Source organism: Fibrobacter sp. UWR4 (genome assembly GCF_003149045.1).
In the GTDB taxonomy this organism is placed as follows: Bacteria; Fibrobacterota; Fibrobacteria; order Fibrobacterales; family Fibrobacteraceae; genus Fibrobacter.
The window spans coordinates 1-47,031 of the sequence record NZ_QGDU01000029.1; the positions used below are offsets into that span (position 1 = coordinate 1).

Sequence of the window (47,031 nt, forward strand, 5' to 3'; positions counted from 1 at the left end):
CGTTGCTCGCCCCCTCGTGTACCGGAGTACACCACGGCGGCTCGCGCCTTGTCCCGCTCGTCCCTGGGAAAAATACGGTACGTCGGGCGTAATCGAGGCGCACGCCTCGCATCCCTCGGCCATCCGGCGGATATGTGCGTCGCGCCTTGTCCTGCTCGGTCCCGACGTGGACATGGCCGGATGGATGATTTCGTTCGGCTGAGGCTTCTGGATGCAAAGCGCATTTACACAAAAATATTGAGCCTTTTCACCATAAATTTGTTATTCTTAGTCGTATGGAACCTACCTTATCTATGGTGTTGCAGTTGCCGCCTTCTACAGCTTATGAGAAGCTGGATGCGGTTGCGAAGAACTTGCTGATGGGCATCGGAAAGATGCTTGAATCGGGCAAGGTGCGTTTTTCGATTTTTTTGGATGGACCGACTCTTGAAGCTGCTCATAGGGTTGCAGGGCCTCTTACTTTCGGACGCTTGAGAAAGGCTGTAGAAGAGGGATACCTGGAAATTTTGGGCGGTGGGTTCCTTGACCCTATGTTGCCTCTGTTCCCTACGGTGTTACAGTCCGCACAATTGGAGCAGCATGGCAAGCTTGTACAGAAACTTTTTGATATAGAACCTGCTGGCTACTTCAATTCCTCTATGGTGTGGGAAATGGAGATGACGGAACTTCTGGAGAAGAACCGTTTTGAATACGCCTTGGTTCAGGAGTCTGCTCTTCAGGATGCTCTCGGACGCTCTACGTCTGTTTCTGGATGGTATTCCGTGGAAGACAAGGGTTCCTTCCTGCGTGTGGTGCCGGTATCTGAAAAGCTTTCCCAGGCGATTGCAAATGACGATTTTAACTGGGTTGAAATTGCGGAACCTTATTGCCGTGATGGTAGGTCTGCTGTTGTCGTTCTGGATATCCCGCCCAAGCCGGGGGACATAGTTCCTTTTGTGGAACGACTGATTGACTTTATTGAAACGAACGACGTTGCTACCAAGACTGTGGGAAGTGCTGTCAACGACCAGAATCCTGAGGGTCGACTGAGTTTTCTTGTTTCTGCGGGAAGGCGTATTGGTTTGCCCGCTACTGCAAAGACTTGTCGCGAATTGTTGGTGCGTCGTCCTGAAATCAATTTGTTCCACAAGATCCTTCTTTCCTTGTTCCGTCGCGGGACGGCAGGCTTGAAGGATAAGACTCAACAGAAGTTTCTTGAAACGCTTTACCCTGCGATGTCTCCCATTTATTATCGTGACATGCAGGACTCCGAAGGTATGCGTACCCCTATGGTGCGTTTCTGGGGGTATCGTTTCTTGACGGAAGCGTCTGCTTTCCTTTCCGAGAATCTTTCCTTTGATGGTATTCGAATGGAGATTGCGGATTTCCTTCTGGAAGGGCGTAAATTAATTGCGGCAGAAAGCCATTCTTATACATTCATACTGGATTATTTCAGCGGTGGTGTACTTCGTTATTTGAATGCCAAGATGTCCTCCTTTAATGTGCTTGGTTCCTGGCATGACGATGGTGAAGCTGCTGTGGGCTTCCAGGATTATTTGCTTCCAAACATTGACTACAGTGCTGCTAAGCTGGACCAGGTTTTGGCCGATCGCGAGAATTCCCTTACAGCGCCCTATGATTACAAGTTTAAGCGCAACGAAGATGGCTCTGAAATCCTGCTTTTGTCTGAACAGCCTGTTTCTAGAGCCGAAGAGCAGGGAATGCTCCATGTGGAGAAAAACTTTGCCTTGTCTTCAGATGGATCCGACTTCAGCTTGAGTTATCATCTGGAAAATGTTGCGGAAGCGCTGCAAAAAGGATTCTTCGGATTCCTGTTGGAGACGGGTCTTGCTGCCTGCGAACGTGGCGATGGCGCTGTCGTGGTGGATGGTAAGGAATTGAAGTTTGACTTTAAGTCTCCTATGATCTATCCGGAAGCAAAGACTTTGGAAATTGTGGATTCCTACACGTCTAGCCACTTGCATCTTGTGTTTGATAAAGAGACCAATATCCTTCTGTCTCCTATCTTCGGTGCGTCTTCTGCGTCTGCGGCTCCTGATGCCTTGCAGGGGGTCCGTGTATTCCCGTTCTGGAAAGTATCGCTTGAAAACCAGGATATTTTTGACGTCAAGGTCAACGTACGCTTTTCCAGGAGGTAGCCTAGATGATATCTGATATGATCAACATCCAGGTGGAATCCCGAGAAGACGATGTGGAAATCGTCTTGTCGGGTTCTCTAGGCCATGCCCAGTATGCAGCGGTCAAGGAAAAGTTGGCGATGCTCCTGGATGGGCCGGGGTGTTTCTTCTATTTGAATTTGAACCAGGTGCATTTTACCAGCGACAAGTATCTGGATTTGTTCCTGGAATTACTGAATGGAGCGAAAGCCCGTAAGGCGAGCCTGATCCTGATATTTGATTCGGAAGAACTGTACAGCTATTTCTCCCGCTATAAGAACATTTTCCAGATTTACGAAAATCGCGAGGCTTATAAAAAATCCGGAACGAAGAAGCAACTGCTGCAGATAGGTATGCATTATGGTGTCCGTTCCGGTATTACGGTTAGCCCGGGCGTTGCAGTTTCGTTCTTTTTGCTTCTGTTGGGCTGGATCATTACTCTTTTCATTATCGTGTCCAACCAGGGGGCTGAACTGGCTGATAAGCAGGCTCAGATTATTGCCTTGCAGAACCAGAAATCCCGTTATATTCAGGAAATCGATAAACTGGAAGCCTCCATTGGTCCCTTGCGTAAGCTTGGGGTGGTGCAGGATACGACCATGCTCAGCTCTTTTGGATTGATTGGTAGCTGGGTGGAATATCTTGAATACCTGGAGAACACCAGGCGTGAGAGGTAATGTCCGTATATCTCCCATTGGGGTGGGGATTTTCTTTGTGCTCTGGTTTGGAAGCCTAGGGCTGTTTGTTTCACGTTGGTTCGTTCAAAAAACGGAAATGGAATCTCTTGCGGTGGAGGAGACGGAACTTCGTAACCAGTTGGAACAATTGGCTGGTTATGGCAAGTGGACAATCGAGTATGTGAAAATTGATAAGGCCCTGAACTATCTTAGTAAGAACAAACTAACGAATGAGCAGAGGGTCATGCTGACGGAACAGCTTTGGCAAATTTCCAGATCCTATGCGACGGATCCCCTGCTGATCTTGGCGGTGGTTGCCCAGGAAAGTCATGGAAATCCTAATGCCCGCGGGCGAGTCCGTTCCGGAAAGTTTTCGGGTGCACTGGGCTTGATGCAGATTAAGCTTGAAACCGCAAAATCCATGAGTGCTCGCTTTGGCCTGAAAATCGAGACTGAAGAGGACTTGTTGCGTCCCGAAATTAATGTGACTGTTGGTACTGCATATCTGATCCGCCTGATTGCCAAGTATGGTAATTGGAAGGACGCTCTTGTGGCGTATAACTTGGGACATTCGGCTGTGGACCGCCTGCTTGAACAGGGAAACCCGTTGCCTACCACCTATTACGAACGGGTGACCGCTAAATACAGGAATCTTTTAAGCCTGTCATTTCTGTAACAAGTAAATTTTGTAAATTTGCGTCAATGTTGCGTGTTTTGTTTACATCTCTGCTTCTGGTAAGTGTTGTCTTGGCTGGCGAGGTCCGCTATGACCTTTCCCGCTTTGTGGAACAGGGAATGGAAAATGATCCCCAGCTGGATGAGACCAGACAGGGAACTCAAGCTAAGAAAGACAAGATTCGCGCTTTGAAGGCAGAAGCCATTCTCCCCACATTTTACGTTTCCATGATGGTAGGCCCTGCTCCAGGCCTGAAGCAGGAACTGGATGGTGGCGATACTGTCGATGTGTATGACTTTACCAAGATGGGGCCGTTCTGGGGTGTGGAAGGCAAGTTTATCCAGCCGCTGAATTTCGGTCAGTACAATTCCGGAAAGATGGCTCTGGAAGCGGATCTTCAGCAGAAAACTTACGAAATCGAGAACAAGCTGAACAAGAAGGAAGTTGAACTTCAGAGTTACTATTACAACTACCTGCTGGCTCTCGAAATGACCCGCCTGGCGGAAGACGCACAGAAGCAGGTGGACAATGCCTACGACAAGATGGAAGAAGCTCTTGACGAAGACGATGGCACTGTTTCCCAGATGGATTTCCTGAATCTGAAAGCCAAGATGCACACCGTGAAGGAAGGTGTGATTGATGCCCAGTTGGGAATGAAGCGTGTCCAGCTTGCAATCCGCTTTTCTCTGGGCTTGAAGGATGGCGATACTTTCGTTGCGGAAGATTCCCTCCTGTTGCCTCGTTCCGAAAGGATGCCTACTCTGGATGAAGTACGTTCCCTGACTTCAACCACCCATCCGGAACTGAAACAGCTGGAAGCGGGTCTTAAGGCTCGTCGTGTCCAGATGGATCTGGCGGAAGCGAAGCTTGCTCCGGAATTCTTTGTGATGGGCCAGTTCAAATACGTGAAGAGCTGGGCCGGCAACAGAAAGATTATGCAGAAGGATGCCTTTGCCGAGGACGCCGTGAATAAGCTGGATGGTCTTATTGGTGTCGGCCTCCGTTACAATTTGAATTTCTGGAAGAACTGGGAAAAGTTCCGTGCCAGCCGTACCGAATACAAGGGCTTGCAGCTGAAGGAGCGCTATGCTGAAGAAGGCCTGGTCGCAAAGGCCGAGGAACAGTACTATCAGCTCCAGGCTGCCAAGGAAAAGATGGACGCCCTCAAGGAAAGTCTCCGTGCATCGGAATCTATTCTGAAGGGTGCTGCCATGCAGTATGATTTGGACAAGTCCAAGACAGGCGACCTGGTATCCGCCTACACTCAGAATGTGAGCATGAAGAAGGATTACTACTTCGCAGTCTGTAAATATAACGTGGAGTTTGCCCAGCTGATTTTTACTATGGGCTATTCCCTGAAAGAATTCCACAGCGTGTTTAAGTAAAAAAAAGAGGTGTTTATGGTTAAGAAACTGATGATTGCTTTGGCTCTCGCTTCCGTGATGGGCTTTGCTGCAGATGATCCTGTCTCTGCGATCAAGAAGAAGGATGTGGAACTGCAGACTCTGTTGAAGAAGTCCAGCCGCAATGCCAAGGAAACGGAACGCGTGAAGGCCTTGCTGAACGACTCCTTTAACTTCGAGGAACTGGCTCGCAAGTCCCTGGCTGCAGACGTATGGAAGGCTCAGGACGAAGCTTCCCAGAAGAAGTTCGTTGCTGAATTCCAGCGCATGGTCCGAAATTCCAGCGCCAAGCGTCTTGAAGTTTACCGCGCCGATTCTACCGTTTATGAACCTGCCAAGATGAAGGGTGACAAGGACGCTCGCGTGATTGCCCATCTGTGGAACAAGGGTAAGGAATCTGTCCTGGAATACAAGATGAGCCAGGTGGATGGTAACTGGAAGGCCTGGGACCTGGTCATCGACGACCTGTCTACAGCTCGTAACTACAAGGACCAGTTTGGCCAGATTCTCAAGAACAAGAGCTTTGCCGAACTGATTGACGTTATCAGCAAGAAGGCTGACGAAGCGGAGAAGTAATCCTGTTTGCGTTCATTGACACAGGGCTAGTGGTGTGCATGGTTCTATGCGCATTGGTTCTTGTTGCCCTGTTTTTCCCTTTCACCTTCTGGATGCATGGGGAACTCAATGCGCGCGGGGCTAAGGCCTGGGGATTTTTTTTCAGAAAAAAAATGTTTGAAGTGGAAAAGACTTTCGGCGATGATGAAGACGTCGAAAGTTTTTCTGCATCTCCTGCGGCTTCGGCTCCGGTGGCAAATGCTACGGCTGAAGAAGATAATTCAACGCAAAATGGAGAGCGGAATAATGCTTCCCAGGAACCGCCGGAGACGTTCCGCGCGGATGCGGACGCTGCCGTAGGTTTTGACGGGACGGAAGGCAAGAAGGAAAAGCGTTCCCTGACGGAAACGGAATTCTGGTCCATTCTCCTGACTCCGGAATTTGATGCGAAGGCATGGTGGGCCGTCAAGAAATTGCTGGTGGGCCTGTGCAGACTTTGCCACCTGAAGTTTATCAACTGCTTTGTGGAAGGCATCCGTACGGACTATGCCCGAATGGGAGAGCTTGCCTCCTTGAATGCCTTCCTGAAGTCTTACCCTTACATTGGTGATTGGGACTTCCGGATGGACTGGACTCAGGATCATGAACTTCGCGGTGAAGGTCATGTGAGACTTCGAGTTAATCTTTGCCGCTTCATTGGGCTGCTGATGATTATTCTGTTCTATGGCGGTATTGTACTGTTTAGTTTCTGGCGTCGTAGAGCTCATGTGCTGAAGACCAATGAACTGCCCGAACTGGGCTGGATTAGAACGAAAATTGTGAAAATGATGGCGGAGGAATAATGCCTGCACTGACTTTGGAACGACTGATTGCATCTATTGGCTTTGGCTCCCGTAAGGAAGCCCGCGCTCTGATTCGTGCCGGTATGGTGGAAATGGATGGCGAGGTAGTGGACAATCCGTTTGTGGAATTCAAGACTCGTCCCGAAGTCATTACCGTCAATGGCGAGGAAGTTCCTACGGTTGAAAAACTGTACATCATGATGGACAAGCCTCTTGATGTGGAATGTAGCCATAATGCTCGTGACCATCAGTCCATTTATGACCTGTTGCCGGATCGCTTTACGGCTATGGGCCTGCAGTCTGTAGGCCGCTTGGATGCAGACTCCTCCGGACTGATCTTGCTTTCCAATCAGGGCGATTTTATCCATAAGGTGGAAAGCCCCAAGAAAGGCTACCTGAAAAAGTATCGCGTGACTTTGGCCCGCGAATTCACTGCGGAGCAGAAGGCCGAACTTCTGAAGGGCGTGATGCTGAAGGACGAACGCCGCCCGGTGCTTGCCCGCGAACTTTCCGAGGAACAGGTGACTGCCGCGGACGGCACTGTGCAAAATACCGTGGTCATTTCCATCGGTGAAGGTTTGTACCATCAGGTGCGCCGCATGTTCGCCGCTGTCGGGAACCACGTGATGACCCTTTCCCGCGAAGCCATCGGCCCTGTGGCCATGGACGATACTTTGGGTAGCGGCGGCTGGCGCTTTATGACAGAAGAAGAAGTCGCGAGTTTGACGAAATAAAAATACTTGGGTTGGGAGATTGCAATGAATAAAATTGTTGTTATAGCGGCACTGTTTTTTGCTGCGGTATCTTTTGCCGATGTGTCCATCAAGGATCCTGATGTAAAGCCGGGCTCTTTGAATTACAAGACAATGCCTGTAAAACCCGATAGGTTTCATATGGGCTTGTATGAGATTCGAGAGCCTGCTGCCATACTTTCCGAATCATATACCGAAAGTGATGTAATCGATATCCGGTCCGGGCTTATTTTCCATCCTTTTATCGCCATGGTGGGTGAAGCATTTGCAAATCATTACTCCGTTGAAATTTCTCCCGACGACATTTGGCTTTTGATTTTAGACGGGACCCGCATTCATGTTTCGGCTAACCGTGAAGCGTTAAAAAAGAAGTTTGTGCTGCCTAAGGCCGATACCGCATTGGTGGTACGAAATGATAGTCTTAGAGTAACCTCCTCTGCTGAGGAATGGGATAAAACCACTTTTGCACTTTTTGACTCGCTGGGTTCTAAGCTACCCCCAAAGACAATGGACGCTTTCAACGCAAGTTTCTCTACCACCACCGCCATTCATGCCAACGTGGCGAAGGCCATGATTCTTTCTGTGGCATCGGAGTATTATTCCTATGAATTTTCGACACTTTGCGGCATTCCCGAAATTCTTGTGAAGGGCGAAAAGGAAGACTGGATTTTACTGAAAAAGAAGTATAATCAACTGGTCAAGGAACTGAATATGGGCTGGTGGGCAAAGGAAGTCAATCCCATCCTAGACCAGTTTATTGCGGCCTACGACGGCAATATCAAAATGGAATTTTGGAGAGGCATCTACAAGTACCTTTCAGCTGGAGAGAACAGTGGAGCCATAGGTGGCATTAACGGTTGGCTCAATAGGTTTTTCCCCTATAATGCTGTGAATCCCTGGAAAGGAAACAAACCTAAAAGAAGAACCGACTGGAAGTCCCCTATGAAAGAAAATGATTTGCCGAGGGGAACCTCCTATATTACAATCCGATGGAAGATGTCTGCAGAGACAACTTCATTGAATTTCCAAATGGGATTTATGGGGGTCCATCTGGACAAGGAACATCAAAGGCTAAAGGCGGTACACGGACACGCCTTAGTAATGCCTTCACGATAAAAAAATAAAAGCCTCGGTTTGAACCGGGGCTTTAAACGTTTTGGTGTATAACTTAAGCTGGTTCCGCCTGGACGGGCAAGAGGAACTGCTGTTCGATATCAGCGAAGACTAGACTTCTTCGGCGGAGACTTCGGAATCGTCGGACTTGACCGCGATCATCACGTCCTTGTCTTCGGATTCCAGCTTGGCGTTGACGCCTTCGACGATTGCTTCAAGGGAGTTGATCTTGTCCTTGATGTCGTTGCTGAACTTGAAGGAAGGAACCATGCGTTCTTCGATCATGACGGTTTCGCCAGTACGGGGATTGCGGGCCGGACGGGACTTGCGGGGCTTGCAACTGAAGGTACCGAAACCACGGATTTCGATAGTGTTGCCTTCGATCAGTTTTTCGCCCACCAGGTCGAGGAACTGTTCGATGACGGTCTTGATATCGTTACGCACAAATCCGGTGGACTTGGCGATTTCTTGAATAAGCGATTGTTTAGTTATATTTGCCACGCCGTAAATATAGGTTTATCAATGAGTTAGCGTATATGTGGCTGCGAAATTAAATAAATTTTTCGGGCACACTTTGCGAACTTTTTGTGGATAATTGTTGTTAATATGTTGAAAGATGTTGAAAGTTTAAAACCGGCTGTTAAGTCCTTCAAACTTAGGGACTTAGAAGTGTTCCCCAACACCATTTTGAGCCCCATGGACGGGGTGACGGACGCTCCTTTCCGCCGTTTGTGCCGAGTTTTGTCCGGAAACCGCATGGGACTGTTGGTATCTGAGTTCGTTCCTACCAATGCGGATGAGGTTTTCTGCCTTACAGGCCATAAACAGCTGAAATTCTACCCGGAAGAGAAGCCTTTTGGCATCCAGATTTTCGGCTGCTATCCCGATAAGATGGCTGCGGCGGCAAAAAAGATCGCTGACGGCCTCCATCCTGACTATATAGAGGTGAATGCGGGCTGTCCGGCCCCCAAGGTGGCGGGCAAGGGGAGCGGTTCCGGTTTGCTTCGGGATTTGCCCCGCCTGCAGGAGATTTTGCACGACGTGCGTGCTGCGCTGGATACTTGCGAAGTGAATATTCCGCTGACTCTCAAGTGCCGTATTGGCTGGGATGATGAGTCCATCAACGTCTTGGAAACCCTGAAAATTGCCGAGGGTGAAGGCGTGGAACTTCTGGTGGTTCACGGACGCACCCGCCTGCAGGGCTACAACGGCCTGGCCAACTGGGACTGGATCGGGAAGGTGGCTACTGCCGCTAGGATTCCCGTGGTAGGTAACGGCGACGTGAACAGCGTGGAATGCGCCCTGGAACGCATCAACACCTATGGCGTCGCTGGCGTGAGCATCGGCCGCGGTGCCATGCACAACCCCTGGATTTTCGGACAGATCGCCGACGCCTGGGAAGGTAAGCCCGCCCACATCATTACCGCCGAAGAGGCTCTGGACGTGTTCTCCATCTACTACAAGTTCCTGGATGAAGAAGGCCGCACGGAAATGGGTGCCATGGGCCGCCTAAAACAGCTGGCCGCACGACTTTGCAAAGGTTTTGTGGATGATTTAGGGGACAGGGGACAGGGGACAGGGGATAGTTTGTCTGCAGCCATGGAAGTCCGTCAGACTTTGCTCACCGCCCAGACTCCCGAGGAATTTTTCGAACGCAAGGAAAAGCTGAAAAATGGCATCGCCAAGAGCCTGCGCTACGAACCTAACCGCCTGGTAAATCTGAACGGCGCCAAGGATAACACCCTGGTTTTCGGAAATCGCTACGAGAATCGGTAATTTTAGAATAGCAAGTTCCTGTACAGATTGTTGTCTAAAGACTACGGTTTACCTATGGGGCGGCTAGCCCTTCACGCGCTTTTGATTTATATTCATAGATGACGGTTTGGTGTACTGTCATTGGAGTTTTGTATGGGATTTAAATCATGGGTGTTTGGTCTCGGGCTCGTTTCTATTGCGGGTTCCGTTTTTGCTGCTGATGCTGTAAAGGCTTTTCCGGAGGCGCTTGGCTTTGGCGAGTTCGTTACAGGTGGCCGCGGCGGCACTGTTTACCACGTAACCAATTTGAACGATTCTGGCGAGGGTTCTTTCCGTGATGCTGTAAGCGCGCCCAACCGCATTGTGGTTTTTGATGTAGGTGGCATCATCAACATTAAAACAGCTGTTTCGGTCAAGAGCAACATTACTATTGCTGGCCAGACGGCTCCTGGCGAAGGCATCGCCATTCACGGCGGTAAGGTTTCTACGGGCAAACAGTCCAACATCATTATCCGCTACCTGCGAATTCGACCCGGCGAAAAGACTGCGTCCAACAACGATGACGCCCTGAACCTTTACGATTCCAAGAACATCATCGTGGACCATTGCTCCATTGAACTTGCTCCCTGGAATAACTTTGGCGGCAGTTCCGATAACGCAAATTACCGCATTACCGGCGTTACAGTGCAGAATACATTGGTGGCGAATCCTATTTATCAGCAGTTCGGTGCTCATATTGAATCGGTGGACGGCACCTGGGCTTGGTATTATAACGCTTTCATCAATACCCACAATCGTAATCCCCTGGATAAAATCAACGACGTTTTCGTGAACAACGTCCTCTATAACTTTGAAGCGGGTTACACCACCCACACCTCCACTCATTTCAAGCACGATATCGTAAACAACTACTTTGTGTATGGCCCCAAGGGGAGCAATCCCTGGTTCCAGGTGGATAAGAACCAAAGTATTTACGCCAGCGGCAACATGATCGACACCAACCGCGACGGTGTCTTGAACGGCGGGGCTTCCAACATTTACTATTACCAGGGCCCGGGCGAGGAACTGAAGGAACCCTGGAACGAGATGACCAACAAGAATCCGGTTTATAGCGCGGCAACCGCCTGGCGCTTGGTGAATTCCCAGTCCGGCGTTTTGCCCTACGATGACATTGATTCCTTGATTTGGTACCAGGCAAGTACCTTGGGCAAGGAGGGGGCCTTGGTCAAATCCGTTGGCGCTATGGGCCTAACGAAAAATGATGGCTGGGGCGAAGTCATCGCCGGCAAGCCCGAAGTGGATACCGATAAGGATGGCATGCCTGACTACTTTGAAGGAGCCATGGGCTTTAACATAGGCAAGGATGATGCCATGGTCATCGGTAGCGATGGTTATGCCAACATCGAAAAGTACATCAACTGGCTTGGGGCTATGCACACCCGCGTGCTGAAGAACGGCTCTGTCGATTTTGACCTGCGATCCATTACCAAGGGCTTTCTGCCTGTGGCTCCCAAGTACAGCGTCATGAGTTTGGAAAACGGATCAGTCACGCTGCTGGACGATGGTTACACTGCACGCTTTACGCCTAACCCGGGATTTATGGGGCTGACCGCCTTTAAATACACCGTCAAGGGCAATGACGGAACGGAATACACCGGACGGGTGGAAGTTCTCGTAGAAAATAGCGACTTGACTGCGGGTCCTTCTTTGGTGGTGCAGTCTGGAAGCATGAACCAGCAACTGTTCAAGGGCGAAGCCCTGAAGGACATTGTTCTTGCTTACGGCGAATGCGGTGGTGCCCAGGCCATGGACCTTCCCGACGGAATCAAGGCCACGGTGGATGCAACTGCAAAGACAATTACCTTGAGCGGAACGCCCATTCAGACCGGCCTTCAGAAGTTCTCTGTGAAGACGATTGACGATGGTGGCGAAACCGTTGTGGTGGAAGGCTCCGTTAATGTGCAGTTTAACGCAGAACTTGTTGCCGATGCAAAGGTTGTTAGTGGCGTGAATGCGGCATACCCCAATGACGCTCACGGTGTTTACGAGGAAACCAACGCCGGTTGGCGCGATGAAGGCTACTACAACTTCTCCAACATTGCAGAAAGCTATGGCGTGTGGAATCTGGTTGCCGAAAAGGGTAAGGCCGGAGTTGTCGTGACATTCCGATTTGCAAATGGCGGTAAGGCGGCCCGCCCCATGGAACTGTTCATCAACGACGTAAATTACGGGATTATCGAATTTCCGCCTACCGGAGCATGGACGACCTGGGATAGCGTTTCCGTGAAGGCGGATCTTGTGACCAAGGGCAATGTGCTGAAGCTGCAATCCCTCAGTACCGATGGCGGCCCCAATATGGACCAGATTGGTTTTGATATTGCGGGCGTCAAGCAAACTGCCAATGAAATCATCGTGGAAAAGGGTGACCAGAGCGATACACAGGCTATTGCCACCACTGTTCCCCTGACCCACGCAGCCGTGGCAACCTTCGACTTGAATCGCGGTATTCTGCATGCGACTCGTGATGGCTTTGCTACAGTTGCAGTGTACAACATGTCAGGCCGATTGGTTGGAAAATTCAGCGGTAAAGTTCATACGGGATACAACAAACTGAACATCCAGAAAAACAAGCTACCGAAGGGACATTACGAAATCCGCGTGAATTTCCAGTAGTATGCTAGAAGAAATCGTTTAAGTGATCGTTTGAAATTAAAAAAGAGTAATTTGCAAAAAATGCAAATTACTCTTTTCTTATTCTACCAGAATCTGTAGGAAATTTTGAGCAACTAGTTCGCGAACTGCCAGGTATCGAACTGCACATCACCCTTGATTATCAAGTAGACGGTGTGAACGCCGCTTGTTATGCCACTGCACTTTGCTTCCAGTTCCTGCCAGTCGCTTGCAGAACTGTTGACTGTGGCAACGTTTGCACCATCCCGTTTATCAAGACGGAGAGTTACAGAACCCTTGCCCTTCACCAAAGCCTTCAGAGTTTTTGCACTGCTGAAATTTACATTACGAACTTCGATGATGCCTTCTGTAGGTGCGGGACCGTCCTTGCTGGGAGTACCGATTGTAGCCACCATGTGGCCCGGTTCCTCTGTCTGTACGTAGCGAATGCCCAAGGTAGCCGCAGCTGTTGATGCCTGCTGCACAATATAGGGGTCAAGATTCTTGATAGCCTTTACGCCCTTGTAAGTCGGCTTAGCTTCCTTGATGACAACCTTTGCTTCGTCCACCTCGATTTCGTCAACCAAGATGCTGCGGAAACCGCCATGGGAACCGATGGAAGCCTCAAGAATTGCTGCCTGATAGAACAGATACCACTTGTCCTGATACTTATGGAGATGGGTGTGGTTGTTGCCGTAGGTCATGCCATTTTCACCCATGTTCTTGAAGTAGTTTCCGCCGTAGGTCCAGGAATCGGGATTCAGCGGCTCGGTGCTGGTAAAGTAATTCATGCTGCAGGCAGTTGGCGCCTCGCCACCCCAATCCCAGGGCGTATGGTCATCCCAGTTGTTGTTGAAGGTGTACACGTACTTGCCGTTAATATAATTGAGCTCATTAGCCTCGAAATGGAACGGGGACGGAAGCTTGACCGGATCCCCATCGAGAGAGTGCAGATCTGGTTTGAGCTTGGCGATCCAGCCTTGACCATTACCAAACGAAAGCCATCCATCACCATTGTCGTCAATTACTGCACCTGGGTCAAATATGGAGCCGCTGCCCTTTACAACAGGATGGTCGCCATCGATAAGGCTCTTGCTCAAAGGAGATGTCCACGGGCCTACCGGAGACTTTGCCTGGATAACACCGGTGCCAAAACCGCTATTGGAGAAATAGAGGGAGAAGAGGGTGCTGCCATCGGCCTGTTCCTTGCTGATGATGCTTGGTGCCCATGAAGCCATAATCCAGGGAGCCACCTCGCCGACAGGAATCAACCCGTGGTAAGTCCAGTTGACCATATCGTCGGTGGACATCATTACCAAAGTTTTGATCTTCTCGTAAGTATTGCTGACGCCTTCTTCGTACTGCTGATGGTCATTGGTTCCATACACATAGAGGCGTCCCTTGTGTTCAATGGCGGTCGGGTCTGCGCAGTACTGGAAATCCAGAATAGGGTTGCCATTGCCCACGCCCAGTTTTGGGGACTTCACTGGCATCTTGCTTACTGTGCCGTCAGAGTCCTTTGCGCGGATAATGATTTTACCGAAATTAATGGTCGCTGCATCACTAGGTGTGTTGGGGCTTACGACCAGTGCCAAGCTAACGAGAGTTTTGCCCGGTTCAAAGGTCAACGCAAAACTTTTTGCACCGCTAGAGATTCTTTCCGTTGTCTTGGTTTCGTCGCTGTAGGTTGCGATTACGTCAATATTGTCGTATTCGACGGCCTTGGTAAAAGCTATCTCAACCTTTGTGAAAACGTCCGTATCCAGATCGTGAATATCCCAATAGTTGTTGGCGTATTGCTTGTAGGTAAAGCTATTGTTAGTTGTGTCCTTTTCGCCGCCGCCGCCAAACCAGTCCACGATGATATCTTCAATAGTGAGAGCGATATCGTACTTCGCCACGTTCTTTATGCCATCATCCTTGTCGAGAGGGTCGCTTGGCTGCTCTTGAGAGACGCTGTCCTTAGGCTGAATAGGATTGAGGGAATCCTTGGGCTGTTCCGGATTAGTAATATCACCGGAATCATCTCCAGGTAGTTCCTGGTCAAGTGAGTCGCTGGGCTGTTCCAGAGTGGGGTCGTCATCAAGGTTCTTGTTTACGGAATCATCGTCTCCGCATGACATTACCATGGACGAAACGGACACAAGCGTTGCCGCAAGAAAGATTTTCTTATTCATATTCGCACCCAATGTTTCAATAATCACCTCTTATGAAAATACGCTAAATCCATAGGTTGTGAAAATATGGAGGGTGGAACCTCAAATGTTTCGTTGAGAATTTCTAAACGCTTTGCAACAACGTAAAAAACGGAATCTTACACAACGAGACTGTTCTCGTTCGATATTTTTTCTAACATGAACTTGTTGGAAATTCCGACAAGTTGCATTTTATGAGTTTTCTAAATATCGGTAAAAATTTAACTTTTACCGACAAATGTATTGACGGAGCTAAGGTTTTCGTTTATATTTTGAACGCGTAGAGAAAAATATGGCGAACGAATATAAAGTTGTAAAAACGTATAGTGCATGCCTAAGAGAGTGTGGTAGCCAGTATCAGGTGCAAAGGGCTGTCGAAACAGGTTCGCTCTTTAAAGTTGAGGAGGGCGTTTATGCTGCAGAGCCGAATGTCCCCGAGATTGCCTTGATTTCTGCGAAGTATCCCAATGCGATTATTGCAGGGGAGTATGCGTTTTATTATCACGGGTTTACCGATGTGATTCCGGAAAAGTACAGTATGGCGACAAAGTCAAAGGCTGCGAAAATCTCGGACCCCCGCGTGTTTCAAATTTATGTTCGTGATGATTTGCTGGAACTAGGAGCCCAGACGCAGTCTGTTGATGGCTACGAGTTCAGAATCTATGATCGCGAACGGATGTTAATCGAATTGCTGCGTAATAAGAACACCATGCCATACGATCTGTATAAGGAAATCTTGCTGAAGTATCGTGGGCTGGTCAATTCTCTTGAGCTGTGGCGTATTCAGGAATATGCAGAAAAGTTTCCTAAAAGCAAGATGATCAAAAAAGCCCTTGATGAAGAGGTTTTGTGATTCTTAACTTCAAAGAAATGATTGCTTCCTATCTTGTGTTACAATTGATTAAGACCCATTTAAACCCCTCGAATTCAATGGGTTTAACGTGATTTTAGAACGCGTCAAGAATTTGTTAATATAACGGAAATCAGTAACATTGCGATAAATCTTCATAAAGTTGTCAAATTCGACCACTTTAAATATGGCGAATTCGCTATATTTATTACAAACGCAATATCTTTATAGTTTCCATTAATAGGGGTCGAATTCGACCCCTTTAAAACTTTAGTTGTTCTTTTTCCCGGACGCCTGCGACACCATTTCCAGCAGTTGCTGCTTTGAAACAAAATTCAGCACGGAGAATGCGGTCAGTTTTTTCCCAAGTTCGTTGAAGGATGAACCGATGTGATAAACGGTCTCGTCCACGATGATGAACCTGTCATGAACATTCTGCATGCCTTCGAGTTTTACGGTTGGGAATTGACGATTCAGTCGTTCTTCTTCCTCTCGCAGATGTCGGTTTACATGGCCGGAATAGACAAACGCATTTACACCCGCAGACTTCTTGGCAACAAGTGAGAGTGCGACATCGTCTGCAAAAGGATCGATGACGATGATTTCTTCCTTTGCGGAACGCACCAGCTGGCAGGCAAATTCATACCCACTCCACCAGGATTTTGCATTCAGGATGCCCTCACTGGGAGGCAGGTTTGCCTTGACGAAAAAGTCCACCTGCTTTTCGAGAGTGGCTAGGCGAGTGCTCGTTTCCACGCCTTTTGAGTCAAGCTCGTCCAAACGTTTTTCGTGATTAATCAGTTGCCTGTCAACTCGTTCTTCCGTCAGCATAAAGCGTTGATTTACGCTTGCTCCGCGCAGAAGATGTTCCTTGAGAACCTGGTTGGCCCATTGGCGAAATAAAATGCCATTTTGCGATTTAACCCGGTAGCCTACAGATAAAATCATGTCAAGAGTGTAGTGCTCAACATTTCTTGAGACTTTTCTCCCGCCTTCTTCTTGAACTGTCGCAAAATTTGCGACAGTTGGAAGCCCTCGCAATTCTTCCTTCAAGGCGTTATTGATATGCTTTCCTATTGTTTTGACATCTCTACCGAATAGAACTGCCATTTGTTGGCGATTTAGCCATACAGTATCTTTATCCAAACGCACTTCAATGTGAAATTCGCCGCCCTCGGGCTGATACACGATGATTTCGTTTCTCTCTTCCATATTTACTCCTTTGTGTTACAAGCTGGATATAAAAACACAAATTTAATGCACAAATGTTCTAGTGAACAAAATATAACTAATTTTATAAAAATGGGCAATAGGTGCGCCGAAAAAATTTGAGTGACACCTACTGACATGTCGGATTATCTATATTCCCCGTGTACATAAAGAGTTTTGCTCTTGTTCCTCACCCGAAACTTCGACAATTTCTGAACAGGGAATAAGGCGACGCTCACGCTTGCTACCGGGCTATGCTTGGCGGCATCGTTTTGCTATATGCATATTTAATAGATCTGCCTGTACGCAAACGACCCTTTTTGGTGCATCTTGCACCAGCTGCCGTTTTTACGGCACGCTTTTGGGGCGTGGGTTGTTTGCGTTTATTTGTTCAGGGCAGTCGAAGGCCTCAGGTGAGTAAGCGCATTCAGCCTCACGCCTTTTTTCATTGATATCGTGTGGAAGTTTCGCAATAAGAACGGCTCTTGCTGGGTTTGCTCTTATTCGCACCTGAAACTTCGACACTTTCTGAACACGAAATAAGACAAACGTTCGTTGATCTATGGTTGCATAGGCCATGCTGTACCCTGGGCGTACTGTATTCACTCGGTGCCCGGGGAATTCGTGCGTGTATCCACACGTGCGTTTGCGAGCGTTTTCTTTGCTTGTTTTGACATCGCGGTTTCTTGCTCCCGACTGAGGGTGAACTCGTTCACCTTCAACTCGAGGAACGAGATACATGGCTAAGTCCAAGAATGACGCAAATGCAAAGTCCATTCAGGAATTTCATTTATTCGCAGGTATAGGCGGAGGAATTTACGGAGGTGAACTTCTTGGACATCAATGTTGCGCTGGTGTTGAAATCAGTGAGTTTTGTCAGACGGTTTTGAAGCAACGCCAAAAAGATGGCTGGATGAATGAATTTGAAATTTATGGAGATCTTCGTTCCTTAAACGGCAAAGATTTTAAAGGAAAGTTTGATGTCCTTTGTGGAGGCTTCCCGTGCCAAGCATTCAGTACCGCAGCGCACGGAAAAAATATTGCCGAAAAAAATCTTTGGGACGAAATGTTCAGGTTCGTAAAGGAATCTGATGCGCCTGTAGTATTTGGTGAGAATGTTGTTTTGCGAGCAATAAGTAAAGCGAAAACGGATTTGGAATCTGTTGGGTATAAAGTCAAATTCTGTAGACTGAGTTGTTCTGATTTAGGTGCAGATCATCAGAGAAATCGTTTTTGGCTTTTAGCTGTAAAAGACGATGAAGTGTTTGATCATATTAAAGAACATATTCTTTCCTTACCCGTTTTCAAGGGAAAGTATTGGAACAAAAATCCTGATCAACTTGGGAATGAAGTTGCAACAACGGATCGTCGCGAACAATTAAAAGGTGTTGGCAATGCTCAGTCTCCTTTTGTAGCTGCATCTGCTTTTAGGATTCTTGTAAATCGACATATAGAAAATGGTAACTATACAGAAGTTGTTTCCGATGAAGAAATAGCAAAAGTTTTTGAAATTCAGAAAACATGGATTAAGGAAACTTTTGGTGATGAGATGGGATTGGTTCATACCCCGACTACGATGGCAAATTATTCTGCACCATCCATGATGAAACATCAGGGTTGTAGAAACTTCAAGAAAGTGTTTGATAGGCCCGCGCCCAAAAACGCAGAATATCTCATGGGATTCCCACTTGGAGCAAGTTCTCCAGAACCTCAAGGCAAAAATAATTTGAAGAAGTGGGGTGCGTAATGACTGCCTATGAAATTTCCCTTCTGCTAAAAAAACTTGGGGTTCGAGAAACAAAGGCAGAGACTTATCCAAACACTTATAGTATAGTAAATGGCTCAAGTTTTCTTGCTCAGCAGGTAAACAATCGAGATTCTGCATCATGGAAAAAAGCAGAATATATAATTCTAACAGAATCTCATGTTTCAAAAGAAATCATAGATGGGTGGAAAAAATTAACAGAGCGAGAACCTCTTCCTAGTGCGATACAAAAAGCTATGCGTTCCAACATCGGATGATAAATTTGATGTTTATGATTCTCAAGGGAAATTGATTGAATCGGATTCGCTAGATAGAGTTATAAGGCATACTCCTGATATAGTTGATTTCTTGAATGAAAGTGAAACTTCTGTAAATTCAAAATCAGTCAAAAACGTTTCTTCCTTCACTCCTTCCCAAGTCATCTACTACGGAGTTCCCGGCTGTGGCAAGAGTAAAAAGATTCAGGATATAACCAAAACCGTTCCTGAGTACAATAAGATTCGAGTTGTATTCCATCCCGGGTACGAGAGCACTGATTTTGTCGGACAGATATTGCCTTGCGTGAGAGAAGATGGGAAGGGTGTAGATTACAAATTCAATGCAGGGCCGTTTACAAAAATTCTTCGTCGTGCATATCTCAATCCGCAACAGCAATTTTATCTCGTAGTTGAAGAAATTAACCGTGGCAATGCTGCTGCGATTTTTAGCGATGTCTTCCAGTTACTTGATCGTTTAAAGAATAATGATGAAGATAACATTGGCGGAAATACCTACAAGAAAGGCTGGAGTCAATACTTCGTTGATAACGTGGATATCAATGGTTATATCCGTAGCGAATCTGCATATCTAAATGAGATTGACGACGAGAATAGAGAAAGCATTCATCTTGGTGTATTCCCTAGCTCTGATTTGACCTCTACAAGATGTTTCAAGTCTGTCAAGATAAAAGATTGCAATGGCTGCGACATCACTTTCACCGCAAATACGGCAATCCGTCTCCCGCCCAATCTTTCCATTTATGCGACCATGAACACTTCCGACCAGAATGTGTTCACTTTGGACAATGCCTTTAAGCGTCGCTTTGATTCGGAGCTTGTTAAAAATACATTGGATGGCGAACAGCACAAGGCTCAGCGTGAAACGAAAATTGAAAATACTGACATTACTTGGGGTGTGTTCTGGGAAAAAGTCAATGATTTGATTCTTGAAAAGAATACCTCCATGATCAGCTCCGAAGACAAACGCTTTGGCGCCTACTTTATCATCGGCGAAGAAAAGACGGATGATGCGGGCAACAAGTATCGTGAAATTTCCAGAAAACTTTTTGGTGAAAAAGTCCTGGAATATCTTTGGGATGACGCCTTTAAGTACAAGCGCAAGGAAGTCTTTGCCGAAAGTTGCAAATCTGTGGAATCATTGATTGAAAACTTTGAAGAAGGTGGTTTTGCCGCAATATTCAAGGATGGAATTTTAGGACTGTAAAATGAACGGAGTTCGTTTTAGCGATTTTTGCTGTCGTCAAGACGACTTGCAAAAAGTGAATGAACAATTCGTAGGTGTAAAGTTTGATGGTGGTAAACCACGGATTTATTTTCCCTACGGATGTTTTTCTGATTTTGCAAAAACTCCAGATGAAGTTCTGCGAGAAGTTTTCTCAAGTTTGATGAGTGTTCTTTCGGATCAAAGTTTAATTGCCGATGCGGAAAACTCAAACTACGCCGCTACATCTGAATTTGAGGCCTTGCTGGAATTTCCTTTTCAAGAATTTTTGTATGTGCTGGATTATTATCTTAATTTCGGACTGTACAAGGAAACGGAGAAAAGCTATAAGCAGGGGGTTCATGGAAAAATCAACTGGAGCCGTACCATAAAGCAAATTCGTCCTCAAGTTTACGAGAACGATGATGGTTACGGAGTTGTTTATCTGGACCCCATTTCTTGCTGTAATTCCCAAAATGAAAATCAGCTGGTGACCTTAATCCATGAATTCTGTGTTGCACAAGCGCAAAGGTTGATTGGACCTCTTTACAGCATTGAATTGTCTGTGGAGCCGACTCTTGAATTTGACTACGAATTGTTTTCAGCAGTTCTCATGGAGAAAGTTTCTAAGACTTTTAATGACCGAAAACTTAGGCTGTTCAACGCCATGCAAACGATTGTTGAATTTCTGCATGGAAATTCTGTGAATGGAACCCTCAGTGAATATTGCTTTGGTGTAACTAGTTTCGCTCCCATTTGGGAAAAAATGCTGGATCGCATTTTTGGAAATCTTCGCGATGGAGAAACGAAGGATATGTACAATCCTCATTGCGGTTGGAACATCGGTGGCAAGGAACGAAACGCCGATGATCAGAAATTTGCTATGCGTCCGGATACAATCGTGTGGCAGGGTGACCACATATTTATTGTTGACGCAAAATTCTACACTGGGGATAATCTTCCCTCATCAAGTTCCATCAGCAAGCAGATTGTGTACGGTCAGTTTGTGGAACAGAAACTGTGTAACGAGAATCTTCGGGATGGCGCGACTTACCAAGACTGCGCAAGCATTGGTAACAAAATTTTCAATGTGTTCTTGTTGCCCTACTGTTACGAAAATTGCGAAGCAAATCGCTACGAATGCCGCGAGCCTGAAATTTTGAATCAAATCCCCTTTGATCCGTATAAAATGCAGTTTCTGGGCACAGCCTCTAGCGACTGGATGGACAATTCTAAACCTTACCACAAAATCGTTGGCATCCAGCTGGATGTAAAATCCGCAATGCGGAACTACCGTCGCAACGAAATTGCTCAATTCAAGTTGGCGGAAATTGTGAAGGAAAAACTGTTAAAAATTGCAAAGTCTTCTGTATCGGATGAAATGATTGAACAAAATTCTGTTGCTTTAACTGCCGAATAATGGCTTCTCGGATTTTATTAAAGAATTTATTTTTAGATTGTTATTATAAAATCTGAAAATTTAAAATCCGAAAAGTTTTATGAAAAAGAAATTTGTTTTGTCGGCGGCAATGATTGCTGCTCTTGGTTTGGCGGGTACCGCCCAGGCGGCACAGACGGTGATTAAGGTGGATGATACCAAGCCGGGTGTGGTGATTAACAAGAATAATATGATGTCTGCGGATTTGGCCATCTGGAATCCGCCTAGCCGTTATTACGATATGACCGACGCCCTGGTGGATGGCGGTTACACTTTGTTCCGCTTCCCTAACGGCAGCTTGAGCAATGATTACCACTGGAATGGTATTGGCAAGTATGATAGCACGGGCCTTTGGATCACTACGGAAGAAGAGGGCAAGTATGCTCCGGGTTTCTTGGGCGAAACCATTTACCGCGGCACCACCAAGGACAATTACGGTTTTGTGCGTCGCAGTCATTTGGCCGACGGCAAGATGGAAACCATGTGGTGGGGCGAGATTCTGGACCCTAACGATCCGCCCTGGGTTGTGGTGGAATTCCCCGAAAAGAAGAACATTGATTCCTTGCAGATTAGCTGGGGCGATTTGCGCCCCAAGGCTTTCCAGTATGAATACTGGACTACGGATTATGCGGAATATCCGGGTGTGCATCAGGCGCTGACCAACGACTTGAAGCTGGAAGCCAGCGTGAAGGTGACTGGCCCTGAGACCATGTACAAGGGCAAGTCCGTGCGCACTCGTTATGTGGCGATCCGCTTTAAGTTGCAGGACTTGCCGGGCAAGGGCGTGCAGATTCGCGAGATGAAGATGTTCAGCAACGGCGAGGATTTGCTGGCCGGAAACGAATACAAGATGTATGCCATGTCCACCCGCAATGGCGACAAGGCCCGCACCGACTGGACCAACATTCCCTGGCATTTCGAAGAGTTCATGAAGTATCTGGGAACGCTGCCGAAATCCGCCGACGGTAAGCCGGCCCAGGCTGTGATTTGCGTGAATGCGGGTACGGGCACATCCAAGGAGGCTGCCGCCTGGGTGCGTTACGCCAACAAGGTGAAGGGTTACAATATTAAGCAGTGGGAAATCGGTAACGAACTGGACGGCGAATGGGAAGAATCTGGCCCCATTTCTGCCCGCCATTATGCGGCCCGCTATTTGGAATACGCCCGCGCCATGAAGGCTGTGGATCCCACTATCATTTTGCATGGACCGCTGCTCAGTACTCACAAGATGATGCAGAAGGGCGCCGGCATTCTGGATGGAAAGTACTGGATGGAAGAATTCCTCCGCATTGTGGGGGAGGCGGAAATCGCCGATGGCAAGCGCTACCTGGATGCAGTGGACTTGCACAATTATCCGTACTGGACTCCCAATGGCGCCAACGCCAAGGACATGCTGAAGGCGATGCTGGATGTGGGCCCCAATATGGATACGCTGGACGTTTGGATGAAGCGCCACTTGCCTGGTGTGGACAAGGTTCCTTCTGCTTCTGGCGAAGAAAAGCGCCGTGTGTTCCTGTCTGAATTCAGCACCAACGTTCAGGGCTACAGCCTGTTGATGGATTACCCCCAGGCAACGGCCATGGCTATGATTTTTGCGCAGCATGCGGTGCGTTTTGGCGACCGCTTGCAGGTGCTGCCCTGGGACGCTTTCGGTAACCTCTTCAAGAGCCCGGACGATACTTGGGGTACCATCAGTATGACTGCCCTTCTGAAGGAAGGTTCCTGGAACAAGTGGAAATCTCTGGAGCCTACTGCGGAATACTATGGCGTGTATATGACTTTCAAGCAGTTCCTGGAAGACGGCTTTGCTGTGGTTCCTGTGGAAAGTTCCAATTCTGAAGTTGTGGCTTATGCCTTGGCGAAGGATAAATCGGCTCGTGTTCTTTTGGCAAATCTGTCTGACGTTGCGCAGGTTGTGCAAATCGACCGCGTTTCTGTAGGCGCTGGAGCCGATAAGGCCGCCATCGAAGTGGATGTGTTTGGCGAGGAACAGTTCAAGTGGGTGGGCGATCAGAAAAACGCTTATCCCTATCCGAAGATGGGCCCCAGCGGACGCCGTCTGAATCCGGAAAAGTCCCGCGACATTACCATTCCGCCTTTCGGTCTCGTAGTGGCTCAAATTAATCCTCGCGCAGTTGGGACTGACAAGGCCACCGCAAAGAACGCCGCAACGCCTGTGGTTCTCGCCGCAGCCTTGGAAAAGAAGGTGATGATGGTGGGGGATACGGTGGACCTGTTTGTGACCGCCGTGCAGCAGAATGGTCAGCTGACAGGCGCAACTCTCAAGATTCCTGGCTTTGGAAAGAAGGGTAGTGCCATGACTGTGAACGTTACGCCTGATGACGGCAAGTGGGACGCCTCTGTAGAAAGCTTCCATGTGAAGGTTCCTGTACCCGAACATGCAAAGACGACGCCTGTGGTGGTGCAGGGTACCGGAGCCAAGGGTACTGAAATTGAATTGACGGTTACAGGCCTTGGCGGTAAAAAGACTGTGCAGAAGATTCCGTTCCGCGTGCGTGGCGCCTATCGAACCACAAGCGTTTTGCAGAACTTTGATAACGGCGTCGATGCCGTGGATTGGTTCCCGGTGGTGGGCGAAGGCAATACAGAAATGGGTGCCAAGGTCTTTAACGGAAATCCGCCCCATGGTGGCTTTATCCGTCATGATTTCCACATTGAGCAACCGCCTACTCTTGGCTGGCCCAACTACTCTGGCGCCTACTACGTTGTTCCCCAGGAAATCAAACAGTCTGTAGGTGTGGTGTTTGATTACGCCACCAACCACAACAATCCCGATGGCTACATCGAAGTTCAGGTGCAGAGCGATCAGGTGAAGGACTACGACGAGTTCATGGTTCGCCTCCGCAATACTCACGGCAGCTGGGTCCGCGACACCCTCATCTGGGAGAACATGACTCAGGAAGGTTGGGGCAAAACCATTCCTCAGCTGGATCCTACAAAGATCAAGACCATCAATTTCCGCGCCCGTCATAGCGGCGTGGGCTACATCAGCCTGGACAACATCTTCCTCTTGCAGGAAGACGGCACCGAAGTGCCTATGCCCAAGGGCTTGCGCCGCCTGAGGTAATGGCTCTTGTTTTAAATACAAGCGGGAACTTTCTGCTTGTATAAAATGAAAATCAAAAAGAAAACCTCGCAGTAGAGCTGCGAGGTTTTTGCTTAACGCTTGATCGCTGCGCGATTATCTCTTGTCCCTATCAACCCAGGGTCTCAGGTTTTCGCCAGTGTAAATCTGACGAGGACGATTGATCTTGGAGTTGGGATCGTCGTGCATTTCCTTCCAGTGAGCAATCCAACCCGGCAAACGACCGATGGCAAACATCACGGTAAGCATTTCGGTGGGGATGCCCATGGCGCGGTAGAGGATACCGGAGTAGAAATCCACGTTGGGGTAGAGCTTACGTTCGATGAAGTATTCGTCCTTCAGGGCGGCTTCTTCAAGCTTCAGGGCAATGTCAAGCAGCGGGTCGTGAACGTGTTCGCGTTCAAAAACCTGATACATGAGCTTCTTCAGCACCTTGGCGCGGGGGTCGTAGCTCTTGTAGACGCGATGACCGAAACCAGAGAGACGGAACGGGTCGTTCTTGTCCTTTGCCTTTGCCATGACCTGATCGATGGTCATGCCGCTCTGCTGGATGCGGAGCAGGGTTTCCAGCACAGCCTGGTTTGCTCCACCGTGGAGAGGTCCCCACAGGGCGCAAATGCCTGCACAGATAGATGCGTAAAGGTTTGCCTGGGAGCTGCCCACCATACGGACTGTAGAAGTGGAGCAGTTCTGTTCGTGGTCCGCATGAACGATGAGCAAGGTGTTCAGAGCCTTTTCCATAATCGGATCCGGGTGGTAAGGGCGAGCCTTACTGCTGAACATCATGTTCAGGAAGTTACTGCAGTAACTGCGTTCTGCTTCCGGGTAGACGAACGGTTCACCGATGCTTGCCTTGTAAGCGAAAGCGGCGATGGTACGAATCTTGGAAATCAAGCCTGCAGTGGTCAGTTCGAATGCGCTGGCAATGTTTTCATCGTCGTAGAAGCGGGGGGTGAAAAGACCCACAGCGTTCACGATGGAACTGAGGATACCCATAGGATGTGCGTTAGGCGGCATCTGACGGAAGAAACTCAGCAGGTTTTCGTGGAGGAGTGCGTTTTCGGTCAGGAGAGTACGGAAGTGGGAAAGCTGCTGGGATGTGGGCAGTTCGCCGTAAACCAGCAACCATGCTGTTTCAGGGAAGGTAGCCTTTTCAGCCAAGTCTTCGATGGCGTAACCGCGATAGCGCAAGATGCCCTGTTCACCATTCACGTAGGTGATGGAGCTCTTGGTGCTACCAGTATTCAGGTAACCGTAGTCAAGCGTTACAAGGCCAGATTCCTTGCGGAGCTTGCTGATGTCGAGACCGTGTTCGTTCTCAGTACCTTCACAGACGGGGAGTTCGAAACTCTTTCCGTTGTAGTTCAGTATTGCGTTGTCGGACATTGATCCTCCAGGGGGTAGTAGACGGTAGTCAGTAGGAAGTTAGAAGTGAGTTCTAAATCTCTGACTCCGACTATTATTCATTTTCATAAAAAGTAGAATTTGTTTTTGTCTTTAAGACTCGTTGCAAAAGACTTGTTGCAAATTTTGTGCCAGTAGGTTTCTGCAGCAAAACTGCCTACTTCCTACTGTCTACTTCCTACTTCTAATTACTTCTGCAGTTCCTTAACAGCCTTGTAGATGTTGTCGAAGAGCTTGGCCAGCTTTTCGGTGGGCACTGCGGAGAAGGCCAGACGGATAAGGCCGCTCAGCATGATGGTGCCGGTGCTGTAATCCTTGATGAGCTTCTGGCGGAGTTCTTCGGCGTCCACACCCTTGGGCTTGACGCACATGAAGTAACCGCTGTTGAAGGGCATGGCTTCGAAGGATTCTGCATATTCCGGATGGGAAGCCAGGATATCCTTGATGATGTCGTAGCGCTTCTTGAGGGTAGCGTACTTTTCAGCCTTCTGGGAATCGTATTCGGCAGACTGGTAGGCGGCCAGCAAAATCTTCTGGGAAATGGACGGACCGTTGGAGATGTTGCCACGGACGGTACCGGCGGCCTTGTCTTCCAGAGCCTTCAGCTGTGCTTCGGTAGCACCCTTGAAGCCGAAGCTCATGAAACCAACGCGGAAGCCCCAAACGTAGTCTTCCTTGGTGGGGCCGTCCAGCTTCACAGCCAGCAAGTTTTCGTGGGCGTCGACAATTTTTGTAAAGAGGGATTCGCGAGTTACACCATCTTCGTAAACCAGGCCGAAATAGGCGTCGTCCATGAGGGCCACGACCTTGTTGCCGGCAGCGGCACATTCGGTGAGGATCTTAGCGATTTCCACAGCTTCGGTTTCGGTGGCGGTGTAACCGGTGGGGTTGTTGGGGAAGTTCAGGAGAACAACCTTCTTGTCGCTCTTGCCAGCTGCAAGGGCTGCCTTGAGGGCTTCGGTATCGAAACCGCCGTTCTTGAAGGTGTTGAACGTCTTGATCTTTGCGCCGCGAGCGTTTTCGAAGACCAGTTCGTAGTTATCCCAGTACAGGTCCGGAATGATGACTTCGTCACCAGCGTCCAGGAACATGTAACCGGCGCAGCTGATAGCGTGGGTCAGAGCGCAGGTGACCACCGGGTTGGAGAAGTTCTTGGAAGCGAGGGTGGGGTTCTTCTTGATGACCTGTTCCTTCCATGCCTTACGCAGGTCCGGATTACCGAAGCTGGGGGCGTAGAGGAAGGAGTTCTTGGGGAGGTTCAGGGACTTGAGAACGCAATCCAGAACCAGCGGAGAACCGTCGTCTTCGAGAGCGGTACCGATGGTAGCGTTGATGTCGGAGCCCTTAGCTTCTGCACCCTGGCCAAGAATACCCTTGCGGGGGAAGAAAATGGCCTTGCCCTGTTCAGAGAGCATATCGAGGACCTTGCAGCCGTTTGCGGAAAGTTCGGCGTTCAAGGCAACTGCGAGAGGATTGTAGTTCATTTTTCGTTTCCTGTTGAAAAATTTGTTTAAACCGAGGGTCAAATTTAGCATAAGCCGAGCGTCGCGGCAACAAAGAATTTGTTGACATGACCGAGGCGAGCTAAATGCGGCAAACCTGCCGCAAGATAGTTTTTTTTGACCCACCTCGCAAGGTTCGGCACACATACGAAAACGTTATTTAAACCCAAAAATCCGTTATAAATCCGTAGAGGTTTGCCTTAAACCCTGTAATTTTCAAATATTGTAAGTAAAGTGTGGATCTGTAAGGTGTGCAGGATTCTTTTTTTTGACTCAAATCGCAATGAAAATCTAGTTTGTGTACTGGAGCTCACAATGTTTTTGATTCCTCTGATACTAGGTTTCCTAATCGAATTTCTGCTGGTCCCTTACTTTGTCAAACGTAAGGCAGTTCGTGGCCGCGGCTGGATCACCAAGGCCCAGTATCCAAAACTCTACGTTTTTGGAATCGTCATGTACATTTTGCTTGGGCTGTACCTGATGGCCATGAGCTACCCAGTCTATCTCATCGGCCTGGAAAAATAGGCGGGGAACTAATCAGATTTAGCAATTGCTCTTTCGTCAAAAATTCTAAAACAGAAAATGCGGTCAACTTGTTGCCCAAATCCTTTATGGATGCTCCTACGTGATAGACTATGTCGTCGACGATGATAAAACGGTCGTGAACATCTCGAATATTCAGGACTTGTACGGTGGGGTTTTGACGATTTAATAGATTCTCTTCTTCTTTCATTGTGCGGGTGACTCGTGCAGAATAGACAAATCCCTTTACTCCTGCAGACTTTTTTGCCAGGAGTCGGAGAGTTCTGTCGTCTGCATAGGGATCGATGATTATGATTTCTTGTTTTGCTGAACGGACGAGTTGGGCTGCGAATTCGTAGCCGCTCCACCAGGATTTCGCAGGAATTGCGCCTTCTGTGGGAGGCGTGTTTAGCTTGACAAAGAAATCTACTTGCTTTTCGAGAGCGTCAAGGCGATTTTCAGAGACGTCTAGCCGATTGTCGTGAGATTGTAGATGTTTCTCGTGATTGACTAGTTGCTGGTCAATACGTTGCTCGGATAGCATCAAACGTTGGTTGATACTGTAGCCTTTGAGAAGGTGGTTTTTCAGGACTTGGTTTGCCCAGCGACGAAAATAAGTTCCTTGAATAGATTTTACCCGGTATCCTACGGAAATAATGACATCCAGTGAGTAAATAGTAGTCGGTTTAAATTTTGAGAGGGTATTATGCAAAATTTGCATATTACTTTCTTTTTCAATTTCTTTTTCTTTAAAAGCATTTTGAATATGTCTGGCAATGACGGATTGATTTTTTTGAAATAACTCCGCCATTTGAGCCTGCGTCAGCCAGACGGTTTCGTTTTCGAGACGGACATCAAGATGCAATTCGCCATCGGCATGGTAGGCGATGATTTCGCCTTTTTCAGGCGCTTTTTCCGGTTGATTTTCCATCGGAAACTCCGAGGAACGCATTTCCCATGATGCGAGGAAACTCGCGGGCCCCTGTCGGGGGATGTAATAAAAACCGGCGTTTCCGGCTGGGATAAATATACAAATTGCAAAAGTCAGATTATGACAATTTGCGTATTTGACTATATTTATTTTGAGATAAAGGGAATAAATTAGGAGAACATATGAATATAGGCCGCCTGCGAACTATTCTGAGCGCAAAACCGCGTGTCACTCAGCTCGCTATGCTGTTGATCGTGGCAACAATGCTTATTGCCTGCGGAGGTGATAATGGTTCCAGCGCCAGTAGCGATGAAAGTTCTTCCTCTAGCGAAGTCAAGGACAGTTGCTCCTCCAGCGTCATTCCCGGCTCCGACCGGGAATCTAGCAGTTCCTCTAACGTCATTCTGAGCGGCAGCGAAGAATCCAGTAGTAGTGTGGTGGGTTCCTGTTCGTCTGAATTAGGCGAGTCGGGGCTTGAGGCAATTTCCGCAATGGCTTACTATTGTGTCCATGATTCTGCAAAGGTTGATTCCCTTTTGGCAATCTATAAGGCCGATGGTAATTTCGGGGATATGACGACATCGTTTGCCGATTGCGCCTACGAAATGTCCTTTGATTATTTGGATGATGATGTTATTATGCCGTCACCACTAAAAATGTTTTACCTTAATGAGAAACCTTACTCTAATTTTAAAATTTCGTGGGTAAAGTTCAGGGAGACGATTTATAAATTTTGGCAGGATGACTATGGTGTTGGGCCATGCAACAGGGATTTCGAAAACGTCGTGAAACGCAACCAGGATTCCCTAAGTGAATCGCCAAGATATTTTATATGCACTGATAGAAGACCTGGTTATTACAGCGAAATAAATTGGGTCTCTGCCTCGGCACTTCAAGTGGCTACCTACGGCTTGGAATGTGACAGCTCTGATTATCGTTCAATAACGGATAGTGCCGATGGCTCCATGTATGTTTGCGATAGAGGTGATTGGCGCTTGCCTAAGGATGTTGAAAAAGAATATGGGTTGTGTAAGGCCGAAAACAACGGTGAAGTCAAAGCCGGCGAAATATACGAGTACATCTGCGATTCTGCAAGTTGGAAACTGAACGAGTTGGTCCTAGTGGATTCCTCCGACAACCGTGAATTTCGTGCCCTGAAAATTGCGGGCCTTTACTGGATGAGCGAAAATTTCAAAACGGACTCTTCCAGGTATTTTTGGAATGAAGTCATGGATGAAAATTTCTGCCCGAAAGGATGGCGAATTCCCTCAGATAAAGAATGGGAATCCATGCTGGATACTTTGCGTGGTGTAAGAGCGAATGAATATCCCATGAATTTGGTTGAGAGGTTTGGTGGAGTTGTGAATTGGTGGAGCTCTACCGAATATGGTGCGGACAGCGCTGTGGTATTTGGAATTGACTATCACCCCATGGATTATGCGAGTTCGCGGAAATTTACATATCATAGAGGTATTCAGCCCAAGGAATCCAAATACAGATATGATTACGCCCGCTGCGTGAAGGATGGACCCATTCAGTAGGGTGGTTGCCCGATTGAAATACTGTGTTTGTTAAGGTAAAAACGATGAAAGTGAATGATCAAAGAAATGTGCGAAATGGTTTGAAAAAATTTGCTGCAATGTTTATTGTCGCGTTGACACTAGTTGCTTGCGGAGGCGATAATGGCTCCAGCACTACGGATGAGGGTTCCGGCAGTTCCTCTAGCGTCATTCTGAGCGAAGGCTCCGCCGAAGTCGAAGAATCCAGTTGCAGTGTGGCCCTTTCGTCGTCATCGAACCTTGAGCCTGTAGCGAATTCATCCAGCAGCTTCGTCCAGTTGCGTGAAGATACGGAGGACTCTACTCGCCAGACCATTTATCGATTCCTGTATCCCCGCGCAGACATGTCCTTAGATACAGGCTATTTCGATGGTTACGAATGTAATGTCGAAATGGATGGAAAGTTTAGTTGTATGCAAAGGTCCTGTGTTCCCACTGAAGGTGGTCTAATTCATCTCCCGTATAGTTTCGGCATTCTTGCCGTTCCCGCAATTGCTAAGGATGGTGCCGACAGTGTGTATTTTCGCGCCAGTACAAATATTACGCGACTGGTGGATATAAACTTTGGCGATAGTGCACTTACTACATTCATTCCGTTTGCTGACATTCCCGAGTTTGATAGGGATGGCATCTTGGAACAACTCTCTGTTTTACCTGCCGAGCCATGCTCAACTTTATTTCATTTTGAAGGAAATTATCTATTGCAGGCGGATGGATTGCCTGAAGGAATTGTACTTTATCGCGATGGCCAAGGAATCAAGGGGCGTGGAGATTCTCGGGAATACTATTCGGCTTTATTCCCGAAGGAAGAGTTGGACGCCGTAAAGGCGCACATTTATGAGGCCGGTCAAGATGAAAAGTCTTCTTACAACAAACTCATGGTAGGATATTACAGTGAACTGAAATATGCTCCAGATAGAGGACTTGATATCTCCAACCAAGCGATTACAGCAGAGATTAATGATTTTGGCTGCGGCGTTGTGTCGACATCCTATAAAACGGCTGTGCTGGCTGGACTTTGTGAAGGCTGGAAAATCCCCGAAGATGCAAAGGTGTTTTCCTATCGCCTAATCAACATTTCTGACAAGGTCCCTGAAAATCCTGTCCAGTGGAAGTTGACCTATATGGATCAGTATGGCCGAGGTGGCTCCTTGGATATTGTCTCCCAATTTGAATAGGCGTGTAAGCTTCAGTTGCCTTTTAGGGTGTATCAGCCCTCAAAAAATAAACGAATTTGAATTTTTTACGTCTGTTTTTTATAAATTTCAAGCAGAAATTTTTAACTCTGGCGCCTTGTGACGCCTTATAAAAGGTCGCAAATATGCAGATTGATTTGAATAATGTCGATTGGAAGACTCTCCCCTTCGGTTACTCCGACACCGATTACAACGTTCGTTGCTACTACCGCAATGGTCAGTGGGGCAAGATTGAAGTTTCCTCCGACAAGAACATCAGCATTCACATGGCCGCTACCTGCCTCCACTACGGTCAGGAAGGTTTCGAAGGCCTGAAGGCTTACACTGGCAAGGATGGCAAGGTCCGTCTGTTCCGCGTTGACGAAAATGCAAAGCGCATGCAGAGCACTGCAAACCGCGTTCTCATGGCTGTTCCGCCTATCGAACTTTTCCGCGAAATGGCTCACCTGGTAACCAAGCTCAACGCTCGCTTCGTTCCGCCCTATGGCCATGGTGCAACTCTTTACATTCGCCCGCTCCTCATCGGTACTGGTGCAGAAGTTGGCGTGAAGCCTTCTGACGAATACCTGTTCATGATGTTCGTCTGCCCGGTTGGCCCCTACTTCAAGGATGGTTTCAAGCCTGTTGACATGATGATCAGCCGTAACTACGACCGTGCCGCTCCTCAGGGTACCGGTACTGTGAAGGTTGGCGGTAACTACGCTGCTTCCCTCCAGTCTCTTGCCGAAGCCAAGAAGCTGGGCTACTCCAGCACCATCTATCTGGATGCCAAGGAAAAGAAGTACATCGACGAATGCGGTCCGGCAAACTTCTTCGGTATCAAGGGCAAGTCCTACATTACCCCGAAGTCCGAATCTATTTTGCCGTCCATCACCAACAAGAGCTTGCAGCAACTGGCCGAATACCTGGGCTACACTGTTGAAAAGCGTCCGGTGGCTTTCGAAGAACTGGCTGAATTCTCTGAAACTGCAGAATGCGGTACCGCAGCTGTGATCACCCCGATCAAGAAAATCGTGGACCCCGTTGCCGGCAAGGAATTCACCTACGGCGATGGCAAGAATCCGGGCCCTGTCTGCACCGAACTCTTCACCAAGTACACTGCTATCCAGTTCGGTGAAGCTGAAGACCCGTTCGGCTGGACCGAGGTTGTAGACCTGTAATTAACAGGTTCGAGGAAATCTCAAAAATTTAAAAGGCTCGCGATGAATGTTGCGGGTCTTTTTTTTGCATATTGAATGCGTAGGATCTGTTTTGTATAAACGATCCTAGAAGACTTTCAGGAATCTTAAAAGTTGAGTAAGAAAGATGGAAAAAACAGCGATGTTGACCGCCGCCATGACAAGGCCCACTTTCTTACACCAGGGGCAGGGCGCGAGGTTTATGCCGTTTTGGGTTGTGTAGGTTCCGTTGCCGATTTTGTATAGATCGATTAGGTTCCAAATGACGGATATGAACGCTGTAATGCCCAAAAAGGTGCAAACCAGTTTGATGATGCCGTTACGATTGTTGCCGCAGAAGAAATCGTGAACGCCTAAGGTTCCCATGATGATGGAAAGTATGGCAACGAGGCTTGCTTTATCCTGGGGAGAAGAATCCTTTGGCTTGCAGGATTTTTTCCGCGGAGTTTCTACGGGAAAACTCATCTCAAGATTGTTGTTGTCTTTTTCCATCATGAGATAAAGTGTAGAATTTTAGGAAAGTCTTTCGGTGAGTCTCGTAAAACGGCGGGTGCTTCGGACGTTGCGGACTGCCTGGTGGAAGGCTCCAGGGGCAGAAAGAATCCACACGTGTCCTTTGGCGCGGGTGATGGCGGTGTAGATTAGGTTGCGTTGCAGCATGATGGAGTGGCTAGAATCCAGGACCACGACTACTGCGGGATATTCGCTACCCTGGCTCTTGTGGATGGTGCAGGCGTAGGCGAGGGTCAGTTCCTCCAGTTCATCCTCTTCGTAATCTACGGTCTTGTCATCAAAGAAAACCGTAATCTTCTTGTTGGCGGCGTCAATGCGCCAGATGATGCCTACGTCCCCGTTGAACACGTTCTTTTCGTAGTTGTTCTTGATTTGCATGACGCGATCCCCGTTGCTCCATTCCACACCTTGCATTTTGTGGCGAGGAGCGCTTGGGTTCAGCAGCGTTTGCAGGAACGGGTTCAGTTCGAAAATTCCCAGAGGGCCTTTCCGCATGGGGACAAGGACCTGCATTTGTTCGATGAGATTAATGTCCAGCTTGCTCTTGATGCCTCTTGCAATGAGCTCCTCAAGGAGGGCCTTGCATTCCTCAGGTGTTTCGAAGGGCATAAAGTGAAAGTTGGGACCATCCAGCGGGGATGGCGTAATGCCCTTGTTAATCTGGGCGGATTTTGCGGCAATATCGTTGTCGCCGGCCTGACGGAAAATGTGCTGCAGGCGGACGCTTGGAATGTTTGGACTGCGGAGAAGATCGTTCAGGACGTTCCCTGGCCCGACACTGGGCAGCTGGTCTGCGTCCCCCACAAATACAATGCGGGTGCTTTCGCCAACGGCTTCCAGCAGGGACGATGCCAGCCAGGTGTCCACCATACTGAATTCGTCCACGATCAGGAGTTTGCACTGCAGTTGGTTCTCGGAGTTCTTCACGAACTTTCGGGAAACAGGATCCACTTCCAGAAGCCTATGGATAGTGCTTGCCTTTTCGCCACAGCAGTCACCCATGCGCTTGGCGGCGCGTCCCGTGGGGGCGGCAAGCAAAATGCTTTCGCCCATTTTCCGCGCCAGATGGAGGATGCCTTTCAGGATGGTGGTCTTACCAGTGCCAGGACCGCCCGTAATGATAAACACCTTATGGGAAAGTGCCTTCGTGATTGCTTCCCGCTGGATAGGGTCGAAGGCAAACTTATGGTCCCGTTCCCAGTCAATCAATTCACGATTGATGTATTCGGGACTGATGAATTCATCCTGGTTGTTGATGCGGCAAAGAAGATCGTTTGCGATTTTTTCTTCTGCACGATACAGGGGCGGGAAAAAGCAATCGTCGTCAATCCGCTTGATGCGTCCCGTGGCGCAAGCATCCTCAAAAAGGTCCAGCAACGAATTGATGGAATCGTCATCGCTGTAGTCAATGCGCAAGTTCTTTAAGGTACGGCCAATCAGATTGTCCTTGGGCAGGTACGTGTGGCCTTCGCTCATGGCCGCTTCCTGCAGGGTGTACAATAAGGCTTCCTGCAGTCGCATGGGACTATCTTTGGGGATTCCCACTTTCATGGCGATTTCGTCGGCCTTAAGGAACCCGATGCCGAAAATTTCCTCGCATAGCATGTAAGGATTTTCATGAATTTTCTCTATAGTTCCCTGACCGAACTTCATCCAGATTTTCTTGGCCACACTACCTACGATGTCGTGGCTATATAAGAACATCATGGTCTCGCGGCTATGACGTACTTCCTGCCAACGTGCTAAAAAAATCATGGCCTTGGATTTCGGGAGTCCCTTAATCTTTTGTTCCAGGAACTGCTCCGGATGATTGTCCAAAATGTCGAAGGTGCTTTCGCCAAAGATGTCGTAAATGTTCTGGGCGGTCTTGGGACCAACACCCGGACAGATGCCGCTACCCAGGAAGGTTACGACGTCGCTGTCATCGGCTGTGGCAACGAGTTCAAAACTGGTACACTTGAATTGTCGCCCGAACTTGGGATGACTTCCCCAATCTCCTGTGAACTTTACGCTTTCTCCCACATTTAGTTGGGGGAGGGTACCCGTCACCACTACCACTTTCTTGGACTCTGCATCCGTAAGGCGCAAAACGGTAAAACCATTCTGCGGACTGTGGAATGTGATGGATTTTACGGTCCCCTGAATATCCATAAATGTGGTAAGCCTTATTTCGGCTTGTACTGATTCTTTACGTCAAGTTCTGCGTTCCACTTGTCGGGATCGAAGTCTGACATGGTGGTCAGTTTCTTGCCGCGCTTTACAAGCCAAACGCCCAAGGCGATTGCGATGAATATTGCCAGGGCCCTAGCGGTATTGTAGTCCAGACCGAAGCCTACGGGAGCGCCCTTCAGGTTGGTGGGGCTTACCCACAGAATGTAATCTGCGGTAATGAAGGTCATGAACATGCAGGGCAGAAGAGCGATCCAGAAATTCTTGCACTTGCTGCGGAGATAGACTGCTGTAACGCAGAGGCTACATACGGCCATGAGCTGGTTGCTCCAGCTGAAGTAATTCCACAGGATGTTGAAACCTTCCTTGTCCAGGTTGCTCCAGAAGATAATGGCAAGGCAGATGGCGAACATGGGAACGGTTAGGAGCAGGCGATTCTTGGTAGATGCCTGGTCGATGCCGAACAGTTCGGCGATGGTCAAACGAAGGCTACGGAGACTGGTATCGCCGCTAGTGATGGCAAGGACGATCACGCCTACCACCACCAGGACAGAAATCGGTGCGAAGGGAAGAACGTCATTGACCAAAGTGCTCAGAACTTTTACGCCGCTTGCGCCAGTAATGAGTTCCGGGAACTTGTGGTAGATGTACATGCCGCCTGCAGCCCAGATCATTCCGATAAGGCCTTCCAGGATCATCATGCCGTAGAAAGTTTGACGGCCGGTCTTTTCGGTAAATTCAGTACGGGCCACCAGAGGACTCTGGGTGCTATGGAAACCGCTAATGATTCCGCACGCAATGGTGACGAACAGCATGGGAAGAATAGGCTGGTGAGCCGGATGCTGCGTGAAGTTACTGCCAAAGTCGCTGAAGTTGATTTCGGTAAGAACATTCAGGTTGGGGGCGATTCCAATCAGGATGGCGATGGATGCAACAATCAGAAGGCCGCCAAAGATGGGGTAGATACGACCGATGATCTTATCGATGGGGAAGAAGGTGCTCAGGAAGTAGTAGACGAAAATGCAGGCTACTGCAACCCAGAAAAGGGTGGGAGAAACTGCGTTACCAACCAGGATGGGGGTGTTGATGAGCTGAGCCGGAGTATTGGTAAATACGGCGCCTACCAGGATCAATGCCACGGAAATCAATGTCATGACAATTTTGGAAGGACCCTTGCCTAGGAACTTTCTGGAAAGTGCCGGAACATTGTAACCGTTGTTACGCATGCTCACCATTCCGCTGAAGTAGTCATGGACGGCGCCGCCCAAAACGTTTCCCAGCGGGAGAAGGATGAAGACGATGGCACCAAACTTAATGCCGAGAATCACACCGATCACAGGACCGATACCCGCGATATTCAGAAGCTGGATCAGCATGTTCTTCCAGTGGGGAAGAACCAGGCGGTCCACGCCGTCGGGATTTTCGGTAGCGGGGGTCTTGCGATCATCGGGGCCGAACACATGTTCTACGAACTTTCCGTAAGTAAAGTAGCCGCCGATCAGGATTGCGACGCCAATCAGGAATGTGATCATTTTGATGCCTTCTTTAGGTTGTTATTCTTCTTCAGATTCTTCTGCCGGTTCGGTTTCCGGTTCTTCCGTATTCATATCCGGTTCGTCGTAGGATTCTTGAGCCCTTGCACGAACGTTTTCGTTCTTGTTTTCTGCAGCGGGCTCGGACTTGGCGTTACGATCGTAACCCTTTTCCTTGGCGATTTCGTCAGGAGTCTTGTCAGTGCCGAACTGCTGCTTGAAGTAAAGAATGTTGGTGGTGTAGCTGGACTTGCCTGCATAATCGAAGCCAACCACAGGGTTGAAGGATGCGCCCAGATGGAATGCGACTTCAAGACCAAAACGGAAACCGTTGTTACCTTCGATTGTCAAATCGGGGCTGATGACCTGTCCATAATAAGCGCCGGGACCACCGGTAAGCTTATCCTTGGCCATGCAGGTGAGCTTGCCGCCGGAAGCCATTTCTGCAGACTGGTAACCCAGGGACATCATGATTTCAACAGTCTTGATAGGCTTATAACCTAAAATCAAGGAAATGTTCAGGGTGGAAACATCCAGATCCAGTTGGCCCTTGTAATCTTCTGGCTGGTAGCTAATGCTGCTGGTGTTATAACCAAAGCCAAGGCTGACGTTCAAGCCCTGAGCGGCAGGAGGAAGCATGTACTGGAATAAATGACCGAAGCTGTACTGAAGTCCGAAACCGAATTCGCTAAAGCCACGAAGTTCGCTGATAGCGGGAAGCATCATCCAGCGAAGTACGGCACGGGCATGGAACATGCTGGCGGCAACCTGCAAATAGGGATAGGTAAACACGCCAAGACCATTCAGGGTTTCGTTACCATAGATGCGGCCATCGTAAGGCTGGGTCATGTTGTGGTTTTCGCCGAAAATGGTGGGGACTTCTGCTCCGCCGTACACAGGATCGTTAAATACGCGGTCGTCATCTCCAATGGGAATGATGGAGAAGGGAAGACCTGCTTCAAAGGAAAAGCTATTGGCGACTTCTGCGCTGACGAACCAGTTGCTATTCAGCACATTACCCAGGTTTGCAATAATAGGCTTTACATAGCCGGGACGGTTACCATATAAAGGAATCTTGCTGTCGAATGCGGCAAGGGATTCGTAGGTGGATGCCCAACCTTTATCGTCCATGGCAAAAGAAACCGCGGTTGAACAGAGGGCTATGATGGAAGATAGAATTGCAAGTTTTTTCATGGGAGTCCGAATAATGGTTGCTTGTTAGAATTGATACCGCAAGGCTAAAGAAACCAGAATCATCGTTTGCCATAAGTTGTGGTTCATGGCGTCGTTTTCAATGCGATCTGCGTCTACGGTAAAGAAACAGTTCTGGTAAAATTTCAGGGACGGGACCATGGCAATGTGGTCTGTAATGAAGTAGTGGATGTTGGCGATGAATCCGAATCCAAGACCGGTAAAGTCAGTGTCATACATGTCCGCACCATAGAACAGGTTCTCGTCGGTCTTGATATTGACTAAGGATATGCCTGCTCCGATTCCTGCCTGAAAGAATTCCGGCCAGAAAATATTGTACGTGAATTCAAGACCTAGACGCATGATGCGGGTATCTCTTTCCATGGTTTGGTCAGGATAGGCAGTCATGTTCTGTTCCGAAGTCCAGTGCTGAAAATTCAAGGCTAGGGACAGTTCCTTGATGTTTACCCCAAGAGAAAAATCAGTGCTGCCCAAAACGGATAGCGTAGCGGGATGGAGATTTCCCTTGACTCCGTTGCCGTCTTCAACTTTCAGAACGTAATCGTTCATATCGCCTTTGGAAACAAGAAGTCCAAAACCGGCTTGTCCAAAGAATGTTACGGGCTTAGGTGCGGCCCAAAGGGTAGGCGCAAGCAGAAGAATTAAAGCGGAAATACCCTTGAGAAATTTCATGAATGAAAATCCTTAGAATTGATATTGGATTGAGAGACCTGCAGTAAAGAAGGTCTGCCACAGGTAAGGATCTGCGTCACAAAGCTCTGAAGCCTTGGTGTAGATGTTCTTGAACCAGTTCTCGTAAATTTTCACGGACGGAACAATCGCGATGTGCTCGGTAAAGTAATAGTGGGCGTTGAGGATGAAGTTTACCCCAAGTCCCATGTATTCCGTGTTGTAGGCTTCGTCGTCTATGAAGGATGAACTGCTCGCTTTCAGAGTGGAAAAGGAATAGCCTAATCCCAGACCGACCTGGAAGTCTTCCGGCCAGTTGATGTTGTAGACGAATTCAAAACCGAAACGCCAGAAAGTCATGTCCGTTTCTTTGTCGTCATCAAAGTCTACCATATCCGTTGATCGGGTGGTGTACTGGAAAAGAATGGACAGGGAGAAGAAACGCATGTTCACGCCGGCAACGATTTCCGGAGAAATCAGGAAGCCGATGTCCGGCGGATAGACTTTCATCATTTCGCCGGTTGTGTCTTCCAGGGAGAGAGCTCTCTCGTTCAAGTCACCGTTGCTGTAGCCGCCGTTGACGCCTGCTTGTACGAAATAGGACTTTGGCCAATAATTTTCGGCAAGGGCCTGTGTGGTAAACAGTCCCGCAATCAGTAGACAGAAAATGAGCATCGTCTTCTTCATGAAATACCTAACGCAGAAAAACCGGAATATGCATCTCGCCCCATGCCTCAAAGAGCCGAAGGCTCGACCTCGCACCTCAAGCCCCGTAGGGGCGACCTCGTCTCTAATCTCTACTTAGCTGCGTAATAGAACATGGCGTCGATGCACTTCTTGGCGGCGACGCGGGTGGCTTCGTCCAGTTCCACATGCTGGGCTGCTTCCGGATGGCGCAGGGTTTCCAGGATGTTTTCCAGGGAGTTGGACTTCATGTACTTGCACATGCTGCAGCTACCGATGAAGCGCTTGTTGGGGAATTCGTACTGCATACGGGCATTGAGACCGCATTCGGTGAGGAGCAGGAACGGGGTGCCTTCGGGCTGGTCCTTGATGTAGGTGACCATCTGGCCGGTGCTGCCCACGTAATCGCTGAGGAGGGCGACGCCCGGGTGGCATTCGGGGTGGCTCACCACCTTCAGGCCCGGGTTCTGGCTGCGGAAGAAGTTGATCAGTTCGGAATCGTAGGTTTCATGCACGTAGCAGCAACCGCTGTGGAGCACGATTTCCTTCTTGATTCCCTTGCGCTTCATTTCTTCGATGAGGTTCTGGCCCATGAGGCCATCGGGGACGAACACGATCTTGTCGTTTTCCAGACTGCTTACGATCTTCATCACGTTGGAGCTGGTGACGCAGACGTCGCAGTTTGCCTTCACGTCGGCGGTGGTGTTGATGTAGCAGACGAAAGTGTGGTCGGGATACTTTTCGCGGAGGGCGCGGACTTCGGCTCCGGTAATGGAGTCGGCCAGACTACAACCGGTAAGAGGACCCGGAATCAGAACGTCCTTGGTGGGGTTCAGAATCTTTGCGGTTTCGCCCATGAAACGGACTGCGGAGAACACGATGGTCTTTGCTTCCACCTTGGTGGCGTCCTGACTCAGCTTGAAGGAGTCGCCATCGTAGTCGGCAACGCCCAGGATGATTTCCGGGGCAACGTAACTGTGGGCGAGAATCACGGCGTCGCGCTCCTTCTTCAGTTCGTTGATTTCGTTGATGATGGGAAGCATCTGTTCCACTTTTTCCATGGAATAGGTGCAAAGGACAGCGCCGGGCTGGATAGTCTTAAGACGATTGTAAAGTTCTTCTGCAGTCATACCTTAAATTTAGAAAAAACCGCAAGGATCTGCAAAAAAGTGAGTTTTTAACAAGCTCTTTTCGGGGCTTGGCACGGCTTTTGCAACCATAGAAGCGAATAAATCTGCAAAGATTTGAAAAATTACAAAAATTGTAAAGATTGACGGTTCTATATGCTTACGGATGATTGTTCTAGTACAAGAAATGTAAAAGATAGCGAGTTAGGTTCTTACCTCATGAAGAACGCCACGAAATTCGAATACGGGACCTTGGTAGATGATCGTGATGGGGAAATTTACTGTACCGTAAGGATTGGAAATCAAATGTGGATGGCCGAAAACCTTCGTTACGTATCCGTTGGCGGTGTGGCTGACGATGATAAGGATAGCTTTGTCTATGGCGAAGTGGAATCCAATGTGGATCGGTATGGACGTCTCTACACTTGGGATGCCGCCCTGAAAGTTGCTCCGGAAGGTTGGCATCTTCCTTCGGACGAGGAATGGGGCGTTCTATGTGATTATCTTGCCTCTATGGGGGACGAACTCCCTGGAAACGCCTTGAAGGCATCTTCTTTCTGGGAAGAAAAGTATGGCGTCTCCATGGGGACGGATTCCTCGGGTTTTGCGGCGGTTCCTGCGGGTGGCCGCTACAGCATGGGTTACTTCCATGACGCAAATCGTCATGCCTATTTCTGGACATCCGACTCGGAAGGTCGCGAATATGCCAAATATCGGTGCCTTTGCTGCCGCGGAGGGCAGGTCAGTTGCGATTATTCCTACAGAAGTGACGCTTTTTCCGTTCGTTGCGTTCGGGATATCTAGACAAAGTTTCTAAATTTGGCTCCGGTGTGATTGGCAAAATTTGGATGGATCAGATTCGGAGACTATATGTACTGTTCCCATTGTGGTGAAAAGAATGATGATGGCGCACGCTTTTGCAAGAGCTGCAATGCTTTGCTGTTCCTTGTTGCGCCGACAAAGATGCCTTTTCAGAGTGCACCTCGTCCCTCTGCAGACAAGGATGCAAAGAGTGCGAAACCTGTCGTTTCGAGAGTCAGGACTCCGAGAATTGATCTCCAGAATCTGAATGAGCCGAAATTGGAAGCGTCTATCGTAAAGGCAGCAAAGCCTTCTCCGGCAATCAATCCCTTTGGCGATGCCATCGTTATTGAAGATGATCGCATGAATCCCTTTGACGAATCCGCCGATTCTGAAGAAGTATCCCAATCCCATTGGGGCGCCCGCATTACCATGGTGCTGATGCTCATCGCCATGCTTGCAGTGGTCTTTGCTAATATCAGCGGCAAGGCAACCGCAATTTCTGATGGCGGCAACACCGTCTATTCCGTCTTTGCCGTGATGTTCCTGGCGGGAACGATTCTGTGTGGCGTGCTGACCTTGCTTTTCACCCTTTTCAGCCCTTACAAGAATTCCAAAAAGATTGTCGTGATCCTGATTGCTTCTGTGGCGGGAATCGTTGCTGAAACGGCTGCAGGTAGTGATGGAATGGCTTTTGTTCCGGCCATTGTATCCACGGTAGTTTCCGTTCTGCTGTTGATTTTCAATAGTGGCCTTGCCATCAAGGAGTCTGTAGACGACGAAATTGACTTCGGTTCTGTTGACACTGAAGCCAATAACAATCCTCTGCTTTAATATGACGCAGGCTAAATAAGCCCGTGATTTAAGCTTCGCCTATTCTCAACATCTTGATCAGGGGCATTCCCGCTTCCTTGCATTCATCCAGGTCGATTTCAAAATCGATACTCCAGTCGTTGAAATCTTCTTCGTCCTGAAGCATTTGCTGGATCAGCATCTTGTTACCTTCGTAGGTAATAATGCTATGCTGCATGGAACGCCCTTCCACATCCATACGGAAGTTGTGGTGTTCTGCGATGTAGCCTGCCATGATTTCCATCAGGCCATTTTCAGTCCAGGGCTTTCCGTTTCCATCCACAAGCATCTGGCCTTCTGCCAGGTCGTCTGCCAATAAGTCCAGGACGTCGCCGTAAGCCTGCTTCTGCAGGGCGCTCATAAGCTGGAAAATGCGCTGGCGAACCATCTTGACAAAACGTTTCTTGTCGTAGGTAATGTCTGCAGCCGCCTTTTCAGCGCCGAAGGCGGTTTCCAGTTCGGTGGCGCCAGCGGCGTCCATACGTTTCTGGTAATCTTCCGGATGGGCCATCTTTTCCCATTCTTCCAGCAGGCTGGAGTCCGTACGACGAATCATGTCGCCCAGATAGTCTTCCATCTCGTGAAGTTCCTCGTTCTTGTAGCTTTCGGGAACGGTCTGCTGGAGAACTTTATAGACGTAGTTCAGATGACGTAACAAGATGGCTTCCATGCGCTGGAGGCCGTACTGCTTGATGTATCCGCTAAAGGTGGTGAAGTTCTCGAACATTTCGCGAACGATGGACTTGGGCTCCACATTCACGTCTACCCACGGGTGGGTTTCTGCAAAACTATTGTAAGTGTCGTAGATGAAATCCCGGAGGGGCTTGGGATACTCCACCTTCTCCACTTCTTCCACACGCTGGTTGAATTCCATCCCCTGAGCCTTCAGTTCGTCCATGCGGGCGTTGCGGGCCTTGTTCTGCTGGATACGTAGAATTGCTTCGGGATTTTCCACAATGCTTTCGCAGAGGGTGATTACATCCAGGGCGTACTCGGGACTTTCCCTATCCAGACGGGGGAGGGTGTCCAGCAGGTAGAGGGACAGGGGCTGGTTCATGGAGAAGTCATCCTGCAGGTCCATGTTCACACGGAGCTTGCTATAGCCAGGGGCTACCTGAGGGACGAATTCAATAATATGGCCTTCCACCAGGGAACGGAACAGCTGGAAGGATCTCTTTTCCAGTTTTCTCTTGCTGGCAGCGGTTTCGTGACAGTCCTTCAGTAGGTTGCGCATGGCTCTGCATCCATCCGTAGGTCTGCTCAGGATGTTCAATAGCATTCCATGGGATACTTGGAAACTGGATGTCAGCGGTTCTGGTGCCGCCTGAATCAAGCGCTCGTATGTACTCTTGTCAAAAGGAACGTAACCGTGTTCAGGAGGTTTTTTCTTCTGGAACTTCTTGCCGGTCTGCTTCGTTTTTGCTTCCAGCTTCAAGTTCTCGATGACGTGCTCGGGGGCTTGCGCCACGACAAATCCCACGTCGTCAAAACCCTTACGTCCAGCACGTCCTGCGATCTGGTGGAAGTCTCGTGCCGTAAGGATGGCAGTCTTGTCACCGCTGTACTTGCAAAGCTGGGTGAAAAGCACCGTACGGATAGGCACGTTCACGCCAACGCCTAGCGTGTCTGTTCCGCAGATGACTTTAAGAAGACCCTTCTGTGCCAGCTTTTCGCAAAGGATTCTGTATTTGGGCAGGAGACCTGCATGATGAATGCCAATACCCTGCTTCAGCCAGCGCTTTACATCGGGACCATAAGGGCTGCTGAAACGTACTTCCTTGATGGCTTCGTTAATCGCTTGTTTTTCTTCCTTGCTGCATAGGTCAAGACTCATGAAATTCTGGGCGTTGCTGGCTGCTGCAGCCTGGGTAAAATGCACCACATAAACGGGGGCTTTTCCCTCGTTAACCAGTCGCTGGACCGTGTTGGAAAGTTCCTGTTCGGAATAGGTAAAATCAAGGGGCACGGGACGCTGGGTGGATCGTACGGTAACGGATTCCTTGCCCGTGTGCTTTGTCATTTCCTTCTCAAAAAATTCCGTGGCGCCTACCGTTGCGCTCATGAGAAGGAATCGAGTGTTGGGCATGGTAAGCAGGGGGACCTGCCAGGCTACACCGCGTTCCTTGTCGGAGTAATAATGGAATTCGTCCATGACTACATCGGAAATGGTAGACTGTTCCCCTTCGCAGAGGGCCATATTGGCTAGGATTTCTGCGGTACAGCAGATAATAGGTGCGTCGCGATTGACGGTTGCGTCGCCTGTAGAAAGACCTACGTTTTCTGGACCGAATTCCTTACACAAAGCCATCCATTTTTCGTTCACCAGAGCCTTGATGGGGCAGGTATACACGCTGCGGCGTCCGTGGGCGAGGCTATCGAAATGGAGGGCTAAAGCCACTAGGGACTTGCCGGAACCAGTGGGGGTGTTCAGGATAACATTTTTGCCGTCTAAAAGTTCCAGGATGGCTTCTTCCTGGGCGGGGTAAAGGCTTGTGCCTTTTGCTTCTGCCCATCCGAGGAAGGATTCCAGCAGTTCTTCAGAGGAAGGAACTTCCCCGGAATCTCTTGTTTGTAAAAAATCTTTTAAAACAACGGCGTTTTTTTCGGTCATAGCTTAAAGATAGCTTCTTTGAAACGTAAGAAAATGTTACATTTAGCACAATGAAAAATATTCTTGTAATTTGTACCGGCAACATTTGCCGTAGTCCCACAGGTGAGTACCTCCTGAAAAAGGAACTCGGTCCTGATTTTAACGTGATGAGTGCTGGTCTCGGCGCTCTGGTGGATCATCCTGCCCATGAAACCAGCCAGAAGATTGCTCTGGAACATGGGGTCGACATGAGTGCTCACCGCGCACGCCAGATTAACATGGACCTCCTGAAGTGGGCTGACTTGGTTTTGACTATGGAAAATGGCCACAAGCAGGAACTCATTTCGAAGTATCCTTTCCTGGAAGGCAAGGTTTTCCGTTATGGAGAACCGCAGAAGGTGGACGTACCTGACCCGTACCGTCGCCCGGAAAGCGCCTTTGTCCTGGCATGGAACTTTATTTCGAAGCTGACTCCCTACTGGGTTGAAAAGATTAAACAAAGTGAACAAAAAGCGTAATCCATAAAAGGTGAATATGAAACGTTTGAGTGTTTTTATTTGTGGTGCTGTAGCCCTTCTCGTGAATGGTTGCGCATTAGCCCCTCAGATGCGTATGAATGTGCCCGATGACTCCTCGGAATATAACGGACTGACCGTTCGTATTCATTCCATTGACAAGGGTGAATTTGGTGCTACTGCTGCAAGTGCAGAAAACCAGACAGAAGACTTTGGCGATCTGAAGGAACTGATCGTGGATTCCCTTCCCTCCCTGGAATACCGTATCGGTCCTCTGGACATGGTTCAGGTGGTTGTCTGGGAACATCCGGAACTGACTTCCCCTATGGGGCAGTACCAGCCGGCTGGTCAGAAGGTGACTACCGATGGTACTCTGTTCTATCCTTATGCTGGTGAAATCCAGGTGGCAGGCCTTACCGCCCAGGAACTTCGCAAGGAAATTACCACTCGACTTTCCAACAAGATCCTCAATGATCCGCAGGTGGACGTTCGCGTGACTGGCTACAACAGTCTTCGCGCTACGGTGACCGGCGCCGTTAATAAGCCGGGCTCCATTTCTTTCACTGAAGCCGCCATGACCTTGCCTCTGGCAGTGGCTGCTGCAGGTGGTTTCTCCGAACTTGCCGATCCGTCCGGCATCCAGCTCCGCCGTGGCAATAAGGTATACAACATCAACTACATGGATGCCTTCAGTAACAATCTTCCCCTGGACCGCATTGTCCTTCAGCCGGATGACCAGCTGTTCATTCCGGCCCTTTCTGAAACCCAGAAGGATGACAAGGTTTTTGTTCTTGGCGAAGTGGGACGCGTCGGTGTCGTGAATCTGAACCATGGTTCCCTCTCTCTAGTTGAAGCTCTGGCTTCTGCTGGAGGCCTCCAGGCTCTGTATGCAGCCTCCAGCGCCATTTATGTTCTCCGTAACTCCGGCGAAAAGCAGGTGGATATCTATCACCTGGATGCAAAGAACGCTATGGCACTTGCTATGGCGAATCGTTTTGACTTAAACGCTCATGACATTGTATATGTAGATGCTTCTGGCCTTGCTACCTGGAACCGTCTCCTGACTTTGATCAAGCCTAATGTTGACCTTCTCAACAATGCATCTTCCTTTGTTAATAACATTAACCAGGTTAATGCTCGCGGTTGGTAATACATGATTAACTTAATTCTCTGTGGTGGTAACGGTACTCGCCTTTGGCCTGTGAGCCGTTCCCTGATGCCCAAGCAGTTCGCTCCGCTTTTTGACGGACAGTCCCTGTTCCGCAAGACTGTGGTGACCAATTCCGCGGTTTGTGATTGCCAGTTTATCGTTTCCAACGCTGACCAGTTCTTCCTGGCAAAGGACCAGCTGGAAGCCGAAGGCAAGAAGGGCAGCAAGTTCCTCCTGGAACCGGTGGGCCGCAATACTGCTCCCGCAATCGCTCTCGCATGCTT

Annotated in this window: 39 protein-coding genes; 25 read left to right on the forward strand and 14 right to left on the reverse strand. The window is 48.7% G+C overall.

The window, feature by feature from the left end:
• Positions 1 to 275: 275 nt before the first annotated feature.
• The 8 genes from BGX12_RS11645 to BGX12_RS11680 all read left to right on the forward strand — a co-directional run bounded on the left by BGX12_RS11645 (position 276) and on the right by BGX12_RS11680 (position 8,177).
• Positions 276 to 2,138 carry an alpha-amylase/4-alpha-glucanotransferase domain-containing protein gene (locus BGX12_RS11645; protein ID WP_109736231.1) on the forward strand — a complete coding sequence of 621 codons (1,863 nt, stop codon included), beginning with the start codon at positions 276 to 278 and terminating at the stop codon, positions 2,136 to 2,138.
• A gap of 5 nt (positions 2,139 to 2,143) precedes the next feature.
• Positions 2,144 to 2,833 carry a hypothetical protein gene (locus tag BGX12_RS11650; protein WP_146196323.1) on the forward strand — a complete coding sequence of 230 codons (690 nt, stop codon included), beginning with the start codon at positions 2,144 to 2,146 and terminating at the stop codon, positions 2,831 to 2,833.
• Between the two features lie 97 nt (positions 2,834 to 2,930).
• Entirely contained in the window at positions 2,931 to 3,509 is a 579-nt protein-coding gene (locus BGX12_RS11655) for a lytic transglycosylase domain-containing protein (protein WP_109736233.1), read from the forward strand.
• A 26-nt stretch (positions 3,510 to 3,535) separates the two neighbouring features.
• The gene (locus tag BGX12_RS11660; protein ID WP_109736234.1) at positions 3,536 to 4,894 is read left to right on the forward strand and encodes a TolC family protein; all 1,359 of its coding nucleotides are present in this window, start codon (positions 3,536 to 3,538) and stop codon (positions 4,892 to 4,894) included.
• Between the two features lie 15 nt (positions 4,895 to 4,909).
• Positions 4,910 to 5,488, forward strand: coding sequence for a phospholipid-binding protein MlaC (locus BGX12_RS11665; protein ID WP_109736235.1), 579 nt, complete (start codon positions 4,910 to 4,912; stop codon positions 5,486 to 5,488).
• 152 nt (positions 5,489 to 5,640) lie between these two features.
• The gene (locus tag BGX12_RS11670; protein ID WP_146196324.1) at positions 5,641 to 6,309 is read left to right on the forward strand and encodes a hypothetical protein; all 669 of its coding nucleotides are present in this window, start codon (positions 5,641 to 5,643) and stop codon (positions 6,307 to 6,309) included.
• Positions 6,309 to 7,043: a pseudouridine synthase gene (locus tag BGX12_RS11675; RefSeq protein ID WP_109736237.1), complete on the forward strand. Its 735-nt coding sequence runs from the start codon at positions 6,309 to 6,311 to the stop codon at positions 7,041 to 7,043. The genes BGX12_RS11670 and BGX12_RS11675 overlap by 1 nt, the downstream gene beginning before the upstream one ends.
• 24 nt (positions 7,044 to 7,067) lie before the next feature.
• The gene (locus BGX12_RS11680) at positions 7,068 to 8,177 is read left to right on the forward strand and encodes a DUF4419 domain-containing protein (protein WP_111361687.1); all 1,110 of its coding nucleotides are present in this window, start codon (positions 7,068 to 7,070) and stop codon (positions 8,175 to 8,177) included.
• A 108-nt stretch (positions 8,178 to 8,285) separates the two neighbouring features.
• Here the strand turns inward: BGX12_RS11680 and BGX12_RS11685 are convergent, their stop codons facing one another.
• Positions 8,286 to 8,675, reverse strand: coding sequence for an HU family DNA-binding protein (locus BGX12_RS11685; protein WP_109736239.1), 390 nt, complete (start codon positions 8,673 to 8,675; stop codon positions 8,286 to 8,288).
• A gap of 105 nt (positions 8,676 to 8,780) precedes the next feature.
• Between BGX12_RS11685 and BGX12_RS11690 the strand changes: the two genes are divergently transcribed.
• Together BGX12_RS11690 and BGX12_RS15835 are read left to right on the forward strand one after the other, a co-directional pair.
• Positions 8,781 to 9,950 carry a tRNA-dihydrouridine synthase gene (locus tag BGX12_RS11690; RefSeq protein ID WP_109736240.1) on the forward strand — a complete coding sequence of 390 codons (1,170 nt, stop codon included), beginning with the start codon at positions 8,781 to 8,783 and terminating at the stop codon, positions 9,948 to 9,950.
• 132 nt (positions 9,951 to 10,082) lie between these two features.
• Positions 10,083 to 12,602: a hypothetical protein gene (locus BGX12_RS15835; RefSeq protein WP_233246379.1), complete on the forward strand. Its 2,520-nt coding sequence runs from the start codon at positions 10,083 to 10,085 to the stop codon at positions 12,600 to 12,602.
• A gap of 113 nt (positions 12,603 to 12,715) precedes the next feature.
• Here the strand turns inward: BGX12_RS15835 and BGX12_RS11700 are convergent, their stop codons facing one another.
• Entirely contained in the window at positions 12,716 to 14,776 is a 2,061-nt protein-coding gene (locus tag BGX12_RS11700; protein WP_109736241.1) for a glycoside hydrolase family 43 protein, read from the reverse strand.
• A 310-nt stretch (positions 14,777 to 15,086) separates the two neighbouring features.
• On the opposite strand from BGX12_RS11700, the gene BGX12_RS11705 reads away from it, so the two are divergent.
• On the forward strand, positions 15,087 to 15,647 hold the full coding sequence (locus BGX12_RS11705; RefSeq protein WP_109736242.1) for a hypothetical protein: 561 nt from the start codon (positions 15,087 to 15,089) through the stop codon (positions 15,645 to 15,647).
• A gap of 267 nt (positions 15,648 to 15,914) precedes the next feature.
• On the opposite strand, the gene rhuM (BGX12_RS11710) is transcribed toward BGX12_RS11705, so the two are convergent.
• The gene (gene rhuM / locus BGX12_RS11710; RefSeq protein ID WP_109736243.1) at positions 15,915 to 16,856 is read right to left on the reverse strand and encodes a RhuM family protein; all 942 of its coding nucleotides are present in this window, start codon (positions 16,854 to 16,856) and stop codon (positions 15,915 to 15,917) included.
• A 736-nt stretch (positions 16,857 to 17,592) separates the two neighbouring features.
• Here rhuM (BGX12_RS11710) and BGX12_RS11715 point away from each other — a divergent pair.
• From BGX12_RS11715 to BGX12_RS11735, 5 genes are all read left to right on the forward strand, one after another.
• A complete protein-coding gene (locus tag BGX12_RS11715) occupies positions 17,593 to 18,600 on the forward strand; it encodes a DNA cytosine methyltransferase (RefSeq protein ID WP_109736244.1) in 1,008 nt (335 codons plus the stop codon).
• On the forward strand, positions 18,600 to 18,875 hold the full coding sequence (locus tag BGX12_RS11720; RefSeq protein WP_109736245.1) for a hypothetical protein: 276 nt from the start codon (positions 18,600 to 18,602) through the stop codon (positions 18,873 to 18,875). Before BGX12_RS11715 ends, BGX12_RS11720 begins: the two co-directional genes overlap by 1 nt.
• 91 nt (positions 18,876 to 18,966) lie before the next feature.
• Entirely contained in the window at positions 18,967 to 20,100 is a 1,134-nt protein-coding gene (locus BGX12_RS11725) for an AAA family ATPase (protein ID WP_158278237.1), read from the forward strand.
• 55 nt (positions 20,101 to 20,155) lie between these two features.
• Positions 20,156 to 21,517 (forward strand): LlaJI family restriction endonuclease, encoded by a 1,362-nt coding sequence (locus tag BGX12_RS11730; RefSeq protein WP_158278238.1) that lies wholly within the window; start codon positions 20,156 to 20,158, stop codon positions 21,515 to 21,517.
• Positions 21,518 to 21,596: 79 nt separating this feature from the next.
• Positions 21,597 to 24,623 carry a discoidin domain-containing protein gene (locus BGX12_RS11735; protein WP_109736248.1) on the forward strand — a complete coding sequence of 1,009 codons (3,027 nt, stop codon included), beginning with the start codon at positions 21,597 to 21,599 and terminating at the stop codon, positions 24,621 to 24,623.
• A gap of 114 nt (positions 24,624 to 24,737) precedes the next feature.
• On the opposite strand, the gene BGX12_RS11740 is transcribed toward BGX12_RS11735, so the two are convergent.
• Positions 24,738 to 26,027, reverse strand: coding sequence for a citrate synthase (locus BGX12_RS11740; protein ID WP_109736249.1), 1,290 nt, complete (start codon positions 26,025 to 26,027; stop codon positions 24,738 to 24,740).
• Positions 26,028 to 26,233: 206 nt separating this feature from the next.
• Positions 26,234 to 27,529 carry an aminotransferase class I/II-fold pyridoxal phosphate-dependent enzyme gene (locus BGX12_RS11745; protein WP_109736250.1) on the reverse strand — a complete coding sequence of 432 codons (1,296 nt, stop codon included), beginning with the start codon at positions 27,527 to 27,529 and terminating at the stop codon, positions 26,234 to 26,236.
• Positions 27,530 to 27,862: 333 nt separating this feature from the next.
• Between BGX12_RS11745 and BGX12_RS11750 the strand changes: the two genes are divergently transcribed.
• Positions 27,863 to 28,072: a hypothetical protein gene (locus tag BGX12_RS11750; protein WP_109736251.1), complete on the forward strand. Its 210-nt coding sequence runs from the start codon at positions 27,863 to 27,865 to the stop codon at positions 28,070 to 28,072.
• Here BGX12_RS11750 and rhuM (BGX12_RS11755) read toward each other — a convergent pair.
• Entirely contained in the window at positions 28,053 to 29,000 is a 948-nt protein-coding gene (gene rhuM, locus BGX12_RS11755) for a RhuM family protein (RefSeq protein WP_199220768.1), read from the reverse strand. The genes BGX12_RS11750 and rhuM (BGX12_RS11755) overlap by 20 nt on opposite strands.
• Positions 29,001 to 29,182: 182 nt before the next feature.
• On the opposite strand from rhuM (BGX12_RS11755), the gene BGX12_RS11760 reads away from it, so the two are divergent.
• From BGX12_RS11760 to BGX12_RS11770, 3 genes are all read left to right on the forward strand, one after another.
• Entirely contained in the window at positions 29,183 to 30,541 is a 1,359-nt protein-coding gene (locus BGX12_RS11760; RefSeq protein WP_109736253.1) for a hypothetical protein, read from the forward strand.
• A gap of 98 nt (positions 30,542 to 30,639) precedes the next feature.
• Positions 30,640 to 31,737 carry a hypothetical protein gene (locus BGX12_RS11765; protein ID WP_146196325.1) on the forward strand — a complete coding sequence of 366 codons (1,098 nt, stop codon included), beginning with the start codon at positions 30,640 to 30,642 and terminating at the stop codon, positions 31,735 to 31,737.
• 155 nt (positions 31,738 to 31,892) lie between these two features.
• Complete coding sequence (locus tag BGX12_RS11770) at positions 31,893 to 32,915, forward strand: branched-chain amino acid aminotransferase (protein ID WP_109736267.1); 1,023 nt, start codon at positions 31,893 to 31,895, stop codon at positions 32,913 to 32,915.
• Positions 32,916 to 33,020: 105 nt separating this feature from the next.
• Here BGX12_RS11770 and BGX12_RS11775 read toward each other — a convergent pair whose 3' ends face one another.
• The 7 genes from BGX12_RS11775 to nadA all read right to left on the reverse strand — a co-directional run bounded on the left by BGX12_RS11775 (position 33,021) and on the right by nadA (position 40,842).
• On the reverse strand, positions 33,021 to 33,428 hold the full coding sequence (locus BGX12_RS11775; protein WP_109736255.1) for an NINE protein: 408 nt from the start codon (positions 33,426 to 33,428) through the stop codon (positions 33,021 to 33,023).
• Between the two features lie 18 nt (positions 33,429 to 33,446).
• Positions 33,447 to 35,597, reverse strand: a complete 2,151-nt coding sequence (locus tag BGX12_RS11780; RefSeq protein ID WP_109736256.1) for an ATP-dependent RecD-like DNA helicase — start codon at positions 35,595 to 35,597, stop codon at positions 33,447 to 33,449.
• A gap of 14 nt (positions 35,598 to 35,611) precedes the next feature.
• A complete protein-coding gene (locus BGX12_RS11785) occupies positions 35,612 to 37,147 on the reverse strand; it encodes a carbon starvation protein A (RefSeq protein ID WP_109736257.1) in 1,536 nt (511 codons plus the stop codon).
• A 21-nt stretch (positions 37,148 to 37,168) separates the two neighbouring features.
• Positions 37,169 to 38,341 carry a DUF6588 family protein gene (locus BGX12_RS11790; RefSeq protein WP_109736258.1) on the reverse strand — a complete coding sequence of 391 codons (1,173 nt, stop codon included), beginning with the start codon at positions 38,339 to 38,341 and terminating at the stop codon, positions 37,169 to 37,171.
• Between the two features lie 24 nt (positions 38,342 to 38,365).
• Positions 38,366 to 39,031, reverse strand: a complete 666-nt coding sequence (locus tag BGX12_RS11795) for a hypothetical protein (RefSeq protein ID WP_109736259.1) — start codon at positions 39,029 to 39,031, stop codon at positions 38,366 to 38,368.
• A gap of 12 nt (positions 39,032 to 39,043) precedes the next feature.
• Positions 39,044 to 39,715 (reverse strand): outer membrane beta-barrel protein, encoded by a 672-nt coding sequence (locus tag BGX12_RS11800; protein ID WP_109736260.1) that lies wholly within the window; start codon positions 39,713 to 39,715, stop codon positions 39,044 to 39,046.
• A 110-nt stretch (positions 39,716 to 39,825) separates the two neighbouring features.
• Positions 39,826 to 40,842, reverse strand: coding sequence for a quinolinate synthase NadA (nadA, locus tag BGX12_RS11805; RefSeq protein WP_109736261.1), 1,017 nt, complete (start codon positions 40,840 to 40,842; stop codon positions 39,826 to 39,828).
• A 153-nt stretch (positions 40,843 to 40,995) separates the two neighbouring features.
• Between nadA and BGX12_RS11810 the strand changes: the two genes are divergently transcribed.
• Both BGX12_RS11810 and BGX12_RS11815 read left to right on the forward strand, forming a co-directional pair.
• Positions 40,996 to 41,643: an FISUMP domain-containing protein gene (locus tag BGX12_RS11810; RefSeq protein ID WP_109736262.1), complete on the forward strand. Its 648-nt coding sequence runs from the start codon at positions 40,996 to 40,998 to the stop codon at positions 41,641 to 41,643.
• A gap of 66 nt (positions 41,644 to 41,709) precedes the next feature.
• The gene (locus tag BGX12_RS11815) at positions 41,710 to 42,474 is read left to right on the forward strand and encodes a zinc ribbon domain-containing protein (protein WP_109736263.1); all 765 of its coding nucleotides are present in this window, start codon (positions 41,710 to 41,712) and stop codon (positions 42,472 to 42,474) included.
• Positions 42,475 to 42,502: 28 nt separating this feature from the next.
• On the opposite strand, the gene BGX12_RS11820 is transcribed toward BGX12_RS11815, so the two are convergent.
• Positions 42,503 to 45,103, reverse strand: a complete 2,601-nt coding sequence (locus tag BGX12_RS11820; protein WP_109736264.1) for an RNA helicase — start codon at positions 45,101 to 45,103, stop codon at positions 42,503 to 42,505.
• 50 nt (positions 45,104 to 45,153) lie between these two features.
• On the opposite strand from BGX12_RS11820, the gene BGX12_RS11825 reads away from it, so the two are divergent.
• The 3 genes from BGX12_RS11825 to BGX12_RS11835 all read left to right on the forward strand — a co-directional run.
• On the forward strand, positions 45,154 to 45,600 hold the full coding sequence (locus BGX12_RS11825; protein ID WP_109736265.1) for a low molecular weight protein-tyrosine-phosphatase: 447 nt from the start codon (positions 45,154 to 45,156) through the stop codon (positions 45,598 to 45,600).
• Positions 45,601 to 45,616: 16 nt separating this feature from the next.
• On the forward strand, positions 45,617 to 46,747 hold the full coding sequence (locus BGX12_RS11830) for a polysaccharide biosynthesis/export family protein (RefSeq protein ID WP_109736266.1): 1,131 nt from the start codon (positions 45,617 to 45,619) through the stop codon (positions 46,745 to 46,747).
• 3 nt (positions 46,748 to 46,750) lie between these two features.
• The coding region (locus tag BGX12_RS11835; RefSeq protein WP_255416878.1) for a sugar phosphate nucleotidyltransferase at positions 46,751 to 47,031 on the forward strand (281 nt) is incomplete at its 3' end.

Bases quoted from the DNA above. Each gene is read 5' to 3' on its own strand.
- nadA (WP_109736261.1), bottom strand. From the start codon at position 40,842: ATGACTGCAGAAGAACTTTACAATCGTCTTAAGACTATCCAGCCCGGC.
- BGX12_RS11645 (WP_109736231.1), top strand. From the start codon at position 276: ATGGAACCTACCTTATCTATGGTGTTGCAGTTGCCGCCTTCTACAGCT.
- BGX12_RS11670 (WP_146196324.1), top strand. From the start codon at position 5,641: ATGTTTGAAGTGGAAAAGACTTTCGGCGATGATGAAGACGTCGAAAGT.
- BGX12_RS11775 (WP_109736255.1), bottom strand. From the start codon at position 33,428: ATGATGGAAAAAGACAACAACAATCTTGAGATGAGTTTTCCCGTAGAA.
- BGX12_RS11675 (WP_109736237.1), top strand. From the start codon at position 6,309: ATGCCTGCACTGACTTTGGAACGACTGATTGCATCTATTGGCTTTGGC.
- BGX12_RS11740 (WP_109736249.1), bottom strand. From the start codon at position 26,027: ATGTCCGACAACGCAATACTGAACTACAACGGAAAGAGTTTCGAACTC.
- BGX12_RS11735 (WP_109736248.1), top strand. From the start codon at position 21,597: ATGAAAAAGAAATTTGTTTTGTCGGCGGCAATGATTGCTGCTCTTGGT.
- BGX12_RS15835 (WP_233246379.1), top strand. From the start codon at position 10,083: ATGGGATTTAAATCATGGGTGTTTGGTCTCGGGCTCGTTTCTATTGCG.
- BGX12_RS11655 (WP_109736233.1), top strand. From the start codon at position 2,931: ATGGAATCTCTTGCGGTGGAGGAGACGGAACTTCGTAACCAGTTGGAA.
- BGX12_RS11830 (WP_109736266.1), top strand. From the start codon at position 45,617: ATGAAACGTTTGAGTGTTTTTATTTGTGGTGCTGTAGCCCTTCTCGTG.
- BGX12_RS11795 (WP_109736259.1), bottom strand. From the start codon at position 39,031: ATGAAATTTCTCAAGGGTATTTCCGCTTTAATTCTTCTGCTTGCGCCT.
- BGX12_RS11660 (WP_109736234.1), top strand. From the start codon at position 3,536: ATGTTGCGTGTTTTGTTTACATCTCTGCTTCTGGTAAGTGTTGTCTTG.
- BGX12_RS11780 (WP_109736256.1), bottom strand. From the start codon at position 35,597: ATGGATATTCAGGGGACCGTAAAATCCATCACATTCCACAGTCCGCAG.
- BGX12_RS11690 (WP_109736240.1), top strand. From the start codon at position 8,781: ATGTTGAAAGATGTTGAAAGTTTAAAACCGGCTGTTAAGTCCTTCAAA.
- BGX12_RS11750 (WP_109736251.1), top strand. From the start codon at position 27,863: ATGTTTTTGATTCCTCTGATACTAGGTTTCCTAATCGAATTTCTGCTG.
- BGX12_RS11650 (WP_146196323.1), top strand. From the start codon at position 2,144: ATGATATCTGATATGATCAACATCCAGGTGGAATCCCGAGAAGACGAT.
- BGX12_RS11745 (WP_109736250.1), bottom strand. From the start codon at position 27,529: ATGAACTACAATCCTCTCGCAGTTGCCTTGAACGCCGAACTTTCCGCA.
- BGX12_RS11790 (WP_109736258.1), bottom strand. From the start codon at position 38,341: ATGAAAAAACTTGCAATTCTATCTTCCATCATAGCCCTCTGTTCAACC.
- BGX12_RS11825 (WP_109736265.1), top strand. From the start codon at position 45,154: ATGAAAAATATTCTTGTAATTTGTACCGGCAACATTTGCCGTAGTCCC.
- rhuM (WP_109736243.1), bottom strand. From the start codon at position 16,856: ATGGAAGAGAGAAACGAAATCATCGTGTATCAGCCCGAGGGCGGCGAA.
- BGX12_RS11700 (WP_109736241.1), bottom strand. From the start codon at position 14,776: ATGAATAAGAAAATCTTTCTTGCGGCAACGCTTGTGTCCGTTTCGTCC.
- BGX12_RS11820 (WP_109736264.1), bottom strand. From the start codon at position 45,103: ATGACCGAAAAAAACGCCGTTGTTTTAAAAGATTTTTTACAAACAAGA.
- BGX12_RS11765 (WP_146196325.1), top strand. From the start codon at position 30,640: ATGTTTATTGTCGCGTTGACACTAGTTGCTTGCGGAGGCGATAATGGC.
- BGX12_RS11665 (WP_109736235.1), top strand. From the start codon at position 4,910: ATGGTTAAGAAACTGATGATTGCTTTGGCTCTCGCTTCCGTGATGGGC.
- BGX12_RS11720 (WP_109736245.1), top strand. From the start codon at position 18,600: ATGACTGCCTATGAAATTTCCCTTCTGCTAAAAAAACTTGGGGTTCGA.
- BGX12_RS11680 (WP_111361687.1), top strand. From the start codon at position 7,068: ATGAATAAAATTGTTGTTATAGCGGCACTGTTTTTTGCTGCGGTATCT.
- BGX12_RS11715 (WP_109736244.1), top strand. From the start codon at position 17,593: ATGGCTAAGTCCAAGAATGACGCAAATGCAAAGTCCATTCAGGAATTT.
- BGX12_RS11785 (WP_109736257.1), bottom strand. From the start codon at position 37,147: ATGATCACATTCCTGATTGGCGTCGCAATCCTGATCGGCGGCTACTTT.
- BGX12_RS11800 (WP_109736260.1), bottom strand. From the start codon at position 39,715: ATGAAGAAGACGATGCTCATTTTCTGTCTACTGATTGCGGGACTGTTT.
- BGX12_RS11705 (WP_109736242.1), top strand. From the start codon at position 15,087: ATGGCGAACGAATATAAAGTTGTAAAAACGTATAGTGCATGCCTAAGA.
- BGX12_RS11815 (WP_109736263.1), top strand. From the start codon at position 41,710: ATGTACTGTTCCCATTGTGGTGAAAAGAATGATGATGGCGCACGCTTT.
- BGX12_RS11810 (WP_109736262.1), top strand. From the start codon at position 40,996: ATGCTTACGGATGATTGTTCTAGTACAAGAAATGTAAAAGATAGCGAG.
- BGX12_RS11760 (WP_109736253.1), top strand. From the start codon at position 29,183: ATGAATATAGGCCGCCTGCGAACTATTCTGAGCGCAAAACCGCGTGTC.
- rhuM (WP_199220768.1), bottom strand. From the start codon at position 29,000: ATGGAAAATCAACCGGAAAAAGCGCCTGAAAAAGGCGAAATCATCGCC.